This window comes from Streptomyces sp. NPDC046805, from assembly GCF_040645355.1.
Taxonomy (GTDB): domain Bacteria; phylum Actinomycetota; class Actinomycetes; order Streptomycetales; family Streptomycetaceae; genus Streptomyces.
The window spans coordinates 337,434-395,104 of the sequence record NZ_JBEYYC010000001.1 but is presented as its reverse complement, the minus strand read 5'-3'; the positions used below and the strand labels follow the sequence as shown (position 1 = coordinate 395,104).

Below are 57,671 nucleotides of genomic sequence, written 5' to 3'. Positions count from 1 at the left end.
GTTCCGCGGCGAGCCGCCCCGGACACAGGCGGTCGTCAGCAATAACCCCTCCGTGCCGGCCTCCTACCGGGCCAGGGACGCGATCGACTTCTACCAACAGCCGACGCCCCCCGGAGCCTGGGAGAACCAGGTGACCGTGCGCTCCACACGCGCCGCTCGCATGTACGAGCCCGGCGCCTGGATCAGCCGGGTCTCGCCCACCCCGCTGCTGCTCGTGGTGGCCGACCACGACACCGTCACCGTGACCGACCTGGCCCTGGCCGCCTATGAGCGCGCCCTGGAGCCGAAGAAGCTGGTGCTGCTGCCGGGCGGCCACTTCGACCCCTACCTCTCCGGGTTCAAGGAATCCAGCGGGGCGGCAGTCGCCTGGTTCCGCCACCAGCTCTCACCGAACTCATAGCGGAGGGCCACCGAACCGGCGAAACGTACCTGATGTGGTGACGCTTCTGTTCACCGCACCAACCTGCGATGCGCAGGTCACGGGAGCAGGCTGTGACACATGCCTGGTGGTCCGGGTGCGATGACACGAATCGCTTGGCTCAAAATGCAATAAGTGAAATAGTTATGGTGATGTTGCCATAACTGTCAGATCGTGAAGAGGGAATCAAGGATGTCCTGGACTGCGACGGTCCGATACGGCCTGGAGCCCGCCCCGGGCGGGCTCGCCCTCGTACAGGACCTGCTCAACACACTGTCCGCCGGGCGACCACGCCGGCCCGACCTGCTGGAGTCCGTCGAGGAAGCCGGCGCGTGGCTCGACCAGGCGCTGGAGAGCTGGAGCGGCGCGACCCACCTTCCCGCACCCGGCATCGACCTGACAGCCGAGGACGTACAGGGGCTGCGGGACTTCCGCCATGACCTGAACCGGCTCGTGCAGGCACCGACCAGTGACTCGTCACCGCAGACCGGTCCGGTGGCTTCACTCATGACGTTGCCCACCGCCCTACGGCTCGACGAGCACGGCCGTATCCAAGCCGAACCGCGCGGCACAGGGTGGCGCCAGGTCGCGTCACTCACCCTCATCGAGGCCTACCAGGCCCAGTGCACCGACACCCTGCGCCGTCTGAAGACTTGCCGGAACCCGCGCTGCGCGACGTCCTTCTACGACCGCTCCCGCAACAACAGCGGCGCCTGGCACGACGTCCGCGTCTGCGGCAACGCGGCCAACCTGCGCAACTACCGCGCCCGCAAGCGCGCCGGTGCCGAGCGGGCCTGACGAGCGACTGGTCACGTCGCGGAACAAACAACAGACCCTGGACATCGTCACGTTCCTGGGCGGTATCCATGGCGAGGCGGGACAGGCAGGCCGGACGCGTGCCACCGAATGGGCACTTATCTCTCAACAGGTGCCCGTGGATGTCATGGCAGATGCCGGCGTGGTGATGCGCGTCGTCGCCGACGACGCGCTACAGACCGAGGCAACGGCCTTCGCCCGCAAGGCCGCCAAAGGTTCGGCCTTGCACCTACGCCGCTCCCAAGTCCCTGCTGCGCGCCTGGGTGGTCGGCTCCATCCGCCTCGCCGGGATCACCGAGGTCCGCGCCGGCCGCAGCAGGCCGGTCGTCGGCGACCACGTCTCGCGGCTTCACCCCGCTACCGATCAGCACGACATCGGCTTCCGTCACGAACGCCATCGGGTGCTGCCCTGATACCTCGACGCCGTTCAGTACATCGTGCGGGCGATCGAGGGTTCGCTGGGGCGGCTCGGAATGGAGCGGATCGACCTGGTGTACCTGCACCGGATCGACCCGCCGGTGCCGATCGAGGAGACCGTCTCGGCGATGGTCGGCCTGGTGAAGGCCGGAAAGGTCGACCACCTCGGCCTCTCCGAGGCATCGGCGACCACGATCCGGCGCGCCCACGCGGTCCATCCAATCACCACGGTACAGACCGAACACTCCCTGTTCGAGCGTGGCGTCGAGGCCAATGGTGTCCTGGCCACAGTGCGCGAACTCGGTATCGGGTTCGTGCCGTACTCCCCCCTGGGCCGTGGATTCCTGACCGGCCGGCTCAGGCTGGATCGGCTGGATGCGAGCGACTTCCGCAACAGCGATCCGCGCTTTCAGAGCGGGAACCTGGCCACGAACAAGCGGATCGTCGACGCGATCGGGCGGATCGCCGCGCACAAGGACGTCTTCCCTCCCAGCTGGCCATCGCCTGGACGATTGCCCAGGGTGGGGTGCCGATCCTGGGCACCCGCCGGGTGCCGTATCTCGAGGAGAACGTCGCAGCCGCAGACATCACGCTGACCACCGACGAACTGGCGGCGCTCGATGCGGCAGCCCCGATCGGAGCCGCCTCGGGCAACCGCTACGGGGCAGGGAACTTCGAACTCCTCACGCAGTGGGGGGAGCAGTGGTTCCAGGATTCTGGCTTCGCGAAGGTGAGAACGCCGCTGTGTTTGCAGGGCTGCCCGCCGCGCGGGGTGGAGCGGCGCGGGCCAGCTTCCCGGAGCATGACCCGGGGTCCGAGCGTAGTCGGCGGACCAGCTCGACGGGCGAGTCAGCTAGGACGTAGACGAGGCGGGTAACGTCGTAGCCGGTGTCCATGCCGATGAGACTGTCCGCATGACCCGGGCGGCACTGCCCCGCTCTCACGAGCCGGGTGACGATCTCGCGGAGTTGGCCTGCGGTCACCGCGGTAGCGTCGTCGGACGGCCCGATCCGGATCGCGTCCAGCACGGCCGCGTGCACACCGTCGACGCCGAGGAGAAGGGCCCGCTCTACGAGGCGTTCGGAATCACGAACAGCTACAAACATGCAAATAGGGCCGCGACCGTCAGGTCGAGGCCCTCATCCGCGTATCGCTATAACGAGTCGAGTCGAGTCGAGTGTCCGAGGGGGGACTTAACCACTGACGATACGGTTGTGGTGGCACAAGGGAAGCTGTCGCCCTGAGATCCCTGTCAGTACGCCTGTCCGTGCAGAAGTAAGTTGGGTGCGGCTCCTCTGAAGTGAAGGTCGTGGATCAGGCGGTCAGTCTGAATGTGGCCTGGTCAGGGTTGGATAGAGGCGTTCGTGTTCGCGGGCGGTGTCATAGGTGAAGTAGGCGTCGACAGACGGCCGCGGAGTTTGAGGACGGCTTCAGCGTCGCCGACGGGACGACATCGACTACGCCGACGTGAAAGCCCTCATAACCGGCTGCCTGGTCCGGACGGAGGGCCGCACGGACGCGGACCTGGCGGCGCTGGAGCGGGTCACCGAGATCGTGTGCGAGGGACTGCGCGCGAGGTGAGCCCCCGGCACGCCGTGTACCGGCACGGGGCCGAGGACCGGCGCACGGCGCTCCGAATGGCAGCTTCTTGTCTTCCATGGAGGCATCCGGAGGTGCTTAATGGTGCACCCGGTACGCACAGTGAGCTGCCAAGGACACGGGGGGCGCATGAACGACACAGGGAACCTCGGCGTATCGCCGCCCGACCCTCCGAGAACGCCCGCACCGCCGCGACCGCAGGAACCGCCGGAACTACTCACGACACCCGCACGCTCCGAGGACAAGCGAACCCTGGTTCTCAAGGTCAGCCGCCGCATGCTGTGGGTGGGGACAGCGGCACTCCCGCTGCACAACATCACCAGTGTCGACGCCTTCAAGGCGAGGACTGACTGGGGCAAAGCGTGCATGCGTTTCCTCACGGGGTTGTTCGGTGCTCTTCTGCTCTTCGCATGGCTGAACCGCGCGGGGGACGGCGGGGATCACCTCGGGGACCTGCTCATCGTCGTCGTGATCGCCGCAGCCGGGTTCGCCTTCAAGGACGTGTTCAGGCCGAGGCCGGTGCTGACCGTCGAGACGGCCAGTGGTTCCAGGGTGACCCTGACCCTGCCGAGCATGGACGAGTTGCAACAGATCGCCGAACGGATAGCACAGGCCATCGACAACCCGGAAGCCGAGTTCAAGACGCTCGTGCAGCAGCTCAACAGCAACAACACGAACAACTACGGCCCCGTCGTCCATATGAACGGCGGCCGCGGAAACACGGGGTTCAGAGTATGAGCGATGCGTCGAACTACTACGGGCCGGTGGTCAACATGAACGGCGGCCGCGAGAACGTCGGCATCAACTACGGCACCGTCGGCGGTGCCCAGGACGTCGAGGTCCGTGCCGTTGTAAACGAACTCAGGTGCCTCCTGGGCGAGTTGCGTCCACACCTCACCCGGGAACAGGACCGCACCGTCGAGGAGGCCCTGCCCGAACTCACCCCAGACCGCGAAGCGTTGCGCAGTCGGGGTCTCGTCCTGGCCTCCGTCGCTCAGATCGCGTCGGCCGTCGGCGCGGTGGGCCAGCCCGTCGCTGAGGCCGTGGGACGGCTGCTCGCTCTGCTGGGCTGAGCAGCCGGACACGGCGAGGACCACCGGAGGCGACGAAGCGCTGACGAGTATCCGTGCGGGAAGCGCTGGAGCGGCCTCCGGCCGTGGACCAGGCGCTGCGCATTCCGTGCTCGTGGAGGGGTGGGCGCCCTCCCGGTGGCTGGGCCCCGCGCCGTCACCAGCAACGGCGACCTCGACGCCTTCTTCGGCTATCACACAGCCCGCGAACACGAACGGCTCTACCCCAACCTTGACCAGGCCACATTCAGACTGACCGCCTGATCCACGATCTTCACTTCAGAAGAGCCGCACCCAAGTAAGTTTGCCTCTCCTGGCAATGTAGGCAGTACGGTACAGCGGGGTTCATCTGACGCATATCGCATGCATGCACGCCACTGTGCGCCCTTGCATGCGCCCTCCAGGCACCCTGCCCTCCCCTCCTACTGTCGTGGAACAGCGAGGGCCGGAAAGACGGCCGGCCCCGACGGGCGCAAGGTGCGGCAGGTAACCGCACTGACCTGACGTCGGCCGGATCTGCCCGCCTTGGGGATGGGGGGCGGTATGAGTGCCCGACGCAGAATCCATGACAGCTTCGAACAGGCTGTCCAAGCCGCTGTGTCCGTATTTGGAGCGGAGGTCACGCCGAAACTGAGAGGCAAGGGGTGGCAGGAGGACCAGCTTCGGGGGCCGCTGGAGAACATGGTCCGGTCCGTGTGCCGTGGCCTCGGTCTGGACGTCACCCTCATCGGCGAGGTTCCGCTCGTCGACATGGGAGCCCGCCCTGACTACGCGGTTGAGGTCAGCGGCACTCTCGTCGGTTACATCGAGCTCAAGAAGCCAGGAACCCAGGCCGACCCATCCGTCTACACAGGCCGCAACGCCGAACAGTGGGCGAAACTGCGGCTGCTCAACAACGTACTGCTCTGTGACGGGAACGAGTTCTCTGTCCACCAGCAGGGCCAGCAGGTAGGCGAAGTGGCCTACCTGCGCGGCTCGGTCCTCACCTCCGGTGCCCGACTTGCTCCCGCAGATGGGGCGCTTGCACGGGTGCTGTACGACTTCCTGACCTGGAAGCCACAGACACCCCGCACCACGAGCCAGCTCATCCGAGCAGTCGCCGGTCTCTGCCAGCTCCTGTCGGAAGAGGTTGGAGAGGCGATCGCGCAGGAAAGGAGCCGACGCCGTCCGCCGGCCTTTACAAAACTGGCCAAGGACTGGCGGCACTTGCTGTTCCCGGAGGCGACCGACGCCGAGTTCGTCGAACAGTACGGTCAAGCCGTCGTGTTCGCCCTTCTGCTCGCTCGGGTGGAGGAGATCACCTTCGAGGGCGAGACCATGCACAGTATCGCTACGAAGTTGGGCAAGAAGCACTCGCTGATGGGTCAGGCACTGGACGCCCTCGCCGGAGACTCAGTCGCTGGACTGTCCACCACGCTCAACACCCTGCTCCGAGTCATCGGCGCGGTCAGATGGGACGTGCTAGACGACGGTACGGGCGATGCCTATTTCCTGCTCTACGAGCACTTCCTTCACATCTACGACCCTGAGCTGCGAATACGCACCGGCTCGTACTACACACCGCGTGGTGTCGTCTCGGCCATGGCCAGGCTGGTCGAGGACGTACTGAGACGGGAGGGATTCCGTATTCCGTCGGGCTTCGCTTCTCCCGATGTGGTCGTTGTCGATCCGGCCATGGGCACCGGCACTTTCCTGTTGTCGGCACTCGAGCTCGCTGCCGAAACCATTGCCGAAGAAGAGGGCCCAGGCGCGGTGGGCCCGCGCCTGCGAGAGATGGTGGGGCGTCGGCTGGTCGGCTTCGAGATGCAGGTCGGTCCGTTCGCAGTCGCAGAACTACGCATGCACGCCATGCTCAAGCAGTACGGGTCCGCGGCCCCCTCCCAGGGACTCAGGCTGCTGGTGGCTGATGCCCTGGACAGCCCGACAGCCGAGTTCAACTGGATTCCTCATACCTACCGAGCGCTCGCCGAATCCCGCCGCCAGGCCAACCAGGTCAAGCGGGACGAGCGTGTCATGGTCGTCATGGGCAACCCGCCTCACGACGCCGTAAAACGGGGCGCCGGCAAGTGGGTGGAACGAGGGGAGCCCGAGGCGGACATCCCCGCCCCGCTGGGGGCCTTCCGGCAACCCGGTAACGGCAGATACGAATCGAAGATCGCCAACCTCTACGTCTACTTCTGGCGCTGGGCCACCTGGAAGGTCTTCGACGCACACGACGACGCGCCATTCGGTGTGGTCGCACTGATCACGCCCAAGGCATGGCTCAAGGGGCGAGCGTTCGCCGGAATGCGGCGCTACCTGCGCGAAACCGCCGACGAGGGATGGATCATCGACCTGTCCCCGGAGGGCCACCGCGCGGATGTCGCGACCCGCATCTTCCCCGAGGTCGCCCAGGAGTTATGCATCGCGATCTTTGTGCGATGGCGGGACAGTCCCAGGCCACGGACAGACCCGCAGACGGCAAAGGTAAGGCACCTCAAGGTCGGTGGACGTCGCGACGAGAAGATCGAACGCCTGACGACCCTCAGGCTCGATGCCCCCGAATGGCGCGAGTGCGCCACGGGCAAGACGGATGCCTTCCTGCCACCGGGCAGCGACCTGTGGGAGTCCTGCCCGCAGCTGAGAGACCTGATGCCGTGGTCGTCGCGTGGCGTCACGCCCGGGCGCATGTGGGTCTATGCACCGGATGAGGAAACGCTTCAAGGGCGGTGGCAGCGTTTACTCGCCGCAGACACCGAGCGACGCGCCGAGATGCTCGGACGCTCTGGCGAGCGAACGCCTGCAGACAATGTCCCGCCCTTGCCGGGGGTTGAATCTCATGAGCGGATACCACTTGCGGCCGAACAGAGGACAAACCCTCAAACGGTGCGTATCGGATTCCGGTCATTCGACCGGCAATATGTACTGCCGGACAGCCGATTGATGGAGCGAGGCAGGGCGGACCTTTGGCGAGTCCGCAGCGATCGCCAGATCTACACCGTTGAGCAGAACGCCCACCCGGTGGTCAACGGGCCGACACTGGTCTTCAGCGCACTCATTCCCGACATGGACTATTTCAACAACCGGAGCGGTTGCGCCCGTCCTCTCTACCGCAACGCCGCCGGTACGCTACCCAACGTCACGCCCGGTCTGCTGCCCCTGCTCGCCGGGCGGCTGGGCGTACCGGTCGTCGCCGAAGACCTGCTGGCCTACATCGCCGCGATCGCGTCCCATCCGGAGTACACAGCCCGATTCAGGGAAGACCTCGAAGTCCCAGGGGCCCGGATACCCCTCACCGCTGACCGTTACCTGTGGGGGCGGGCAGTTACCCTCGGCCAGCGAGTCCTGTGGCTGCACACCTACGGCGAGCGGTACGCCGACGAGACGGCCGGGAGGCCGTACGGCAGGGTGTTGCTGCCACACGACCGCCCCCGATGCGTCACGGAGATCCCAGACGATGCGGAAGCCATGCCGGACAAGTTGGCGTACGACCCCGTGACACAGGACCTGTGGGTCGGCAGTGGACGGATTAGTCCCGTCCCTAGCGCGGTCCGGGAGTACGAAGTGTCCGGGATGAACGTTCTCGACAAGTGGTTTGGCTACCGCCGACGGAATCCCGCCGGCAAGCGGCGCCTCGAACTGGACCATGAGTTCGCGCGGCGCTGGCTTCCCTCATGGACCACGGAACTGCTGGAGCTGCTGAACGTCCTCGGCCTGCTCGTGCGGGAGGAGCCAGTACAGGCAGACCTCTTCAATGAGGTATGCGCGGGCCCACTGATCACGGTGACGAACCTGACCACAGCGGGCATCCTGCCCGTGCCCACAGAGGCAACCAAGGCGCTCAAAGCGACATCAGACGCGGGCGACGCATTATTCGACCTGTGAGCGAAGCAGCAACTCGTTTCGATTGTCATACCGGCGACTTCGTTGGAGCCGGGCTGAGTGAGGGACCTCAGGTAGTCGGGCCCCACGTCGAACGCGATGAGCCATGCCTTGAGGCCTTTCCAACCTGGTTGCGTGGCAAGCCGGTTGACCAAGCTCGGTGTTGAGGAAAGACGAAGCTTCTGGTAGATGGGTTGTGCACGTCGAATCGCGGCAGCCCGAACCGGCAAACCCCTCGCCGACATGCTGGGGCACGCAGATCCACAAGCATCCGCATGACCTGATCGAGGGTGCAGGCGACACATGATCTGCCAACTCGTCCCACATGATCTTTCACGCAACTGCGGTCAGAGCCGATTACGCGACCGTCGATATTCGTCAGCGATCCGCCGCTGACGAGGACTCCGTGCTCGCGGAACCACTCACCAGCTAGGACTCACCGAGCAGTTGGCCCTCTCGATGAGCCGCCGCCGTCGCTGTCGGGCAGGCACGCGGTCCAGACGGTGTACCGTGCACCGCGTGAGTCACCAGCAGCAAGGCGACTTGGGGGCTTCGCGGTGATCGGACTGAAGATCCCGGCTATTTATCGGGACGACGAGAAGGCAGTGCACCTGCTGGTCGAGTACTTCACTCGCCGACGCTCGAGCGGCGACTTCTTTTACTCTGGCGCGCACTTCGAGCGCCTGGGCGGTGGTGGTGACGCCGAGCACGCTGCGAACCGCTTCGACAGCAACGACTTGATCGCCATCACCATGCTCGGAGTCTCGCTCAAGCCTCATGGGGCGATCAACTTGCTGAGTGACCCCGACGGGCAGTGGGCGCGCCTGCTGTCACTGATCCCTCACGTCGCCCGCCTGGAAGATCCTGCAAGCGATTCGCTCATGGCAAAGGACGGCCCTGCGTGGGAGTTGTGGGAACGGCTGGCCGACAGAACAACGAAATACCAGAGGAAGCCCGACGGCAGCGGCCCAGTGATCGCGGGCAAACTCCTGGCCCGCAAGCGGCCCCACCTGATCCCCGTCTACGACACTCGCGTCAAGCAACTCTTCCAGCGCCCGAAGACGGATCACTCCTTCTGGGCGGCGCTGACAGCAGCACTCCGAAGCGACAACGGCGCCCTTCGCGATCAGTTGGTCCGTCTCCGCCACAAGGCCGGCATCGGGGAAGACATCAGCATCCTGCGCGTATTCGACGTCATCGCCTGGATGCACCAAGGACCACGGGGTCAGGAACCGACGAGCTGAGCCGTCAGGCCGTCCGGTCCAGTCGCACAGCGGATCCGTGAGACCGGTGATCCACGTCCCTCTCAGAACCTCGGGCGCGCACCGCGGCACACACTGATCTTCACTCGTTCGGGTCAACATGCTGCACCTGGGCGCGGCCGGTCCCCCGGTACGGGCATGTCCACGGTATGGCCGGGCACGACGGCTGTACGGAGGCGCCGATGATGACAGCGTTGCACCAGCCGATCGGGCATACCCGTGATTCCGCTGCGGCCTAGGCTCTTGTAGCGGACTGGGCCAGCAGTTGGACTCCCTGTCCCTCCCCCGCCAGCATGCCACCCGCCAGTGGCCAGCGATTCGCGTTCTACGGCCGAGTATCGACCGAGGACCACCAGGACCCCAACACGTCGCAAGCCTGGCAACTGCTCGGCGCTCTGGCCTTCGTGTCCGGACACGGACGGATCGTCGCCGACCGCCTGCTTGGGACAGCGGCGCCATCGGCTAGCAAGGCCCGCGAACGCGCCAACTACCTGCGCTACCTCGCCGAACGCCGCCGTCGCCGTCCCCTCGCACCGCGTCCGGTCCTCGTCCCCGAGGGCGTCGTCGACCCGGTCACGGGCGAACTCGATGAGTGATGGCGCGGCTGGGATCTCATCGCCCCCACCGTCCCGCCTTCCTGGAACCCGGATCAGCACCCGCGCCAATGCCCCACCAGCCAGCCCCGCCAGTCGAAGCCGCATGCGCCTAACCTCCTACGCAGCATACCGGCGGCGATCGGTCAAACCCGCCCCATGCCGTGCAGACCGCCTGCGAAGCTGTCCCGTCAGTTCAGCCACACAGCAGAGCAGGAAGCGCACCATGCCCGCCAATCCCCCGGTCACCTCCGCCGCACACCGCCGCGTGGAATGGAAGGCACTCGACCGCGCCCTGGCCCCGTACTCCACCGAATCCCTGATCGTGCTGCTCCAGGCCGCACTCACCTCGCCCGACTGCCAGCGCCTACACGACCACCTGCTGCTGGTGCTCACCCGCGTCCTGCGCACCACACGCCGGTTCGGCACGCCCGCTGGCGCCGAAGACCTGCCCTGTCTGGTGAAGGCCGTCACGGACGCCGCCCCGGGACGCGGCATCCTCACCGGCCGCCACCCCAGCAACCTGCGCGCCGGCGTAAGCCATCAACTCGCGGACGAGGGGCTGCTTGTCCATCCTGGACAGCTCGCCCACCCCCTGCTCGTCCTGCGCACCCTGCAGCTCACGGCCCTCGCCACCGACGAAACCCTCTGCGCGGCCGCCGGATTCGGGATCGGCGATGTCCTCGAGCTAGCCCTGCGCATCACCGACCGGGCCCTGACCGCGCTCACCCCCGCATGGCCCGACCCCCTCACCGAAGACACCGACGAGCAGGTCACCTGCCACCTCACCCCGGCCGAAGTCGACGCCGCCACTGTGATCGCGACCGCCGACCCCGCCGGCCTCCTCCCCGCCTGTCGGCATCCGGAGCGCGCCGGACGTGCCCTCGCCTGGCTGACCCACCCGGTCAAAGCCCTGCCGCTGCGCTACCACCCCAACACCCCACTGCTCGGACCCGCCCTGGCCATCACCGCGCACGGCCGGCGCCTGCCCGTCCCCGCTGGCGCGGCAACCGACGCCATCGCCCCTGCCGCCGCCCGCCTCCTCGACACACTGCCCCCCAACGAACTGCCCGCCGCGGAGGCACGGTTGCAGGAGGCGACCGTCACCCGGCTCGCCCAGCTCCTCGGCCTAAGCCACATCCCCGCCCACCCCGAACCGGTGTGCCGCCTGTCGTCCCCCACCCACCGCTACGACATCGCCGTCGTCAGCTCAATCGCCGAAGGCACCCTCGGCACACGCGTGGAAGAAGGCCGCGCCGCCCTCTCCGAGACACCACCGGGCCGCGGCCGCCTAGTCGTCTACGGCGGACCCCGCTTCCTGGGACCCGAACTGATCCGCGACACGGCCTTCCTCCACGTCGAGGAGCTCGCCGAGATCCTTCACCTCTGCGCCGGCGACGCGACGCTGCTGGCACTGTTCGTCCTCGAACTCACCGAACACCCCAGTGCCCGCGGAGTGGCCTACGAAGACGCGCTCGACGCGTGGTCGCAATGGCACCGCAACGCCACCCTGCTACTCCCCGGCCCCGACCGCCAGGGCATCGTAATCGTCTCCGCCGCCGACCACGACGAGGTCTGGGAACGCGCCGCCGCGCACGCCGAGACCGACCACCTCCTGAGCGCCGCCGGCCTGCCCAGCGTGCGGGACTTCGCGCGCGCCCGACACACTCCGCCGGACCCCGGCAGCGCCGGCGACTACACCGACCTCGAGCACCACACCGTCGACGGATCCCTCCTGATCCGCACGGCCACCGTCCCCCGGCTGGTCATCGTCGCCGTCCCCTCCCAGCGCCCCGGCGCCCCACTCGACGCGAGCGGCATGGCCAGCCTCGCCGACTCCCTGCGCACCACCCTGACCACCCTCGGACCGGTCACCGCGCACGCGACGCTCCCCGACAGTGCGCCCCTCATCGTGGAAGTGACCGTCTCCGAGGAGCCCTACCAACTTCCCCCTGGAGCACCGGACGGCGTGAACGACGCCGCCGTAGGGGAGCGGCTTCTCCTGCGCGCCGGCGCTGACCCCGCCGCAGCGCGCATCGGCATCGTCGTCGACCCGCTGCTGCTGGCTGCCTTCGCCGGAGACGGCCAGAAGGGACACCGCATACTTGGCCGACTCGTCCACGAGCTCATCACCCAAGTCCGCGCCAGCCGCGCCGCCGGGCCCGGCACAGACGCCGACACCTTCACCACCGCCTGGAGCACCGCCCATCCCCTCCTGCGCCTGACCGGCATCACCCACTTCTGGCCCCCCACCGCCCCCGCCTACACGGTGCCGCGCACCCCGCACCTGCACGCCCGCGCTCTGCGCACCGCGGCCGCGGCCCTCCGCCGCGCCCGCGTGCCGGCCGGCAGCTGGCGCGGAGGCGATGCCTGCTGCCCCGGCGGGCCCGCCGAGCAGCTCCTGCATGCTCTGGAGAACGCCCTCGCCGACCAGATCAGCGGTCACCAGCCGGCGCTGCTCGGCGAACTTGCCCGGCATCTCAACGCCGCGTGGTCCCACCGCACCCGGGCGCTCACCGAGACCGCGGTCAACCTCGCGGCACCGTGGGCACAGAACTGGACCGCAGAAGCCGGGCGCCGGTACAGGGACGTCGCGATGGCCACGTCCGCGCTGCAGTTGCTGTTGCAGCAAGCCCTCGTCACGGCGCCCATCGGCGATCAGCCCGTTGACGCGCTGGCCGTTGCCGAGCTGGTCGCGCTCGCCGAACTTGTCCTCGACAGCGGTATCACCGCGGTCGCCGCGTCTCGCCGCCTGCACGACGTGGCCCTGACCATCGACTCCAGCGGCCTGTTCACCCTCACCACCGGCCCTGACACCACCACCGAACCAGCCCAGGACACCAGCGGGGAGTATCTCGGCTTCGACGCCGACGCCTACCACCACGCCCGCCAGCAACGGATGATCGCCGCCGCCATCGACGCCGAGCCCGAACCCCTCGACGCGGCCGCCGTCCTGGCCAGCGGGGCCGCCCGTACCCCCACCGACTTCACCACAGCGGCTCTCCCCGCGGGAAGCCAGCTCGCCGAGGCGGACCGACTTCTGATCGAGCACTGGGGATGCGGTCTGGACGCGATCGGTGCCGTCCTCGCCACCGCCGCGGACTGGCCCACCGGCGACAGCGGCATCGCCGCGGTGACCACTGAAAGCCTGATCGCCGAGAGCGCCGCATGGTCCCGCCTTCCCACCGTCCACCTTCATGCCGCCGTCGACCGCCTGCGCCTGCATCCCGGCAACGCCGCTAGCACCGTCGAGCACTCCTACACCGAAGTCGAGCGCCGCACCCCGCCCCTGACTCACCCCCTCATTACCGACGGCGAGCAGCTGCTCGTCCTGCCCTGGCTCGCCCACGCCTCCCGCGAGGCCTACGCCGCCTACCTCGACGAGGGCCGCCTGCCCCACCCTGACCTGCCCGCCCCCGTCCGGCAGGCCCTTTCCCGCCACCGCCAACAACTCGACCAGCGCCTGGAACAGGACGTCCGTGACGCCGCCCATAGGGCACAACTGCCGCACCGCTTCCGCCTTCTGGAGAAGGCCGCCGCCAACCTCGGTGTCCCCGGCCTGGCAGGCGAGATCGACCTGCTGGTCGCCGACTCGGACCGAGGCCGCCTGTGGGTGATCGAGGCGAAAAACCCCATCGGGGCCGTCGCCTCGCACGCCCTGCAGCAACACATAAAGAAGTTCACCGCCCGCTACCGAGACAAACTGCTCGCCAAGGCCGCCACCGTTGCCGCCCACGCCGCCCACGCGGCAGCGGCCTGCGGCGTCGACGGCGAGCAGCCCTGGCGTGTCCTGCCATTGATGGTCACCCGCACCATCGAGCCTGCAGCCTTCCTCGCCGACCCCCGCGTCCCCTACACCACCGTCGACCACCTCACCGAGGTCCTCACCCGCGCAGACGACCCCGAGCCCGGCTGGGTGCAGGCCAGGTCCGCACGGCCGACCGGGCCAGAGAGGCGGAAGCTTTAGCGGCCGGGCACGTTGAGGTTGGCGTGGCGGAGCGGGGGAGCCGAGAACGACCTGTAAGTCCTGCTGTTCGTCGTTATTGCGCACTGATCGCGATAGACCTGCGATAGAGGAGCGTCGCTACTTCGCCCCATTACATCTCGCCCGCTGACACCTCGCAGAATCCAGGTTTCACCTGGCACGCACCTCCCCGATCAGGTAGAAAATAGGGCGACGCAACGTGACGGGGAGGTCGCGCGGCGTCGCACACAGGGAGGGGTGTAGCAATGCCACTTGACTGGAGCCTGGTTGGCACCGGTGACTCAGATGCGCTCATTCGACCGCGTGACATCTACGCGGCGCTACCCAATCGACCTTGGCCTTACCTGCGGTTTGAGCAAGGCGAGGTGCTCGACAAGTGGTTCGATGGCCGTAGAGACGACCGCGATGTTGTAATCAAGCAGAACACGGGGGGCGGCAAGACCGTCGTAGGGCTCCTGATCGCGCAGAGCACGCTCAACGAGGGCATCGGGAAGGCCGCATACTTGGCCCCCGACAACTATCTGGTCAAGCGCGTACGAGAGGAAGCCGACAGACTTGGTCTCGCGACCGTCGACGATCCATTCGACGCGGCCTTCCGCGCACAAGAAGCCATCCTGGTCACCAACTTCCACAAACTGATCAATGGCAAATCGGTCTTCGGCGTAGTTGGCGATGATCGCGAAGTCATCGATCTAGGCGCTGTAGTAGTCGACGATGCGCACGCGGCCCTTTCAACGACGGAGGATCAGTTTCGACTCCGAGTACCGTCCAATCACGATGCGTACGAGAAGCTACTGACGATCTTCGCAACTGACCTGCAAGATCAATCGGCGAACGCGTGGGCAGAAATCCAAGCGAAGGATCCAACAGCCCTCGTCCGTATCCCATTCTGGAGTTGGGCAGATCAGCATGCACGGGTTCTCGAGGCGCTGTTGCCTCACCGATACGACGAAGGCTTCAAGTTCGTATGGCCGCTGATCGCTGACGTCCTACACCTGTGCACGGCCACCGTCACCAGCCGTGCTCTCGAGATACGACCGCCATGCCCACCCATCAGCAAGATCCCCGCATTCAACCGTGCGAAGCGCCGCGTCTACCTGACCGCGACCCTGGCCGATGACAGCACACTCGTGACTGACTTGGACGCTGACCCCACCCTCGTTTCACGGCCTATCACACCGGGAAGCGCAGCAGACCTCGGTGACCGCATGATCCTGGCGCCCGTCGCGCTCAACCCTGAACTGGACGACACGGCTGTGCGCATGATGGCGCGTCAGTTCGCAGACGGCGACCGGGATGGCGACGGAATCCCTGACGCAAAGCCGATCAACGTCATCGTTCTCGTCCCAAGCGACAAGGCGGCCGAAGCTTGGAAGGACTACGCCGACAAAACGCATTGGGTCAGTCAGCTCGATGAGGGCGTGAAGGAACTCAAAGCCAAACACGTAGGTCTCGTCGTGCTCGTGAATAAGTATGACGGCGTCGACCTGCCTCATGACGCTTGCCGACTGCTAATCCTGGACGGGGTCCCTCGCCCAATGGATGCTGTAGAGCGCCGCGAGGCTATAGCCCTGGCCGACAGTCCAAGCCGCGTCGCCCGCGAGGTTCAACGCATCGAGCAGGGCATGGGTCGAGGGGTACGAGACAGCGAAGACTACTGCGCCGTGTTGCTGCTGGGCACGCGGCTCGGCGTTGCAACTCACGATCCCCGTCACCTGAGCCTGTTTTCACCAGCCACACAGGCACAACTTAGGCTCAGCCGCGATATTGCCAAGCAGATCAAGGGTGAGGGCCTTGCCGCGGTCCGGCAAGCGTTGCGAGCGTGTCTAGGCCCAATGCCCCAGTGGATGGAACGCAGCCGTCGAGCGCTCGCGGAAGTGCGGTACGCCGAGACGGGGATCGTCCGACCTGAGGCGGTCGCTCTGCGTCAAGCCTTCGACCTCGCCGCGACGGGGCGGAGCTCAGCCGCAGCAGACCGCATCCAGTTGGCAATCAACGACGTGGATGACGACGCCCTCCGAGGCTGGCTCCGCGAGCAGAAGGCGGCCTATCTGCATCTAACCGACGCCTCGACAGCGCAGCGGGTCCTCAACGACGCCATTGCCCAGAACCCATTCGTTCTTCGCCCCGTGGCCGGCGTCTCTCCTACCCAGATCAAGGCCGCAGCAGTGCAGTCGCGAGCAGCAGCAGAGTTCCTGGCCTCTCAGTACAGCGACGGAATCTCACTCGTACTGGGCGTAAGGGCGTTGCTCGAAGAGATCATCTGGGGAGACGAGGACCGCACAGACGATGCCGAGCGGGCGTGGGAACAACTCGGTCGTCATCTCGGCTTCGTCAGTACCCGTCCAGAAAAGCTATATGGCACGGGCCCGGACAATCTGTGGGCACTGTCCAGTGCCCGCTACGCCGTGACCGAGCTCAAGACCGGGTGCACCACGGACACGATCGCAAAAAAGGATCTGGATCAACTTGGCGGCAGCGTCCGCTGGCAGAACAAGCAAGACGCCGCAGTGCAGGCGTTGCCCGTGATGGTACACCCGAGCCGAATCTGCAGCGCAAAGGGAACGCCCGTCCCTGGCATGCGCGTGGTGACCCCGGAGAAGTTTAGCCTCCTCAAGCAGGCGGCCATTCAGTATGCTGTCGCGCTCGCTGACGGGGCCGGCCGCTGGATGGACGAACAAGCTGTTGCTATACAACTCGCGCAAGGAAAGCTGACGGCAGGCCAATTGTTCGAGACCTACTCGGATACTGCACAGGCATCAACGAGTAAGTAGGCGAAGCAATACCAAGGTGCGAAAAACCTGGCGGGTGAGGCACCACTACTCACCCGCCAGGCGCCGGTGGAGCTTCAGCTTGAACCGCTCCGGGTTCCGTAGGGACTCGATCATTTGAGAGGATCGAGTCATGGCACGTCCTTCCCAGTACCCGCTTGAGCTGCACCGTCGTGCGGTGCGGATGGGCGCCGAGGTGCGGCCGGAGTACGACACCCAGTGGTCCGCGATGAAAGCGGTGGCCCAGAAACTGGGCATCGGTACGACCGAGACGCTGCGCAAGTGGGTGCGGCAGGACCAGGTCGACGCCGGCGTGCGGCCCGGCGTGACCACTGAGGAGTCGGCCGAGCTGAAGCGGGCCAACGAGATCCTCAAAGCTGCGGCGTCTTTCTTCGCGTCAATGTCAGGCTGTTGGCGATCGGCGGGTGGACGTGGGCCAAAGTCGTCTTTGGTGGCTTACCCTTGATGTGCCGTCTTCCGGTGGCAGGATCCTGTCGATCGGTGGGTTGGCTCGTTTCTTCGCTGCCCCGCGAGGCGGTGACTTGTCGGCGATCTGCCGCCCGCCGGTTGCAGGCCGTCCGGTGCGGTGTGGCTTGATAGGAGCATCGCCGAGCTCGACCGGCCACAGGCACGCTCGTAGCTATCGTCGACGAGCACCGGGACCGCTTCGGCGGTGTCGAGCCGATCTGCCGCGTGCTGACGATGCACGACTGCAAGATCGCCCCTTCCACCTACTACGCCCACCACAAACGCCGGACCACGCCGTCCGCCAGGACCGTGCGGGACTCCGGGCTGAAGGAGCGGATCAGCGAGGTCTTCGAGGCCAACTACCGTGTCTACGGGGCGAGGAAGATCTGGCGCGAGCTGAACCGGCAGGGCCACGACGTGGCCCGTTGCACTATCGAACGCCTGATGCGCGAGCTCGGTATCGCCGGAGCGGTCCGCGGTAAACGCGTGATCACCACGCTTCCCGGCGGGCAGGTCGAGCGAGCCCCGGACCTGGTGGACCGCGACTTCGTCGCCGGCGCCCCGAACCGCTGCTGGGTCGCGGACTTCACCTACGTGAAGACCTGGTCCGGCGTGGTCTACGTCGCGTTCGTCGTGGACACCTTCTCTCGCCGGATCGTCGGCTGGTCCGCGGCTACCGTCAAGGAAACGGTCTTCGTGCTGGACGCCCTGGAGATGGCGATCTGGCAACGCGACCGTGACCAACACCCTGTCCAGCCGGGTGAGTTGATCCATCACTCGGATGCCGGGTCGCAGGGCGGATTCAACCGGTCGTCGCAACACCTCGTGACCAGCGAGGTGTTGGATGGTTCGTCGTCAGCAGGCAGCCGATCGCGCGGTGCGGCCAAAGTTGAGGTCCCCGGGGCATCCGAAGTACCAGCGTCACGTGGAAGCGGCGTTCTGGGACGAGATCGCCAAGGGTCTTCTCGCCGAGGAAGCGGCCGGGGTTATCGGCGTGGCGCCGGCGGTGGCCACGCGTTGGTATCGACAGTGTGGCGGCATGCGACCGTTCGATCCGAAGCCCCATTCGGGCAGGTACCTGTCGTTTCGTGAGCGGGAGGAGATCGCGCTCCTGAAAGCCCAGGGCAAGGGCGTACGCGAAATCGCTCGGGAAGTCGGCCGTGATCCGGGGACGATTTCCCGTGAGCTGCGGCGCAACGCGGCCACCAGGGGCGGGAAGCTCGACTACCGGGCATCGGTTGCACAGTGGAAATCGGATATGGCCGCGCGCCGTCCGAAAACGGCAAAGCTGGTCGCCAATCCTCGGTTGCACGCGTACGTCCAGGAGCGACTGTCCGGACAGATCAGCACGCCCGGTGGCAAGGCGATCGCAGGGCCGGCGACGGGTGAGTGGACGGGACGGAACAAGCCGCACCGCAAGGACCGCGCGTGGGTTCAGGCATGGAGTCCGGAGCAGATCGCGAACCGGATCAAGCTTGATTTCCCGGATGATGAGTCCATGCGCATCAGCCACGAGGCGATCTACCAGGCGCTCTACATCCAGGGCCGCGGGGCGCTCAAGCGTGAGCTGATCTTGTGCCTTCGCACGGGCCGCGCGCTGCGCGCCCCGCGTGCTCGTTCGCGTCGCAAGACCTGGGCACACGTGACACCCGAAGCGTTGATCAGCGAACGGCCTGCCGAGGCCGAGGACCGTGCCGTTCCCGGCCACTGGGAAGGGGACCTGATCATCGGGCTGGAGCGTTCCGCGATCGGCACGGTCGTCGAGCGGTCAACTCGATTCACGATGTTGATTCACCTGCCGCGCGAGGAAGGCTACCGGCACAAACACACGGTCAAGAATGGTCCTGCGCTGGCCGGTTACGGGGCGACCACGATGAAGAACGCACTCGCCAATACGATGTCGACACTGCCCGGTCAGCTGGCAAGGTTGCTGACATGGGATCGAGGAAAGGAGATGTCGGCGCACGCGCAATTCAAAGTCGAGACCGGCATTCCCGTGTTCTTCGCCGATCCTCACAGCCCATGGCAGCGCGGCACGAACGAGAACACCAACGGACTCCTGCGACAGTACTTCCCAAAGGGCACCGATCTCTCGAGGTGGTCCGCCAAGGAGATCGAGGCCGTCGCTCATGCCCTCAACTCCCGTCCCCGCAAGACGCTCGGCTGGAGGACGCCGGCCGAGGTGTTCAACGAGCAGCTACTGTTGCTCCAACAGGCCGGTGTTGCAACGACCGGTTGAATCTGGGCAGTACACGAGTTTTCCGGCTCGCCGAGCACCTGGACGCGGCCGGCATCGCCGCCTCGATCGGCTCGGTCGGCGACGCCTACGACAATGCCCTGATGGAGAGCACGATCGGCCTCTTCAAGACCGAGCTGATCAAGCCCCGACGGCCATGGAAGACGCTGTCCGACGTAGAGCTCGCCACCGCCGACACGTCGACTGGTACAACCATCGACGCCTCCACGGTGAGATAGGCCACGTCCCGCCCGTCGAATACGAGAACAACCACTACCTCACAACCACGAAACCCCAGGTCACAACGAACATCTGAGATCTCTACCGAACCCGGAGCGGTTCAGCTACCCCGTTGGCGTTCCACGTTCCAGCGCTTGGGTAGGCGCAGCACGCACCCCTTATCTTGAGGGCACGTTGGACGATTTCCATGTCAATGCCGAGACGGGCGCCGTGCTCGACAAGGCGCTGGTGGCAGCCGCCCTCCTAGACCTTGCGGATCGAGGAGTGCACGGCGGTCACCTGGTTGATCAGGTGCCGGCGACGGAATCCTGCATGCTGGCCGCGGCGACCAGCATCACCCAACTGGATGAACAGGCTCCAGTACCAGGCAGGCGAGCAGCGCTGGCGGTACGGCTTCGCGCATGGAACGCATGACGGCCTCTCTTGAACAAGTGGCAACCGCGCACATGCCCCCCAACTGGAGATCCGCCTCGATCGGTCCGCCATCATCAAGCACAATCTCGGTCTCCAGGAGGCCGCGGGCATCGGAGCGACGTATCGGTCGGCTCGGCAGCGGGGTTTACAGATGCTTCTCTATCCAGTAGCTGAGCAGACTGGTGGCGGCCAGCCCGGTGCCGTAGGCGAGGCCGCGGACGAAGTGCCCGGCGGCTGCGCGGCGCTGCGTACGGGTCCGTAGAGCGCGCCGAGGACGGGGTGGTCGGCCGGTGGATGGTGTGGGGGTGGTCACAGGGTGAGTCCCTTCTGCGGACACAGCGAAGGGAGCCTTCCCGGGCAAGGACGGCGCCCTGGGCGGGCTCCCTTCAGCGGCGGTTTGCGGTCAGTGGCTGGTGAGTTCACGCAGACGGTCTGCCAGACGACGGTCGGGCCGGCACAACAGACCGTCGTCGTGCAGGTCGTCGGCCAGACGGTCGACCTCCGCCTTCAGCCCACCGATGGGAACGGCCCGGTGGGCACCGATGCGCGCGCTGTAGCCAACGAAGTTCCCCAGCACTTCGATCAGCTTTGCCAGTTCATCGGCGTTCAGATCCATGCGGTCCCTGTCGGCCAGGATGTCCCCGACCTGCTCCCACCAGAGCTCCGCTTCCCTCAGCTCCCCACTGATGAGGTGCTGAAGGTGCAAGCAATAGGCCGCCACGCCGTGGCCGGCGCCTGCGGCGAACTGCCACCAGAACCGGGCGCTTTCGGGATGGCCGGCCAGGCGGAGGGAACAGGCGAAGACGTGGATCCCGTCGATGTCGAGATCGGTCCATCCCACGAAGGAGAGGTTGGGGGCGTCGATGATGTCCGTGAGGTCCTTCATGTGCGCAGCCGCACCGGCTTGGGTGACGCCCCAGGCGGTGACGGCCTCTAGGCGGCGTCGGGCCCCAGCGTCCTCCGGCCGTGTCGCGGCCGGAGGCGAGAGGTACCCAGCGTCCCGGGCCAGGCGGCGCAGGCCGGTGGCCACATCGAAGGGGCGGCGTGGCTCGCACGTCGAGGCGCCGGCCAGACGTTCTTCCCATGTGTTCACGCGTTGTCCTCCCGATGGGCCTTCAGCATCCTGTGGTAAATCGGGGAGAGCCGCTCCCTGGCCTTGCGGCAGTGGTAGTCGACGGTGCTGGGCGTCAGGCCCATGTACCAGCTGATGTGCTTGGTATCGTGTCGGCCGATGTATCGCAGGACCATGACGTCGAACTGACGCGGCGGGAGAGCGCCGAGCGCCGCGTACAAGCCGGAGCCACTGTCCAGGGCCGTCATCTGCGCGCGCAGGGACAGCAGTTCTTCGGATATGACGGTGCGCCGCACGATCGCCCAGACCTCCTGGTCCAGGTCCTCGCTCTCCTCCTTCAGCTTGTCCCAGTGACGCAGGATCTCCAGGAAGGCCCGGTGGACTGCGCGTTCGGCCGCGTCGTTCGTTCCCAGAACAGCCAGGGCGAGGTCGTGGAACGCTTCCTGGTGCAGGATGTAGTGCGCCTCGAACTCCAGGGGCAGCGGGAGAGGGGCTTCGGCCACAGGGATACGGCCTTCGTCCTCGCCGACTTCTTCGGTCATCAGTCCTCTTCGATGAGGGGCAGTTCGCCCGGCGCGGAGGTGCGCCGGGCGTGAACTACTCAACCGGCCAAAAGCCCCGAACACGCATGCGCCGTCCGGCGATTTTTACATTGAGGCATCAACTAGGTGCCCAGAGTGACGACTTCCGCCAGAAGGAAGCGGACTGACCAGGGGTGATTAGTGGCCCACTATGGCATGGCACCGACAATTCATTGCCTCCTCGTGACGAAGGCCACACTGGCCTGTTGTTTAGCCGCAGGCAGGGCCGCAACTCGAAGGGGTGAAGCATGTCAAATCGCCTGCGATTCAGGGGCGCTTGACGGTAAGGAGGCTCGGCTGCACGGACCAGCCCGGCGATCGCCGACCCGAGGTCCTGCGGCTCACGCCCACCTCGGCGTGCCACCGTGGTCGCGCGGGGCTTCGCCCTCGCCGACGCTCATGTCGACCTGCTACATGGTGAGCCGGCCGACCGCGTCACGCGATATGACTGCGCCAGCGATCTGATTTTCCGTTCTATGGTCCCATTTTGCGAACGGGCACCAGCTCGTCGACCAAGAAGTCCGGCCTGATCACCCGCAGGGCCAGTTCTTCGCGGCGTCGGCTGTAGCGGACCTCCAGCCCAAAGGCGCTATAGAGGCGCCGCTGGAGTTCCTCCGGGACCAGCGCAAGGTCCACGTCGCCACGCGAGAACGCGTTCAGCAGGGCTGCGCTGTCGGCGTGACGTGCTGCCTGTTTCGGGGCTTGCAGGTGAGCTAGTTGCTCGGCGAGTTGCTCGCGCTGTGCGTCCAGCGTGGCGTGCTCCCGGCGGATAGCGTCACGGAACCGCTTCTCCTGATCCGGGGCGGGATCGTCTGCCTCGTCGTCACCGCCGAAGCCGTCGGCGAGGGCGCGGATAAGGCGGGCTTGGCGCTGGCCTACGGCGCTGATCGTGCGCTCAACTGTGGCTCGTTCCTTGGTGATGCGGTCGTCGATGTCGTTCGCGAAGCGAGCTGCTTCGAGTGCGGCTGTGAGGTGGTTGCGTCGATCGGGTCCGAAGATTGTGGTAGCGAAGAAGCGGGAGATGGAGGTGATCAGGATCTCTTCGCGGATCCAAAGGCTCTTGGGGTGGTCCGGAAACCACGGAAGGTCACGATGTTCGTTGGGGTCGGGCTGGCAGGCGTAGTACGCGATCTGGTGGCGGGTCTTGCCGAACATGCGGCGGTCACAGATGTCGCAGGTGACGTACGACCGCAGGACGTATGAGCGTTGGGTGGCTGGATGGGCGTTCGCTCCGTGCGTGCTGCGGGATCCCTGGCGCTTGCGGCCGACGGTGGAGACGGTGCCGAACAGTTCCTTGGTGACAAGGGGCTCATGGGTGGGCCGCGGGGACCACACCCAGTCCTTCGGATCGTTGTTGCGGCCGCCTTTCTTCGTCGCTCGGCGGTTCCAGACTTGGTAGCCCGTGTACTTGGGGTTGCGCAGAATCTCTCGCACGGCGGATCCGCTCCAGCGGCCCAGGGCCGCGTCGGGGCGGGTCGGCTCCGGAGGCGGGTAGGCAACGAGGTCCAGGTTCAGGCGGTCAGCGATAGCGTCGTAGCCCAGCTTGTCCAGCCCGCGAAGCTGGAAAATGTAGGTGACCGCTGAGGCCCGCGGCGGGTCGGGCATGAGCCGGTGCTTGGTACGGCCTTCGGCCCGGCGAGCCGGGACGGGGTGGGGTACCTTCTCCGCCAGGTATCCGTACGGAGGCTTGCCCACGTTCCAGCCCTGTGCGACGTGTTCGATGAAGCCGTCCCAGGACAATTCCAGCATCTGCAGCACGTACCACTCGGAGACTGCCTGCTTCACGCGACGGGTGAGCGTGGGCGTGGCCCGCTTTGCCCGCGGGCCGCTGACGATCGGTTCGTCGGCGGCGCACAGCGCGACTCCAGCCTGCTCCAGCTCGTATTCGATCTTCGTACCGAAATAGGTGCGGCGGGCGACGCGTTCAATCGATTCGCAGATGACGGCAGCGAAACGACGGTCGGGGCGCTGGGCTTCTTCCAGGAGATCGGCCAGGCCCCCGTCGCGCGAGATGGGGATCTTGAATTGCTGGTGCGCCAGGGAACCGCCTCGCTCATGCAGCCCCTTGCGGCCGGACTCAACATCGTAGAAGTGAGCAACGATGACCCAGCCGGGCGGCAGCGCGGTTCTGGCGTTGCGCAGTTGCCGGGGCAGCGACAGTGTGGGGTCCTGAACGTCCTCCGTGGAGGTCCGGCCTAGCCAAGCTACTGGGACGGTCACGGGAGCCGCTGAGGCGTCTGGGATGCCGTCGGCCCCGGGGCGACTGGATGCAGGTGACGCCCAGGACAACCAGGGCGGGCTCGGGGTGTCGGGCATGTAATGTCACTCTCCCACCGTGGCATGGAGGCTTAGGGCCGTTCACCTTCCGGCGGAGCACTGTGGCGGCAGTACAGCCACTCCAACACCTCGCGAGTCGCCTCTTGCTGACGGCATATCAGTGCTTCAGCGTCCTTGCCGGCGACAGCGACATACTCAACGACCACCTGCAGGCCGCCGATTGAGCAGAGCTTTTCCACGGGCACGCTGTCTGGTGCCCCCCATGGAGGCTCCAACTCGGCCGTGTCGTCCAGGCTGCCGTCCGGCGTGCCGATTCGAGGGGGCGAGTGGTTGTTCACGGCCGCTCCGGTGACTACGGGGCCCAGTCCATTCCTGATGGGGACCAGGTAGTAGAAATTCCATGCGGCACGCCCATCTCAACGGTCCGCAAGAACTCCCCTGAAAACAATTCCGCGCTCCAGCCAGAGGTAATCCCGCAATCTCCAATCTCTGGATCGTATTGACGTGTTGTGCGGTCTGGTGTTCGTGCATCGATAATATGGCCGCCATCGGTGCGACGGACAGTGCCGTAAGTGAGGCTACCGGGAGATCAACTCGACGTGGAAAGTTGACATTGCCATCACTCGGAAGTCTGGGGTCACCTTTTATATACGGGCATCGGCGTCCTCCGATGCGGTCGTCGTGGATGTGTCCGGCGGCGGCGAGCTAGTCGGGGGCGGTGAGTTGGTCAGTCCGTGGACCTCGGTGTCCACGCAGTCGGCGCTGTCCATGCCGACGACCAGTGATCATCTGGTCCTCCAGGGCTACGTGGGTGACGAGGTGGCGGACCAGGCCGTGCTCGTACAGCTGGGCGGCGGGTTCGACGCGCAGGTGTTTGCCGAGCTTGCGTTGACTTCGAGGACGCGGGGCATGAGTTGGCCGTTGGCGGAGCCCTCACGGCGCAGCTGCTTCGATGCCGGGGAGAGGACCTGCTGGGCCATGTGGGGCGACACCGATCGGTTCACCGGCGCTTGACTTGATACCCGGATCCGAGCGTCCATGGTCGAGGCCGACCACCGAGCCGGATCACGGACCACCGCGATCCTCACGTCGTCGGCCCCGTTCGCCCGGAATACCGTGATGCGCACGCGCCGGGCGGCACCAGCGGCCCTCACGGGACCGCACCCCGGCCGGGGGCCTCACTCCTCACTCCCTTCACGAAGCGAGGTCCCGCCTTGTCCGACACCACGATCGCCGACCGGCTGACAGGTCTGTCCCCCGCCGTCATCAGCATCTACACCCAACTGGTCGCCTTCACTGAACCAGTCACCGTCGACGACATCGCCCAAGCCGCCGCAACTGCCCGCTCCAGCACCTTCAAGGCCCTCGTCGCCCTCGAGAAGCAAGGACTCGCCCACCGCGACCGAGGGATCCAGAACGGCCCCAACCGCCGCCCCGACCTCTGGCGCGCCACCGACACCGACACCAATCTCACGCCCGACGGCGCACCCACCGGCGAGGAGCTGGCCAAGCCCATCTCCGGCACTACACCCACCAGCGAGCCGGGCGGGGGCACCACCTCCCCGATGATGGAGCCGGGCGAGCCCACAGCACACGATCCCGAGGAGAACTCCGACGCCTCGGAGTCGGAACCGGCTGGCTCTACCGCGCCCCTGCCCGCCCAACACACCGGAACCGCCGAGCAGCCCAGCCCCACCTCCCCGACCGCCGTGTCCCGCGTAAACAAACGCCTTGCCCCCGGAGGCCTCCGCCAGCTAGTCATCGACCACCTCAACGCCCACCCCAGGGAAGCCTTTACCGCCACCAGGATCAGTCGCATGATCGACCGCTCGTCCGGTGCCATCGCCAACGCCCTCGCCACCCTCGCCAAGCAGGGCCTCGCCGAACAGGTCAACGACCGCCCGCGCGCCTACCGCGCGGCAGCCCCGGAATCGGCTGCATAGTCATCCATCAGTGAGGCGAGCCGTGCCGGTTCCGGCCAGGCCAACGAATCGGCACGGCGGCTCACTTCGTCAGTGTTCGCGCACTGCGCGCAGGGGCTGCTGCAAGCCTGAAACGAAGCCTCTGACAGCAACGAGGTGCGGCCGCCTCAAGCCGGAGGACGAGGCCGTATCAGAACGTCAAAAGTCAGCCACGGACACGGCGTCGGTAACGGCCTGCCCGTCAGAAGAGTCCGTGGCCGCCACGACCGTCTTCCCTCCTGCTGGTACGAGAACGGCAAACGCCTGCGGTGGCGTGAGTCCGGGTCGCTCGGTGTCCGCACCGTGGCCTGCTCAACGCCTGTGCACCGTCACAGGAACTGATCGGGGTGACGGGTCTGGTGAAGATGAGCACGTCTTCGTGCTGGACCACCGACAGAGGAATGCCCTGGCGTCGAGCGTCGCGGACGTTCTTCATCTGGAAGAACGAGGGGCGAGCGATGAGTTGGCTGTCGCGGATGCCGGCGAGGAGGGCCACGCAGCGTTCAGTGGGGATCAGGCCGGCGGCCTTGCCAGCAGCCAGTACGGCGGAGGGCAGATCGATGAGTTCGCCGCGTTCGCGCCACGGGCGGGTGGTGACAACGGCGGTGCCTCCAGGCCTCAGCATCAACCGACACTGCGCGAGGATCTGAGTGAAGGCATCCAGGAGCCGGTCGGTGGAGACGTGGGCGAGGTTGGAGGGGTCATGGCTGTAGCGGTAGTCCTTCTTGACGACGCCACGCTCGCCGGTCTCCCGGGTGGAGCGGACCTGTCCGTGCACGGAGTTCCCGTACGGCGGTGAGGTGACCACAAGATCCACCTCGCCGTGGAGCTCGGCGGGGATGAGCTGCGTGAGGCGCCGGGCGTCGCCGCAGTGCACGGTACCGGTGCCGGTGCCGCCCTCGTGTGTGGCGGAGGCGCCGTTGAGGCGGGCGAGGTTGGCCCACTTCGGTTCGTACTCGACTCCGAGGGCGCTGCGACCGAGGTGGATGGCCTCGACGAGCGTGGTGCCGATGCCGCACATCGGGTCGAGGACCAGGTCGCCGGGGCTGGTGTAGGTGAAGATGGCGTGGGCGGCGATCCGCGGGAGCATCTTGGCGGGGTGGGCGGCCGATCCGGGCGCGTAGCGTCCCCTGCGCTGGGCCGGGGCGGAGGTAGGTGCGGTGTTCCACACCGAGAGGGGGACGAGCATGGCGATGTCTTCTCCTGCCTGGGTCTATGCGTGGCGGATCGCGGACAGAGCGATCAGGTCGCAGTGCGCGACGCCGCGGGAGGCGTCTGCGGGAGGGGCGGGTACCAGGCGGTCGCCGGCCGGGTGGCCGTAGGCGACCACGATGTGCTGGAGGTAGCGGAAGCCGGCGGTGCGGGCGGAAGCGATCAGCATGCCGAGCGGGTCGGTGAGGCGTCCGTTGTCCCGGCGCTGACGGGTGGCCAGCAGCAGAAGACCGCCTGCGGGGAGGAGCCGGTGGGCGCGGTGGAAGAAGCCGGGCCAGCCGTCCTCGAGTGCCCCGGGCATCCCGCTTCCATCAGACGGCAGGTCGTCGCTGGGAGTGGGGAGGGTGTCGGGGTGGAGTTCGGCCAGGAGCATGGAGGGCTTTGTCGCGCCGTCCTCGTCATTGGCCGGATCGGTGAAGGGGGTGGTCGGGATGCGGGCGTCCATGCCCGGTGCGGTGTCCCGGATCGCGATCTTGAGTAGCGGGGCGGGCCGGTGGTAGGGGCTTCCGACGAAGTCGGTGCGGATCCTGTCGAGGGCCCAGGCGGGCAGTACCGCGCCTGGGATGGGAGCGGCGTTGGGCTCGTCCGGGCAAGGGAGCCAGATGGTCGTCGGCAGCGGGTGGGACGTACGAGGGCGGGGAGCGGTGGAGTTCGACATGGGCTGAGCGGCGCCCGGGAGCTAGGGTCCGGCCGTACTCGTGCTGACGTGAGTAATAGGGAACTCGCTGGCTGATCTTTGCCATCGCCTTGTGCGTGTTCGAGCTCCCAGACAGTGGCTCCGCCCGCCTGGTGGCCCCCTGCTCTTCCTCACGGTGCATCACGTGTGTGCAGGTCATCTTGTATGGGAGCCGGTCGCGAGCCACCTGCGAGCCACCACCGAACCATCGAGACCAGCCGCACGACGGGGGCTCAGATCGAGGTCGAGAAATTCTGTGTTCGATTCGCTTTGCTCCGCCCGAGACGTCACTTGAGTCCATCCAGGGCGGACCAGAGCCGGTCCATCGCACATGCCGAACCATTCGACCGGCGGTGACGCGGCACCGGCATGCAGGTGGGCCGACGGTGACACGGACCCCTGGGAGGGGTGGCGGCAGAAGTTGTCCACGCCGTCACGGGAGATGCGCCATGCACCACCGTCACCAAGCCCACCGCCCCGGCACCCATCCGCAGAGCACCGTTCGTTCTCCGCTAGGGGAGCTGGAGCAGGCGTTCCTCGCCCTCGCCCACCGCGCGGAGCCGCTCACCTTCCCCGCGCACCTGGTGTGCGACGAACCCGACCGCGCGGCCTGGCCGATCGACCGGATTCGCACCCACCTCGCCCACCCCTCCACCCGTGCCGAACTGCGCGAGCAGACCTGGCGTGAGGTGGTCCGACGCGCCCGCGAGCTGGGCGAACCGTGGGACGTGGTCGCCGTGGCCATGACCGTTCCGGTCCTGCGCCGGATGCTCGCGCGGCTGGCCCGCCCCGCCCACCTGGAGCGTGCCGAGGTCGAGCAGGAGGCCTTGGCCGCCGTCGCCACGGCACTGCGCACGGTGGACCCGGGCGCGGGGCGGCTGGACAGGGATCTGTTCAGTGCGGCCGACCGGGCCGTGCACCGGCTGGTGTACGCCGCACGCCGCCGCGCCACCCGGGAAACCGGCCAGGTGGCAGCGCACCTCGACCGCCTGTGCTCCACGCAGGCGCCCCATGGTGAGCCGGTGGACGAGCTGACGGTGCTGGCCCGCGCCGTGCAGGCCGGTGTGGTCGACGTGGCCGAGGCACGGCTGATCGCCCGTACCCGCCTCGACGGCGAACGCATGAGTCGCCTGGCGGTCGAGCACGGGGTGAGTTTGCGTCAGCTCTACCGGCACCGCAGCGCCGCTGAACAGCACCTGGCCGCACATCTGCGACGTCAACTCCAGGTGCTGTAGGGCACCGACCGGGGGATCTTCGGTGGCGGGATGTCAATTCCCGCCACCGGACTCTCTATTCACGTACGACGACGGCTTCGCCCAGCTTCGAACCGGGCCGTCCGTTCTGGTCCGGGGCCGCAGCCGATGCCCCGAGCCGGGTCGCCACACGGTGCGGGGTGAGCACGACCGTCTCGTGCTGACACCCGAGAAACCCCTCCCGCCGCAACCCCCGCAAGGAGGTCGGCCCCGGGTCCAGGGTTCTGCTCACCCCGCGCCTGCTTCTCGTACACACCCTGGGGCGACCCCGTCTCCTGCCCCTCTTTCTGTTCTGCCGTTCGTATGTCTGATGGAGGTGTGCTGCCATGCTCGCGAAGCCACATCGGCCGTACCGGGCGGAGGTCCGGCCGCTCGGCCGCTGGTTCTTCCGGCTGGGGCTCATCGCGGGCTTTGCCGCATTGGTCGTGCTGACGGACGCGCCTTACGTATGGGCGGTCGCGGACATCCCAACGGTCATTACGAACCTGCGGAATTGGATCGTCGGACTCCTCGCCGGGCTCGCCACCCTCTTCCTTACCTTCGGCGGGCTGCGCTACCTGATGGCCGGCGGAGATCCCGGTGAAGTAGAGGCCGCCAAGCGGGCGTTGAAGGCTGCGGCCATCGGCTACGGGTTGGCGATCCTGGCCCCGGTGATCGTGACGGTGCTGCAGGGCATCGTCGGGGCGGGCAACGGCGGGGGCGGGCGGTGACGCGCGCCCGGCGTCTGAGCTGCGCCCTGCCGCTGCTCTTCCTGGCTGCCGTCGTGCTGGTTCTGCTCACCCAGCCGGACGCCGCGCACGCCGTGGGCAGGACTGTCTTCGCTCCGGCGGCCCCTGATCCGCCTCAGCTCGAGCCGCGGCTCGAGCCCGGCCCGGCAGTTCCCTCCCCGGAGCCAGAGCCCGGACCGAGGCCGGATCCCACGCCAGGGCCGACACCCACTCCGGGCCGCCCCGCACCCGAACCGGAACGGCCGTCCTCCCCCGATCCGACGCCGGGGGTCAGCCCGTCGGCGTGCGAGGCCACAGGTGTCGGATGCGACAAAGGCACCGGCTGGGGCTTCCTCGACATCCCCGGCCTGATCGTGAACGCGATCACCTCGTTTCTCGGCACGCTGATCGAGCAGGTCATGAAGCCGGTTCGCGAGTTCCTCGCCGACACCCTGCTGGCCACGCCCGACGTCACCAAGCACGCGGACATCAAGCGGTTGTGGACCTGGATGCTGAGCATCACGGCCGGGATCTATGTGCTGTTCGTGACCGCAGGCGGCATCACGGTGATGGGCCACGAGACCGTCCAGACCCGCTATGCCTTGCAACAGATCGCCCCGCGCCTGCTGCTGGGGATGGCCGCGGCTACCGCGTCGCTGACCGTGATGGGCAAGGCGATCAGGCTGTCCAACGCCCTCGCCCACGCGATCATGGCCACCGACATGGCAGACGCCGGGCAGGGCATGGTCGAACGCGTCCTGCCCTTCGCCCTGTTCGGCGCCCCTGGCCTGAAGCTGTACCTGCTCATCCTGGCGATCGTGACGACGGCGCTGGTGCTCGCGGTGCTGATCGGCTTCCTGGTGCGCGTCGCGGTGATGGCGCTGCTGGCCGCGTGCGCGCCCCTGATGCTGGCGTGTCACGCCCATCCGCTGACCGATCCGGTCGCCCGCCTGTGGTGGCGCGGTCTGGCCGGATGCCTGGCCATCCAGATCGCCCAGTCGATGACGTTCATCCTCGCTTTGAAGCTGTTCTTCGCCCCCGGCGCCACCACCTTGGGCATCCCCCACTCCGACCAGCTGGGCACGATGCTCGCCGGACTAGCCCTGTTCTGGGTGCTGTTCAAGATTCCCGGCTGGACCCTGCAAGTCGTCCTTCGCGGCACCCCCGTGCACAATCCGCACGCGCCCACCGGGGTGCGAATGCTCAAGCACTTGGCGATGTACCGGCTCATGGACCACTACCTGCCGGGCATGAGCCTGCTGCGTCGCCGCCCCGGCGGTGGAGGGGGTGCCGGATCGGGCCTGGGCCGCGGCGGCCCCGGCGGTGGCGGTGGAGGCCGGCCGGGGCGCGGCGGGGGCGGGTCCGGTGGGGGGCGAGCGCCCGCTGCCGGGCCAGGGCGTGGAGGCCTGCGAGGCCGGGGCCGGACCCTGCTCACCCGCGGCCGAGCAGCCCTGGGCCGTCCCGGTGACCGCCCGGGAACAGCAGGTCATCCCGCCCCCGGTGCACCTGCCGGGCCAGGCAGGGGCCACACCGGCGGTGCCCGCGCGCATCCGGTCCTCGCCGCAGCCGGTGCCGCTGGGGCCGCTGGGGCCGCTGGGGCCGCTGCCCGACCGGGCCAGGCTCCCCAGCGCCGCGGGCCCAGGGCGGCTCCTGCCGTCCGTACGCCGAGAGGCCCCCGCGCTGTGGTCCATCCCGCCCAGGCCCACCGGATCCGGCAACTGGCCCTGCCCGTCACCGCCCCGCGCACCCCCACCCGGCCCGGAAGGCCCACCCAGATGTGGCTGCCGATCCACGCCAAGCGCACACCCTCCCAGCCCGCGGCAGCTCGCGCCGTGCCTACTGCGCCACCGCCGGCGGCCCGGCCGGCGCCTGCAGCCCGAACGCGCCAACTGGCCTTGCCCGTTCCGGCCCGCCGCGTCCGCGTTCGGCCGCCGCGCCCCATGCAGCTGCGCCTGCCCCTCGAACCGCCCCGGAGGCGACCCGTATGAATCAATCCGATGAGGCAGCAGACGCCCCGTACTCCACGCGCATTCCGGCCGACATCTCCCGCCCCGACCGGCTCTTGGGGCCTTTCACGGCCCGGCAGACGGCCATCCTCGCTGTCGCGGCGCTCGTGCTGTACGGCGGTTGGTGGGCCACGCGCCCCTTCATGGCACCGCTTGCGTACGTGGTCCTCGTCATCCCGATCGTCGGGGCGGTGGCGGCCCTCGCGCTCGGCCGCCGCGAGGGCATCGGCCTGGACCGCTTCCTGCTCTCCGCGCTCGCCCATGCCCGTACGCCGAAACGTCGGGTGCACGCCCCCGAAGGAGTGCCGCCGCTGCCGGCCGTCACCCCCGGCCGCTGGGCCAGGGCCACGGGTCCGCCTCCGGCCGCGATGCGCATGCCGTACGACGGCATCACCGGTGAGGGGGTGCTCGACCTTGGCCGCGAGGGAAAAGCCGCCCTGGCGACGTGCTCCACCGTCAACTTCGAGCTCCGCTCGACGGCCGAGCAACAGGGCCTGACCGCGGCTTTCGCCCGCTGGCTCAACTCCCTGACCGGACCTACTCAGTTGCTGGTGCGCTGCCACCGCATCGACCTCGCCCCGCTCGCCGACACCCTGCAGCAGGAGGCCGCCGCGCTGCCGCACCCCGCGTTGGAGCAGGCCGCCCGCGCGCACGCCGACTTCCTTGCCGACCTCGCCACGGGCGGCAACCTCCTCGGCCGACAGATCGTGCTGGTCGCCCGTGAAGAAGCCGCGGCACCCGGCATGCGGCGCCACGCAGGCGAAGGGCGGGTACGTCAGCGCCTGGCCGAGGCCGCCCGCGCGCTCACCGGCGCCGAGATCACCGTCACCCCGCTGGACGCCGAGCAGAGCGCCGAGTTGGTCAGCGCGGCCTGCAACCCCGACACCCAACTCCCGCCCGAGGAAGAACCGAAAGGCGGTCTCGCATGACCCGGCTCCGCTTCAGCCCCCGTCACACCGCAGGCGACCCACTGGTCATCGACGGCACCCACCTGCTGGACGTGGCCGGCCCCGAGGCCATCGAGGTGCATGCCCGCGCCCTGGCCATCGGCGCGCACCTGGCCACCACGCTGGTGGTCACCGGTTATCCGGCCGAGGTCACCCCGGGCTGGCTCGCACCGCTGCTGAATTTCCCCGGCCACCTCGACATCGCCCTGCATATCGAGCCCGTGCCCAACCCCGTCGCGGCTGCCGGGCTGAAGAAGCAGCGCGCCCGGCTGGAGTCCGGCCGCCGCACCGGCTTCGACAAGGGGCACCTGGACGACCCGGAGGTGGAGGCCGCCGCCGCGGACGCGGCCGACCTCGCCTATCGCATCGCCCGCGGCGAGGGAAAGCTCTTCCACGTCGCCCTCTACCTGACCGTGCACGCCCCGGACGAGGACACCCTGGGCGAGCAGGCCGCCGCCGTCCGGGCGGTCGCCGAGTCGCTGCTCATGACCGTCGCCCCCACCACGTACCGGGCCTTCCCGGGCTGGCTGGCCACCCTCCCCCTGGGCATCGACACTCTCAAGATCCGTCGTACCTTCGACACCGCCGCGCTCGCCGCCTGTTTTCCCTTCACCAGCCCCGACCTGCCGGTCACCACCGACGAGGACGGGACCGCGTCCGGGGTCCTGTACGGGCTGAACGCGGTCTCCGGCGCCCCGGTGGTGTGGGACCGCTTCGCGCAGGACAACTACAACTCCATCGCCCTGGCCCGTTCCGGCGCCGGGAAGTCGTATCTGACCAAACTGGAGCTGCTCCGGCTGCTGTTCACCGGGGTGACGGCCTCGGTGATCGACCCGGAGGACGAGTACGTCCGTCTCGCCGAAACCGTCGGCGGGCACGTCATCGCGCTCGGCGCCGACGGCGTACGCCTCAACCCCTTCGATCTCCCGGCAGCGACGGACGGCGGTGAGGACGTCCTGACGCGGCGTGTGCTGTTCCTGCACACCTTCCTCGCCGTCCTGCTGAGCAGCGACCTGACCGCGGCCGAGAAAGCAGCACTGGACCGGGCCATCCTCGCCACATACACACACGCCGGGATCACCACAGACCCCCGCACCTGGCAACGCACCCCGCCCACCCTCGCCGACCTCTCCACCGCCCTGGCCGAGGACCAGAACGAGGCGGCAGCCGAACTCCCCAGTCGGCTCGCCCCCTTCACCACCGGCTCGCACTCGAGGCTGTTTAACGGTCACAGCACCGCCTCCACCACCGGGCATCTCGTCGTGTTCGCCCTGCGTCAGCTCCCCGAAGAGGTCAAGGCGCCGGCCATGCTGCTCGCGCTGGACGCGATCTGGCGCCAGGTCACCCACCGCACGCAGCCCGGCCGACACCTGGTCGTGGTGGACGAGGCGTGGCTGCTGATGCGCGACGGCGCCGGTGCCGGCTTCCTCTTCCGCATGGCCAAGGCCGCCCGCAAGCACTGGACCGGCCTGGCCGTGGTCACCCAGGACGCCGATGACGTCCTCGCCTCCCCACTCGGGCGGGCCATCGTCTCCAACGCAGCCACCCAGATCCTCCTCCGTCAGGCCCCGCAGGCCATCGACACCATCAGCGAGAACTTCCACCTCTGCCACGGCGAACGGGAGTTCCTGCTCTCCGCGACCCGCGGCGAGGCCCTGCTGCTGACCGGCGACCGCCGCCACAAAGTCGCCCTCATCAGCGTCGCCGCGCCCGCCGAGCACGAAGTGATCACCACCGACCCCGGCGAACTCGCCGCTCAGTACGTAGCAGACGAGGATCCCGACACCGATGGCCTCTACGCCGGTGATTCCTTCGGTCACGACGCGGGATGGGAGTCATGACGGCGCACATCCCGTACGCCGCATCGCGGCCGAGCGGACCGCTGGTGGACTTCCTCACCGACCCAGCCGGCTTCTGGAGCACGGTCAGTGGCCATGGCGTCGGCTGGCTGGGGTCCCATGTCCTCGTCCTCACCGCGTGCGCCGCCGTTGCCGTACCCGGCGGCTACGCGCTCAGATACCGCCTGCGCCTGTGGCACGAGCAACGCCTCGCCCGTGGCGCACGCTGCGTGGAGATCCTCGCGCCGCCCGCAGTCGCGCCCCGGGGCGGTGAAGTCCTGTGGGCCCAGCTCGCCGGTCTCCTGCGTCCCTGGTGGCGCCGGGTCACGACCGGCCAACCGCACCTCGCCTTCGAATACACCTGGTCCCACACCGGCCTGGGCATCCGCCTATGGCTGCCCGGCACCGTCCCACTTGGCCTCGTACGCCGCGCCGTAGAAGCCGCCTGGCCCGGTGCCCACACCCGCGTCACCGAGCCCGCCGCCCTCCTCCCGCCCGGCCACACCGTGACCGCCGGACGACTCCGCTCCGCTCGCCCCGACGTCCTCCCACTGCGCACCGACCACACCACCGACCCGCTCCGGGCGCTGCTCCAAGCCGCCACCGGCATGGGCGAAGACGAGTCCGCCTGCGTACAGATCCTGGCCCGCCCCGCCACCGGCACCGCACTGCGCCGGGCCCGCCGCCAGGCCCGCAGACTGAAAGCCGGCCTCTCCCCCGCCCGGCCGGTCGCCCTGGCCGCCCTCCTCCTTCACCGCTCCCAGCCCGCCGCCACCGGCAAGCAGGATCCCGAACACGGCGCCGCCGTACGGCAGTCGGCCGCCAAGCTCTCCGGCCCGCAGTGGCAGTGCGTGCTCACCTACGCCGCCACCTGCTCGGCCAAAGCGGAGCGTGCCGAGGACGTGGCGCGCGGCCGGGCCCACGCCCTCGCGTCCGCCTTCGGCCTGTACGCCGACCGCAACTACCTCGCCCGCACCCGCCTGCGCCACCCCGAACCCCACCTGAGCGCCCGGCACTTTCCACTCTCCCGCCCGGCGCTGCTCTCGGTCCCCGAACTCGCCGCCCTCGCCCACCTGCCCCTCGACCCGGACGCACCCGGCGTCCAGCGAGCAGGAGCCCGCTCCGTCCTACCGCCCCCGTCCGTCCCCGAACCGGCACCCGGCAACGGCGTCAAAGCACTGGGCCGCTCCGACACCGGCGCCCGCCGCAGCGTCGGCCTCGCGGTCCCCGACGCCCGCCACCACCTCCATGTCATGGGCGCGACCGGCTCCGGCAAGTCCACCCTCATCGCCAACCTCGCCCTGGACGACGTACGCCACCACCGCGGCGTCATCGTCATCGACCCCAAAGGCGACCTCGTCACCGACCTCCTGGACCGCCTCCCCGACACCTGCGCCGACCGACTGGTGCGCATCGACCCCGACGACCCGCACACACCGCCCTGCCTGAACGTGCTCGACGGCACCGACATCGACGTCGTCGTCGACAACATCACCGGCATCTTCCGCCGCATCTTCACCGCCTTCTGGGGCCCGCGCACCGACGACGTCATGCGCGCCGCCTGCCTCACCCTCCTCAAACACCGCGAGCGCACCCGCCAACTGGTCACCCTCGCCGACGTCCCCCGCCTCCTCGGCGAGTCCGCCTACCGGCTGCGGATCATCCCCGCCCTCAACGACCCGGTACTACGCGGCTTCTGGGCCTGGTACGAGTCCATGTCCGAGCCCTCCCGAGCGGCCGTCGTCGGCCCGGTGATGAACAAGCTGCGAGCCTTCCTGCTGCGCGACTTCGCCCGCCGCACCATCGCCGCCGGCCCCTCCACCTTCGACCTCACCAGCGTGCTCGACGGCGGCATCCTGCTCGCCCGCCTCCCCAAAGGAGCGCTCGGCGAGGAGACCGCCCGACTCCTCGGCTCGTTCATCGTCGCCGGAACCTGGCAAGCCGCCGCAGCCCGCGCCCGTACGCCCGAGCCCGCCCGGATCGACGCCACGCTGAGCATCGACGAGGCGCACAACTTCCTGACCCTGCCGTACCCGTTGGAGGACATGCTCGCCGAGGCGCGCGGCTACCGCCTGTCGATGCTGCTGGCCCACCAGCACCTGGCCCAGCTCCCCCGCGACCTGCGCGAAGGCATCTCCGCCAACGCCCGCAACAAGGTCTTCTTCAACGCCTCCCCCGAGGACGCGCACGCGCTGGAACGGCACACCCTCCCCACCCTGGCCGCCCACGACCTCACCCACCTCGGCCCGTATCAGGCCGCCGCCCACCTGCTGACCGGCGGCGCGGAATCCGCCGCCTTCACCCTCACGACTCGCCCCCTGCCGCCCCCGGTGCCCGGCCGGGCCAAGGACCTGCGTGCGGCAGCCGGCGGCCGCACCGGCCCGCGCCCGGCCACCCGCCCCTGAAACACACCCTCCCCTGTTCCCCTCGCACTCCTGGTGGTGAACCGTCATGCCCGCACTCCCCCGCCCCGCCGTCGGCCCCGGCTCCCGTTACACCGCCCGCGCCGCCACCACCCGCCCACGCCCCACCCGGCACACCGACGTCGCCGCGCTCTCCCGCATCCTCACCGCCCGGGACCTGTGGCTGGCGCGGATGCTCCACGAACACCGCGTCCTGACCACCCACCAGATCGCCGGCCTCGCCTACACCTCCCTCCGCTCCGCCCAGCGCCGCCTGCGCACCCTGCACCAGCACGCCGTCATCGACTCCTTCCGGCCCCTGACCCAGACCGGATCCGCCCCCGAGCACTACACCCTCGGTCCCGCCGGCGCCGCCGTCCTCGCCGCCCACGCCGGATGCGACCTCGCCACCCTCGGCTGGCGCCCCAGCCACACCGGCCGCATCGCCTACTCCCCCTCCCTGGGCCACGACCTCGGCGTCAACGAACTCCTCACCCACCTCGCCGCCCACGGCCGCACCACCCCGGAAACCGGCCTGCCGCTATGGCTGTCCGAGCGTTCCTGCGCCCGCCGCTGGGGCGACATCGTCCGCCCCGACGCCTACGCCCACTACCGCGACGGCGACCAACTCCTGCCGTTCTTCCTCGAATACGACACCGGCAGCCAACCCCTCGCACGCGTCGAGGCGAAACTCACCGGCTACGCCGCCTTCGCCACCGCCGCGAGCGCCCGGCCGGCCCTGCTCATCCACACCCGCACCGCCTCCCGCGACCAGGCCATCCGCCGCCGCCTCGCCGCTCCCGCACGCGAGCTGGGCCTCAACATCGCAACCTCGTCCGTGGACTTCACCACCTCCAGCCCATGGGGTCCCTGGTGGAGTCCCCTGGGCCCCGGGGACACCCGTCGCGCCACCCTCACCGGCCTCGCCGCCCGGTGGTCCCGACTCGGCCCGGCGTCCGAACTTGAACCCACCGACGCCGACACCGCCCTCACCCTCCCCGTACCCCCACTCCCACCCGCGCCACAGGCGGGGTGGTGAGCTCCCTGTTCGCCAAGGCCGTCGGAGGCATCGGCTGCGCGGTCATCGCCCTGCCGATGCTGGCCGCCGCGACCATCGCCGCGCTGCTGAGCGGGCTGTCCTCCGGCGGCATCGTGGCCGCCGCGCCCAGCAAGCACGCGCTGGCGGACATCCCCGCCTACATGCTCGCCCTCTACCAGCGCGCCGCCCCTGAATGCCCGGGCCTGTCCTGGACGGTCCTCGCCGCGATCGGCAAGGTCGAGACCGACCACGCACGCCACCCCACCATGATCTCCTCAGCGGGCGCGGTGGGTCCGATGCAGTTCCTGCCGTCCACCTTCAAGTCGTACGACCATCCCGTACCGCCCGGAGGGAAGCAGCCGCCCACACCGTGGGACCCGGTCGACGCCGTCTACGCCGCGACCCGGCTGCTGTGCGCCAACGGCGCCCGCAACGGCCGCGACCTCCGCCGCGCCATCTGGCACTACAACCATTCCGACGCCTACGTGGACCAGGTCCTCAAGATCGCCGACGAATACGCAGCCGCAGCCCCTGCCCCAACCGGAGCTGCGTCCAAGGCCGTTGCCTTCGCCCGGGCCCAGCTCGGCACCCCGTACGTATGGGGCGGCGACGGCCCGGCCGACGGCGGCTTCGACTGCTCCGGCCTCACTCAAGCCGCCTACCACTCCGCCGGCATCAACATCCCCCGCATCGCCCAAGCCCAGTACGACGCCAACCCCCGCCTCCCCAAGGGGACACCCCTGGCACCGGGCGACCTACTGTTCTTCGGCACCAGCCCCCGCAACATCACCCACGTCGTCCTCTACACCGGCAACGGCCAGGCCATCGACGCCCCGCACCCCGGCGCCGTCGTACGCCAAGGCCCCGCCCGCACCAACTCCCCCTCCTTCCAAGGCGCGACACGCCCCTCGGTAGGGGAAGGCGGCACCCGGTGAAGCAGATCCCGGCCCGTGAGGCCATCGGCCTGCTGCGGACCATGACCTGGGTACTGTGCGCGGTCGGACTCCTCGCCTTGGTCTTCACCACGGTCAACGTCACCCGCTTCGCCACCAGCCGCAACGTCCCTTCGCCGATCGCGGTCCTCCTCGACCCCATGATCGGCACCGCACTCGCCGGCGTCCTCTACACGGACGCCCACCTGGCCTCCTGGGGCATCAACCCGCCCGCCTGGTCCACCACGCTGCGTTGGAGCGCAGGCTGCACTGCCGCCCTCATGAACTCATGGGAGAGCCTGTGGCCCGACGGACAGATCGGCTGGCCCCACCAGGCCGATCCGGCAGCCGTCCTACTGCACCTGACCCCGGCCATGCTCCTGATCGCCCTCACGGAAACGATCGCCGCCTACCGACGAACCATCACCGAGCTGCTCGACCAGATCGGCGCCGCCGAACACCGGTCGGTCCAAGACCACATCGGCCCGGACACGCCCGATTCCGAATCTGCCTCAGCCCACGCCTCCGCCACGGCCCACGTCGGCCACGGCAGGCCCCACACGGGCGACCACACGCCCGACGACCAGCCCCTGGCCCCCAATCCCCGACCGATCGGCGGCGGGGCGACCGACGCCGACATATGGCCGCACGCCCTCGCGCTGGATGCCGCAGCCCGCGCTGCCACCGGGAAACCGGTGAGCATCTGGCGGCTGCGCACCGAGCTGCACATCGGCCCCGACCGCGCCCGCCGGATCCGTCAGCAGCTCTTGGCCCGCCGCCGCTCCGACCCGCCGCCCCCGGTCCGATGAACCGCGCCAGCCCGCTATCCGCCCCGTCGCCTTCAGGCCCACTCCCCGATCGACACAACGGCTCTCGTCCCGCACGCACCCGGCGACTGAGACCGCTTGTGAGCTGGTCCGATCCGTCAGCGACCGTCCCGCTTGACTTCTTTGCGGAGCGGAGCGTCCATGGTCGTGGCCGACGTACATCGGGCGGACAAACGGAGACCCGCGAACCCGCCCGCGCCACAGCCATGTTCGCCCGGGAAACACGCGATGCGCACGCGCCTGGCGGACACTGCGGGCAGCCCACACGCACCCGCGCCCCGGCCGGGGACCTCACCCACCCGAAAGCTGATGGAATTGAGGTTCCCTCATGTCCGACACCACGACCGACGGCCCGCGTACCCTGCACTCCGTCCCCGCCCCTGAACCCCTGGCCGAACTGACAGGCGCCCCTGCCGCCATCTACACGGAGCTGGTCAACCACACCGGCGACGAGGGAGCCACGGCCGCCGAACTCGCGCTCGCCGCCGGCCTGGGCCGCTCCACCACTGGCAAGGCCCTGGTCACCCTGGAGGAACACGGCATGGCCGTACGCACCCCCGGCGGCCACGACGGCCCCCGCCGCACCCCCGACCGCTGGCGCGCCGCGCCCACCTTCGAAACCAACAGTGACGACGGCCCCGGCGCGCCCGAGCCCACGCCCACCGAGCCGGAACCCTCCACCGCCGACACGCCGCAGCCGGACACCAGCCACACGGACAGCGGGAACATCCTGGTCGACGCAACCACACCCGACAACGAAGAGACGAGCAGCGGCGGCGGGGCCAGTGCCACCACCGCATCCACAGACGGCGCACCGCACAACACCCCGCACCAGGACGGCAAGCAGCCCGACGAAGACACCCGGAACGAAGCGGACGCACACCACGATGGCGGCAACGAGGGTCCGGACCCCGAGGACACCCCTGCCCCGCAGACAGACCCCGAGCAGCCGCCTACGGCATCGGCGGAGGCGGCCGTCCAGCCGGGTGAGAAGAGGCGGCTCGCGCCCGGAGCGCTCCGCCAGATGGTCATCAACCACCTGCAGGCGCATCCCGACGAGGCGTTCACCGCCACGAAGATCAGCCGTGTGATCGAGAAGTCCTCGGGCGCCATCGCCAACTCCCTGGACAAGCTGGTCAAGCAGGGAATCGCCCAGCAAGTGAGCGAACGGCCGCGCACCTACCGCATGGCAATGCCGGAAACCAACGGATAACCGGCTGGCACAGCGAACCGGGTTGGTTCCCACGGGGGTTGGGAGCCAGCCCGGCCGCTGCGCGAGTCTCCCACACCACACGAGCGGAACCAGGGAGGACAGGATTGATGGCGGACTGGCTGAGCACGGTCGTGGCTGCGGTTTCGGCCGCGGTCGCTGTGTATGCGGCGTACTGGGCCAGGCGTTCCGCGCACGGCACCTTCGCGCACACGGCCTGCGAGTTGGCACGCACCCTGCAAACGGACCTCACCAGCGGGGACACCGCCCGGGCTCGGGATGTGCTGGAGCACTTCCGCAGGGGCACGCGCTACCACGAGCCCGCTCCAGACGGGACCCCGTCCTCGACACTTCTCCGGGGCGCCGCAAGCGTGCGGTTCAAGTTCACGCAGCTCAGAAGCAGTCAGGGTGACCATAGCGAGTGCAGCACATGTGGTGCACGGAACCTGGCGCAAGATTCACTCAGCTAGAGGCCATCCGCGAGCGTCTGTCACCCTTCATAGGCCACCTCACAGCCCACGGCCACGGGGATCTACCGCTTCACCCGCCCACGTATTGCGAGCGCAGCCAGCCCGAGCAGGATTGGTTCCGTGAACCGGGAGGCCATCTCCAGGTATCCGCCAGCGGTGGTGAGATCTTGGCCAGAGGAACGGAAGACCACCGAGTTGATCGTGACGTTGAGGGCTTTATTGAACCGTTCGCCGGTGAATCTGTCGCCGTGTGGGTCGACTGGTCCAAGGGTGTCAATCACCGTCACGGTCCGGCCGTGAACACGCTCCTGTCTCAACTCTTGGTGCGCGCCAACCTGAGGGATACCCCAAACCATCAATAGCAAGACGGTCACAGTCATCGCCGCCAGTAGCCAGCCAAGTGCCCGCGCTGCGCGCAGACCGTAGCCGGACAGGAGCCAGTACATGGCCAGCAACCATTGTTCCGAATGGGGCGTGCTGGAGTCGTGGCGGCGCATCTCCATCTCGCCGTAGTAGAAGTCCGCTGCACCAGGTTCGTCCTTGCCGTCTTCCAGCGCCTTGCGTAGTTCGCGATACAGCGCAGTAAGCGCTGCCGGTGCTTGCACCGGCTGGCCGTCTGGTGCATCTGTCCAGGCTAGAGTGCCGCGGTGATGACGCCAGTGGTGTTCCTCGATCAGCGTTCGTCGCCGAGCCCATCGCCAGCCGCTCGGGGAGTCGGCAAGGTTGCAATAGCCCTTGATGCGCAGTTGGTCGAGGTGCACGGTGCCGACGAACCGGCACTGGCTCAGGTCGATGTCCGTCAGCGACAGATAGGCGGCATCCACTCCGTCGGTGGCTAGCAGCCGCGCCCGCGGAGAGAGATCTGTGAAGGGCGTCTCCTGCAACGGACCGGAGATGGTCGAGAAGGCATCGGTGGCTGTCTAGAGCGTCAGCGGGGATTCCACCACTGCGCCGCTCAGATCAACGTCCGCGTAACGCAGCCGCATGGTGGATGTCGACATCCACCGCGTGTCTGCACATACCACCTTACGAGCAGTGGCTTCCACCCTTACCGGGGCAGAGAACACCGCCCGAGAGAGATCCATATTTCGGCAGCGCAGCGGACCCAAGTTCACTGCCCCATTGAACTTCGCCCCTCTAAAGGGGGCATCTTCGACGAACGTCGCTCCACGGAAATCGGTCTCACCACCGAACGTCACCGCAGCGAAACTCGTGGCGACACCGCCGAACACCGTCCCGATGAATCCAGCGTTTCCGTCGAATCTCGCCATGTGGAACTCGGCAGTGTGGCCGAACGTGGCGCCAGAGAACCAGGCACCTTCGCCGAACACCACCTCGCTGAACACGGCAATGCGGCCGAACTTCGCCCCCTGAAATAAGATGTCGTCACCAAACGCTGCCTCGTTGAACCAAACGTGCTCGCCGAAGGTCACGGCTTGGAACGATGTCCAGTTGCCGAATCTGACCCCACGGAAGTCAGCGCGATTCCCGAACGTTGCTCCGGAGAATTCAGTGACGTCTCCGAATCGGACCCCACGGAAATCTGCTCCCTCTCCGAATTGCGTCTGCCACAATCGAGCCCCGTCCCCGAAAGCAACGCCATTGGGCCCGCGCAGGGCCTCGCACAGCTCAGCGAACAGGTCGGCCGTGAAGCTGGTGCCGCGGTGATCGACGGTAGCTCCAGGCTGCAGGCTAGCCAGGTAGGCGTGGCGGTCGTCGTCGTCAAGGTGCGCCAGGCATTGCGCGTACGGCTCTACCGTCCGGCCCGGGCAGCCCATCGGACTGTCAGCGTCGGTACCGACCCCGCAATGCGGCCACTCCTCGGAGAGTTGAGCTGTGTCAGCCATGCCTGAGGGGACGTGCGCCGGGGAGCTGAAGTTCCCTGGCTTCCGGTCTCACCTGATGCGGTTCGTCCGATCCGGTCCAGGGCTATCACTGCGCATCGAATCCCCGGTTGAGCTGGGCGTTGGCGGCAGGGGCAGCGGCGAGGTCGTCTTCGCGGCCCTGGAGGTGAGCTCCAGGACAACGACCTACTGTTCAAGGGTGGTGATCCGGACCTGGAGTTGTTCGGTGTCGTCGGGCCCGCCGATGCCGGATACGGCCAGACCTGCTCGCCTAGGACGTCGCGGAGGCGCTGCTCGAGGCGGCGGCTGCGAGGTTGGCTTGAAGCGACGCCCGGCTGACGGCCGGGCCTCGGCCGCCGGGGATGATGGGCGGCTCGGCGGCCTGGGCGTGGATCTGGCCGAGCAGGTCGCGGGCGGTCGAGGAAGGTGCGGTAGACGACGCCTGCGCGGCCCGGTCCCGGCGCTTGCGCGGCACCTGCACCCGGTGGCGGGCCTTGAGCCGGTAGCTCATCCCCCTCGCCGCGGGCTTCCTCGGGCAGATCCCAGTCGTCGGCCACGTCGTAGAGCTGGACCAGCACCTCTGACGGGACACAAGTATCTGAGCGGCACACTTCCTGCGCTATTTTGATGGGGCAATTTTTCGACTACTTTTCACGAGCATTTGCGACTCGCTCATTAATTAACCGTCGAGATTTCTTAGATTTTTAGCACGACGGGACGGCAGTCAACAATTTTAGGGCGGAGAGTTGTCCACAAATCAGGCAGGCAAAAAATATCGCACCCACCCCTGGGCACCTTCACGCCCAGTCTGACCTGCCGCTATAGAGGCGATCGAGTGTTCGGTCAGGGCGATCAACAAGGCGGATGGCGACTTCGACTGTCGAATTCCTCGAATCGGCTTGACCGTCCTGACTAGGGGATGGAAGATTTCCGTATGCCCACAGCCGAGAGGCGGGCATCTTGATTACGAGATTCCACCATCTATCGATCTTGGGTGAAGTATGTCTAATTACAGTGACGACCCCGTTCGCGCCATCGCAGGGCGACTTGTCAAGGGCATGAGGGCGTTCCAGACGGTCAGCATGACGGACTTCGTCAGGATCTGGCGGGCCCATCCGGCCACAACAGGTGGGCCTTCTGAAGCGGACTGCGACGCCATAGAGGAGTGCCTCAAGAGCTTCGACGGCGGAAGGAACGGCGGCGGCTATGCCGTCTTCCCCTCCCTCGCAGAGTGCCCCGCCGACGAGAGCTTCCGGATCTACCGCGAGAACACCGCCTACGACAACGTGCGCCGTATGTTCACGCACCCGAACCGGCTTGACGACGTCCACATCGTCGAGATCGTTGAACGATGGAAGGGAAAGTGGGAGTGGCGCCCGGCCTCCGAGCCGGGGCAGGTTATGTGAGCCTGTCCGACTGAGCAGCCCTCGGTCCATCGCCCCACCACTGTGGACGGGCCACCATGAGACCACCAGGATGAGCGACAGCAGCGACGCCAACTCACCGTCACGGACATGTGATCTATGAATCGCCGCAGGTCAGAGCCAGATTGCGAGCTCCTGCAGTTCGCGGCCGCCCGTACCTGGTGTCCAGTTCGATGGAGGTCTGGCACAAGGGGCGAACGAGGCGGTGAAGGCGGTCGCCGGGCGGGTACCGGGCAGCAAGGGTGGTCAGCGGGTCGCCGAGGCCGAGCCGCTCGACCAGCAGGCGGGTGCCGGTCGCGGCGGGTTCGGCGCGGCAGTCATGGCGGTGAGATCTCCCGGAGCGTGCCCGGCGCGCGGGCCAGGCTGCGGCCCTTGTCGGGGCCGTCGGCGAAACCTCGGCAGATTGCCGGTGTCGCGGTTCTCAGGGTCGCGTGGCACACGACGTGTCCCTCGGCACGACGCGCCCGGGTGACCATGTCCGCGACGCGGCCGGGCTGCAGGTCCATGAGGTTACCCGGGCGGAAGATGCATGCGGCTCAGGGGCGGGCGCACAGCCGGACGGTGCCGGTGAGCGGGTCGGCGACCTCGTCGTACGGCTCACTGCCCTCGGGCTCGACGCCCTCGACGTCGTGGGGACGTCACATCGACACTTCGTGGTCGCCTCCGGCGGCGTGCCGGTTCATCGCTGTCCTCCGCAGCCCGCGTGCCCGCAACCGCCGCAGAAGCCACCGCTGTTGCACAGACACGGGCACCGCCCCGTAGGACGGCCGTGGGCGGCCAGTTGCTTGCCTGGCGCAAGGACCTGTGCGACGGGCGGCTCGGCGAAGTGGGCATCGGGCGCTGTGTCCCGGATGGCTACAGTGAGTAGGCCGATGCGGGCCGTACGGGGAAGCCGGTCGAGCGCCTACAGGCAGGGCCTCACATTCGAGTCAGCCGGCCCAATGAAAATCTTGCAACGTGCGAGCAGCTGGATGGCCGCTTCCGCTGCGGCCCAGGCGAGTGCGGTCGGGTCCGTGTGGTCATGGTTCTCGTTGCGCACGCAGTCTTCCGCACGGGCCAACAGCTCGGCGAGCGGCAGAGCTTCCTCGGCCTCGCAGGCTACGAGGAGGGCGTGCGTGTGCTGGAGGATCCGATGCGCCAGCGTGGGGTGTTGCGTCATTTCGGTGCTAGGCATGAAGGCACTCCTTTTCGAGGAGCCGGGCCGATGTCATCCCTGGCCCGGGGTACAGGTTTCGCGTGGCTGGAGTGGGGCCCGTGGTGCGAGCCCCACATGGTCAACGGCTCCCGGTCACGCCCCCGGGTGCCTGCCGTACAGCGGCCTGGTAGCTCTCCAGGACCAGGGCCAGCTGGTTCATTTGCTGGGCGAAGCGTGCGGCGTGCACGTCTGAGGCGTGTCCCGTGTTCTGCAGGAAGCCGATGACCGGCACGGAGGTGTCATCCATACGGGGTTAAGGAGGACGTCGAGGATTTCGCGCACGTGGACGGCGTGGAGGCGCAGCTTGTCGTGGGGCCGGTCGGCTTCGGCGGTGTGTCGAGGACCAGGTCGGCCAGTTCACCCAGTGCAGTGCCGCACTGGTGCCGCTCGCGGACGAGGCGCCGGTGACCGTCCTCGCCCAGGGCCGCACGCAGGGCTTCGTCTCCGGGCGCGCGCGGGGGGCGTGGGGCCTAAACCGGGTGGGGAGGAGGGGGTATTGGCCCGGGCAACCGTTCCACGGTTGCGGTTGACCCGTTCGGTCATGGCGTGGGTGTCCTTCCCTTTGATGCGGGTGCGGCGGGTCAGAGGGGCTCGCCGTAGCAGCAGGTGCTGGCGTGGCCTGCGTCGCCAGTGAAGGTGTCGGGCAGCGCGTTCGTGTGCGGAATGTCTTCCGGGGTGAGCGGCGGGCGGGCCAGGTGGGTGCCGAGGTCGGCGAGGTGGCGGACCTCGGTGAGCGGGACCTGTCCGGAGCATTCGGGGCACGGGCCGAGGAGTTCGAAGGCTTCGTCGTCGTAGATCGGAAATCGGGCGAGGAAGACGTACTTCTCGCCGCTGTCCGGGCATGTGGCGGTGGCCAGGACGGGCTCGCTCGGGGAGGTACGGCGCCGATGCCAGTCGGGGGCGGTGGTGATCTGGTCCAGGCCGAGTCCGAGGGCTGCGGCCAGGCGTACGGCGGTGCGGGCGTGCTCCTCGCCCCGGTAGGGGCCGTGCGGGCTGACGGTGGTGTTGTGGCGGATGAACACGGCGGCGGCGTGGGCGCGTTCGACAAGCGATGTCATGAGGGTCGTCTCCTTCGCGATGGTGTGGGGTGGGGTGCCGACCCGGATCAAGTACCGGGAGGCACCGGGCGTCAGGGGTTGGTGGTGGCGAGGGCAGCGGCGGCTGCCCTGCCGATCGCGGCTGCGGCCTGCGCCGGATCGGCGAGTTCGAGGAGGGTGGTGCCGGGCAGCGGGCGGGGATCGGGGTCGAAGGCGAGCCAGAGCACCGCGCACCCCGCCTTCCGTAGGGCGGCGATGCGTCCGGCCGCGCGGTCGGCTTCCTCGGGGTGGTAGTAGCCGTCGGAGGCGATCACGAGGAGGCGGCCCGCCCCGGGCTGGGTAAGGTCGACTCCTGCCTCCAGGGCGTCGATGGCCTCGGCGAGGCTGTGGCCCATACCGCTGGCGTCGAACTCGGTGGCCCGGGCGGGGGCGCGGCCGGGTGCGGTGATCGCGGTGATCGACCGGTCGTAGGCGACGGTGGCGCTGCGCGAGTCGGGGTCGGTGAGTGCGGCGGCCTTGGCCACGATCCAGGCGGCGGAGGCGATCGGCCCTGCGGCGACGCTCATGGAGCCGGAGACGTCCACCGCGATGCCCACCCGCAGCGGCGGGGTCGGGCCCGCCTGGTGCACGGTGCGGGTCCAGGGGGTTGCGGTCGGGGTGGCGCCCGCAGCGCGTTGGGCGTCCCGGGCCAGAGCCTGGCGCATGTTCAGCCGTCCGGGCGGGGCCGCCGAGGAGGTGACGGTGGTGGTGCGTTCCCGGTAGGCGGCGGCCCGCAGTGCCCTGGCCAGCTGTCCGGCCGCCGCCTTCTCAGCACCGGAGGGAAGGCGGGTTCCCGTCACCGGGCTGCGCCCTCGGCCCTTGGTGGGCCTGCCCGGGGTATAGGGGCGCCCGCCAGGCGCGAAGACTTTCTCGGCCGTCTGTGCGGCCTGCCGCGCGTGGGCGGCCTGGGCTGTCTTCGCCTGCTTCCGGGCGGTGCGGGCTGCTTCGGCGCGCGCCTGGGCTTGGGCCCGTGCGGCCTCGTGCGCGGCCACCGCCGCCACGACCTTGCCGACCGCTTCGGCGAGTTCGCCCTTGCGGCCTCCGGGTTCGGGGGCCGGTTCGGGGCCCTGGGAGTCGGCGCCGAGCGCCTGGCACCAGGCCTCGGCGTACTCGAGCATTCCCTGCCCGTCCTCGTCGGCGGTGGCGTGCGCTGCCGTCCAGATCGCCGCAAGCGTGTCGAGCAGATCCTGGCCGAGGACACCGGTGACGGCCGACTCCAGGGGTTCGGTCTCGTCCGGGTCGAGGATTCCGGCGTCCCGGCGGGCGAGGATCAGGGCGGCGGCCAGCGCGGCCTGCCATGGGTCGGTGGGCGATTCGCTGCTGAAGTCCTCCATGACCAGGGTGCGTACGGCGGCCCGCAGGAAGATCCGGTCGGCGGGGCGGCGGGAGATGTGGGCGCGTTCGGCGCGGGATTCCTCCAGCATCTGGGCCGCCGCGTCCAGGGCGGTGCCGCGCAGCGGGGGCGGGGTGGTCCATCGGCTGTGGGCGGCGTGTGCGGCTTCGTGGGTGAACGCGCCCCAGGCGACCGGGTAGTTGGCCTCGTCGCCCACCCGGGCGGGGTCGATGCTGGTCGGGTGCAGTGGGGCGAAGAGCGCCCGGTCGATCTCCAGGGTGGCCTGGGTCGGGAAGAAGGCGGCCGGGGCGCCGGAGCGGGTCTGTGCCTCGCAGGTGACGAGGACGTCCTCGCGTCCGGCGAGTTCCGGGAGGCGCTCGGTCAGGGCGGCGGCGATCCGCAGCCACTGCCCGGCCTGCGGACCGGGCCGGGACTCATATGCGGGGCCGCCGTCGTCCTCCCAGCGGGCGGTGGCCAGTTCGGTCTCGGTCAGGGCGGGCGGTGCGGGCAGTACGTGAGAGTGCGCGGACACGGCAGGTCGGTTCCTTCCAGGCAGGCGGCGGTTGGGGGCTCGGGTGACGGCCGGAGGAGGGCGGGCGGCGCCCGCAGGGGGGGTCAGAGCTGGCGGCCCAGGGTCAGGGCGGTGACCGGGCGGCCGATGGCCTTGGTGACGATCTCGGCGACCGTGTCCCGGTCTTCCAAGGGGGCGACGCCGACCAGGTTGGCGAAGGCGGTCTCGGCGCCTAGGACATCGGCGATCTTCTGAAAGGCGATCAACTCCCGCAGTTGAGGAGCCCAGCCGACATCGCCCGCCTGCTGCAGGGTGGCGAGGTTCCTGGCGACCCGCACCGCCGCCCGGTTGATCTTCAAGGAGGCGGCGAGGTCGTAGTCGGAGCCGACCTGGATCTGCACGCTGAACCGGGAGGCGAGGGCCTCGGTGAGGACCGCCCCGTGGACGCCTGGGTTGTGTCCGGCGATCACGTAGAAGCCGTCGGCGGCCGTGATCGCCTCGCCCTTGTGCGCCTTGACCTGGATCTGCCTGCGCCCGTCCATGGCCGGATACAGGGCGGCCAGCACCTTCGGGGAGATCAGCGTGGCGTCGTCGAGGAGGAGGGCGCGGCCTTCCTGCATGGCCGTGACGAGGGGCCCGTAGACGAACTCGTAGCCCCGCTGGCGTTTTGGGTGTACTCGCCGATCAGGTCACCGACCGTGGTGTCGCCGTCCCCCGCCACCGTGACCAGATCCGGGAAGGCCGCCTCGATCAGCGACGTCTTCCCCGTGCCCGGCGGTCCGTACAACAGCACGGCCACCTGTGCCTCCCGCAGCCGCCGCAGCGCCTCCACATCCGGCAGCTGCGCCAGCGCCCGGGGGTGGTACTTCTGCCCGTTCGGGCGGGTGATCGGCAGCGGCCGCCCGCCCGGCGGTCCAGCCGCAGGCGCCTGCGGGGCTGCCGGTCGCGGCACCGGAGGCGAGGTGTTCGGTGCGGGCGAGGGCGGTACGGCGCGCTGCGCTGCAGCAGCGGTCGCCGAAGTCGCCCTGTACATCCGGGGTTTGGAGCCCGACCGCTGCGCCTCGCCCCGGCCCACCAGTGTCTCGCAGGCGTTGCCGACCGCCCCGCCCGAATGCCCCAGCATCCTCGCCAGCTCGGTCACGCTGAACTGCGTACCCGTGTTGGCCACGAGGACCTGGGCGATCCTCGTGCGCAGCTCCCCCGGGCGCGCCTTGCCTCCCGCACCGGGCGATGAACCCGCAGGCAGGACCGGGGAGTTCGGCGAGATGGGCCCGGACGGTGAGGGTGAGGGGGCGGAGCCGGGAGGCGGGGACGCGGGTGTGGCGGTGCCGGTCATCACTCAAACCCTTTCGCTAATTACCAACCGAAGCGGCCGTATTCGAATTCACGAGACCGCCTTCTTTTGGACACACTCCACCCGTCATCCGTTTTCGGGCGGACCCCATCGGAGTGATTTCCAATCCCGGCCTTTCCGGGAACAATTCAAATATAGCTCGACTCGCACCCGCCTTGAAGCCGCATTTCGGCTTGATAATGCTGGAATTCTCGTTAATTTACGACGGGAATTCAGGGGAATTCCCGGGGGTGCGACGCAAGACGTCGTGGACGGCAGCGCGCACGACCGATTCACAGGCGCCCGCACGCGCCGGCACCCTGGAAAATCGAGCGCACGCACGAATCGCGGCCCCCGGCACGGCGGCGCCTTCGGCGACGCCTGGGAGCCGCCGCGCCTCGGATGTGTAGCGGGCTGAGCCGTCCTGGGTCAGGGCTGTACAGGCCTGTGTGGAAGGTGGGTTGACGAAATGGAAGAGTCGAAGAACCAGAGAGCAGAGGTGAACTGTGGCCGGTTGCGGACATCCGTACGTCATGCGTGGGGCGGGGGCCGTTGGCTGTCAGTAGATCGGGATGCGTTGCTGCACCGATATACAGTCGCCCTCACCAGCCGGTGGCTCGCAGGGCCCCTGGCCTGCACCTCCGGCCGGGGCAGGGGCGTCGTATCCAAGCGCGCACGCAGAAGCGACGGCGGATGCGACACCGGATGCGACGGGGTGAACGCCATCGGGTCGCCGAGCCGAGCGGCGAGGCGCGCAGGCGCGGTGGACTGCGGCTTTAACGCGTCTGTGGCTGGCGGGAGTTGGTCCGTGGCGTGAGGGCCTGGGTGGCCGGCTCGGGTTCGAGGCCGAGATCGGTGAGGTGCCTTTTCAGGCGGGTGTAGGTGTGCCGGGCCGCGTCGTGGCGTCCGGCGGCTTGGTAGAGGCGGATGGTGTGCTGGGCGAGGCGTTCGTGGTCGGGGTGAATTGGGCCCAGGTGTTCCAGAAGCATCAGGACGGCGTCCCGCTCGTGTGGTGTGGCGTCGGCACGCTCGGCCCGGCGAGCCAGGCGGATGACAGCGTCAGTGGCCTTCATGGCGATGTGTTCGCGGATCGTGTCGGCCCAAAGGTAGTCGCCGCCCTGGGCGAAGGGGCCGCGGTAGTGGGCCAGGGCGGCGCTTACGGCGGACACGGCATCGTTCATGCCTTCTTCCCCATCGGAAGCGGGGAATGCCTCTTTCAGGGCCCGACTGAAATCCGCGAGGTCCGTTTCTACGAGTTCCGGGTGGAGTTTGTGGAGTTCTCCTTGAAGCAGGATGAATTCCTGCGCGGTGATTCCGGTCGCGGCGCGTAGTGTCCGTCTCACGGCGCGGCGGAGGTTTTTCAGTGCGTTCTGGTCGCTGCCGGGGGCGAGGTGGAGTTTGTCGGCGATGTCGGAGGCGAGGAGTCCGGTGGGGTGGGCGGCGAGGAGGGCGAGGAATTCATGGACTTCGCTGCGCAGGTTGGTGCCGATGGGGTCTTGGTGGCCGCGGGCGTAGAGGGTGACGGGGCCGAGGATGTGGAGGCGTACGGGCTTGGTCTGCGTCGGCCGCGATGTCTCGACCGCGTACGGGCGCACGGGCGCATCCTCCGGCAGTGACGCGGCCGGGATATCGGAATGCTCGCTGTCTGCTTGGGGGCGTGGCGTGGGGAGAATGCGCAGGCGAGGGCGCTGGCCGTGGGCGGTGAGGAGGACCTCGGTCACGTCGCGTCCGGCGTCGGGCGTGAGGTGGAACAGCCGGAGCGGCCCGGGGTGTTGACCGGGCATGCCGGCCGCTGTGGCGGCGCCGTCGGCGGCGATGTGCCACGAGGTGGCGCCGGGCAGCGCGGCGCCCAGGGTGAGGACGATCAGCGTTCCGGGTCTGCTGCGCGCGGCCAGGGCCTGCAGCTGTCCGGTATGGACAGCGTCCGGCACGCCGAGCAGGAGGAGGGTGCCCGGCTCGGTCTCTTGAGCTGAGTCGGCACTCGCCGGCCCGATTGCCGCGGGTGCGTGTCTTGTTCGTCGTGGGTACGGGCGTGGGCGATCAGGTGCTGTTCGGCTGCTCGGACAGCCTCCGCGAGGTCGGCGCTCTGGGTCAGGGCGGTGAACTGGTCGGGCAGACCCGGAAGCAGGCTCTCCGCCATGTCGTGGGGGACGACCGCCGTGACGCGCGAAGGCCCGGGGCGCTGGCGTTCGGCAGCGGTGAGGACGCCGACCAATAGGGCGCGGGCGGCGCCCTCGGCACCCGGGCCGGTCCAGGCGCAGCCTCCGCGCATGGCCAGTTCGTCGAGGAGGACCTCGGCGTCTTGCCGGACACCGATGGTGACCGTGCCAGTCGTGCGGGGCTGCTGAGGCGGAGTACGGCGGGGGGCCAGGAGGTGGGGATCCTCTGGCTGGTGGGGCCGGGTGGCCGCGTGGGCGGCCTGTGCGGCCTTGTCCACCAGCGGGCTCAGGGCGGGTACTTCCGTCTCCCGGCCGGGCTCACGTCGGCGGTTTTGGTGCCAGTACCAGTAGCGGCGTGCGGCCAGCAGGCCGGCCGCCGCGGTGATGCCGATCAGGCTCGCCTCCCCGAGGCTGATCGCGGCGGGGCCTGTCTGTGTGCCCGCCTTCTGGGTCGTGGCTTCGTCGTTCCGGCCAGCGCTCGAAGGAGCGTGTTCGCCGCGGTCCTGGTGGCCAACATTCTTGTACTGGCTGGGAGTTGTCTGTGCTGGCGCGCTCGCGGCGGGCTTCGTGCGTGTGGTCTCTGGTGCGGGATCCATCGAGGCGGGGGGTGGTGTCGGCGTTGGGGTTGCGGCCCGGCTGACGGGGATGGTCAGTTGCCATCCGGGCCGGATTAGGTCCGGGTCGGTGAGCCAGGCTCCGTCGTTTTGGACACGGTCCTTGTTCAGCGCATAGATGCGCGGCCATTTGAGCGCGTCGCCCAAGTGCGTGTGCGCGATGTCCCACAAGGTGTCGCCTTCGATGACCGTGTACTCGATGTGCCGGACCGTCGCAGTCTCCCCGGGCAGCCCGGAACGTGCCGGGGTGAGCCCGGCCGTCGTGGCATGTGCCGAGGTCCCCGCGGCTACGGACGAAGACGTGGACTGTCGGGCCGATACGGGGAAAAGAGGGGCTGTCGCGGCGATGCGCGGTCGCATCCCTCCTATGGAGACGGGCTCCTGGGCGCTGACCGTCTGGGGGCGCCACAGACCGATCAGGGCGACGACGAAGGTGCCAATGCACAGGGCAGCCAGCGAGCCCTTCACGGAGAGGGCGGCCACGTGCTCATGGTGCGCGTGACGGTCGCGCAGCAGCTGCGGGAGATGGGTGGCGTACCAGACGGTCTCGCGGGCCACGGTATAGGCGAAGGCGGCCCAGCACACCCAGCCCACCAGGGCCAGCAGGTCGATCATCAAGGGATCGCTGACCGGCTGCATGAGCCGCTGGCCGAACTCGCTGAGGGAGGAGACGTGTTCGGGCCAGGGCAGGCCAGCGGCTCGCCACAGAATGTAGGGCATCCCGGCCAGCAGGGCGAGCGTGACGGCCAAGGTACCGCCGGCCGTGGCGGCTGCGGTCAGGCGCTGGCGCAGCTGCGGAGGATGGTTCATCGCCGGTTCGCTCTCTTCGGCCGGAAGGGGTGAACAGTCCTTACGGGGTGGCGCGTTCGGCCTGCGCGGTGGCTGTCGCGTGCACGGTGAGGGTGCGCAGGCCGATCAACTGCAGGATCTGGGTGCGCTGGTGGTGGGTGACGTGGACGGTGACGGCTTCGCCCTTGACGGAGGCGGTGGCGCTGTCTCCGGTGGAGGCGACGTAGACGCGGGCCGCCGCCGCGGCCTTGTCGCGTACGAGCCGGACCTCGTCGCTGCGCCGCAGCCGACCGACGTCCAGTTGCTGCGCGCCGGTGCGGGCAGCTTCCTGCGCCGCATCCAGCGCTTGGGCCTTGCCGGCCAGGGCGAGCCCGCCGTCGACGACGATCCCGGCGAACAGCCACAGCGCGGCGAAGACGCCGACGACGAACGCCGTTGCCTGCCCCCGGTCGTCACCGGCCGCAAGCCGGATACGGACCCACGTCAGATGCGCTCGCGCTCGTCGCTTCACGGGGTGCTCCTGAAGGTGTCGACGACGGAGAAGGCGGTGTCGGCCAGCGGCACATGGCCGGGCAGCCCGCTGTGGCTGAGGGAGCCCAGGTCTGCCGTGCAGGAGACCCGTGCCGTCACGGTGGCGCCCGGCGCGAGACCGCCGGTGGCGAGCCGGACACTCGGGCGCGTGCAGGACGCTCCCGCCTCGCGCAGTGCCGCGCCGGCCGCCCGCTCGGCCTGGGCGCGGGCATCCTTCTCCGTGCGGGCGAGGGAGCCCGCGCGGGCGGCCTGATGGGCGGCGTCCGACACGACCAGGCGGGCATCGGCGAGCAGCCCGAAGGTCACGACGACCAGGAACACGAGGACGAGCAGCGGCGTGACGAGGACCAGCTCCACCGCTGCCGAACCCTGCTCTCCATCGCGAAGCTCACGGCGCACCTGCAGGATCATGGCTGGCCTCCGGTGGGGGTGGTGATCCTCTCTGTGAGGCCGGAGGCCGTGCCGGAGGCGTGCAGCATCAGCCCGGGAACGGGGAGCACGCGCATCACCGTCCCTTCAACGCGCACGGTGGTCTGGGCGGTGGTGCGCTCGGCGGTCACAGAAGGAGCGGCCAGGACCCGGCTGCCTAGCGCGGCGAGGCTGCGCCGCGCCTGGGTACGGCCGTCCGCCGCGGTGCCGTCCTGGGTGCGGGCGGTGGCCAAGGCGCGCTGGGCGGCGTACTGAGCGATGTGCCGTGCATGCCAGACCAGCGCGAACTGCACCGCCAGCAGCGCGATCAGCAGCAACGCCGGGAAGACGAGTACCAGTTGGGTGCTTGCCGCCCCGCGGTCGCGGTGCCCGCGGTCACGGCGCAGCCTGCGAAGGAACGTGTTCACGAACTAACCGCCCAGGTCGATGCCGTTTGCCTTGGCGGTGACCTTGGAGACGATGACGCCCACGACGGTCAGGGCCAGGATCGCCAGCAGGGCGGTGACCACGATGGTCTCGGTGGTGTAGCCCGCGTCCGAGCGGGCGTGCCGGCGGACTTCGGCCAGGTGCGCACGTACCAGGTGGGCCAGGGTGTCGAGTTGGAACATGACAGGTGCTCTTTCTACGGGTCTCGTACGGCTGGAAGCTCAGGTGATCGACATGACGTGGGCGAGGGCCGGGTAGCCGATCAGCAGCAGGAACGCGGCGAACAGCCCGACCACGGGCAGCGACATCCGCTCGGTGGCCGCGTGGGCGGCCCCGTCGGCCTCCGAGATCTTCCGCCGCCGTATGGCCCGCGCCTTCGCCGCGAGCGAGCCTCGGATCTTGGCGCCCTCGCTGCCCGCGAGGCTCAGCGTCGAGGCCAGCTCGGCCAGATCCGTCACGGCCAGGTGCCGTCCCAGGTCACCCAGGTGGGACCAGGGGCTGGTGCGGGTGAGCTGTGCGACGTGCAGGGCGTGCCGCAGTCTCGCCGCAGCCCACCCCTGGGGCGCGGCCACGGCCTGGGCGAGAGCCTGCTGGACTCCGGCGCCGCCGGCGAGCGCGATCACCGTCAGGTCCAGGACGAGGCTGAGGGTATGGCGCATCTCGCGGCGGCGGCGCGCGGCCTGCCCGTGTACCGACAGGTCGGGGGCGAAGAACAGCATGACGGCCAGGGCGAGTGAGCCGGCCGACGGCACCCACCAGCCCGCCTCGATTTCGGCCCCCAGGCGCAGCAAGAGCCCGGCGGCCCATGGGGCGACGAGTCCGGCCGTCGCGCAGACCGCCTTGCCGGCCAGATGTTGTTCCTCGTTCGTGCCGCACACGGCCAGGTCCGCGCGCAGCGAGGGGGTGGGGAAGCCGAGCACACGCACCAGGGGTACGGCGTGCTTGCCCAGCCGGGTGGCCCACTCCGCCTCGTCCGTGCCTGAATCGGTCGGCGGTACGGGCGTGTTGAGCGCGGTGAGGACGTCGGTTAGGGCGGGCCGGGGCGGACGCAGCCCGTAGACGAGAGCGGTCGCCCCGGCGCCGAACAGCGCCCCGAACAGCATGACGATCACCGCGTACCTCCCGATTCGGTGCCCACCGTGGCGCGGGGAGCGCTCGGGCCGATGAGACGGACCGGTTCCTCGATGCGACCGATCGCGGTCAGGTAGGTGAAGCTCCCGGCGAACAGGGCACCCACCACCGCGAGCACCACCTGCCCCCGCAGTGTGTCGAAGGGGTCCAGATAGGGCCGGTTGAAGACCACGAGCCCCACCACCATGCCCAGGGTGACGATCACTGTGACCCGCACTCCGGTGCGCACGCTCGCCCGTCCGGCATCGATGCGCTGCCGCATGGCCACCTGCTCGCGCACCGACTCCGCCAGCTCACCCAGGAGCGGCGCGAGTTGGCTGGCCTGCTGCTCGGCCGCCATCACCAGCGCGGCCACCACCACGTCGGCCAGCGGGTCATCGACGTCCTCAGCGAACGTCCGCAGTGCGGCCGGCAAAGGGTGCCCGGCGCGGACGGCCGCGGCCAGCTCCCGCAACTCAGACTCCAGCGCAGCCGGTGCGATGTCCGCAGTCGCCAGCACCGCCTGCTCCAGACCGGCCGCGGCGGAGAGAGTGTCACGCAGCATCTCCGTCCACGTGGCCAGCGCCTCCATCCGCTCCGTACGCCGTGCGGCATGCCGGTCCGGGCCCAGCAGTCCGGGGAGGGTGAGAACGCCGACCGTGGTCAGCACCGCCGCCACCGGCCACGTCGTCAAGGCCCCCGCGACCACGCCTGTCATCACCGCGATCACCACGCGCCGCGTCGTCCAGTCCCCCGGAAGCCGCGCCACCACAGCACGCCACAGGCTGGTCCGCTCCTCGCGCGCCGTACGCCGCACCACCCCGTAACCGATGGCCACCAGGCCGAGACCGCAGATCGCCCCGCACGCCACCGCAATCCCCGTCCAAACGCCGGGGCCGACCAGACTGCTCATCAGGCCGCCCCCCACCACTGGAAGGCCGCTTCCCGGGCGTCCAGCCCGGCCGCGACAAGGGTATGGAGGGTCTCCGTACGCAGGGGGGTGGCGGGAACGGCCCGCCCGTCGGGGCCCGGGCGGTAGACCTCGTTGGAGACGATCTGCGTCCCGTCCGCGTCGATGACCTCGCGCACCGAGTCGATGACCCGGCGGCCTGTGGCATCCCAGCCCAGGTGGACGACGAAGTGGACCGCGGAGGCCACCATCAGGTTCGTCGCCTCCAGCGTGAGCCGTTCCGGGGCCTGCGCGGCGTAGGAGGCAAGTTTGGTGAAGACCCCGCGCGAGGTGGAGGCGTGGATGGTGGACAGCGAACCGTCGTTGCCCTGGCTCATGGCGTTGCACATCGGGATGACCTCGGCCCCGCGGATCTCCCCGACGATGA

49 protein-coding genes and 6 pseudogenes (2 of these 55 cut by a window edge) are annotated in these 57,671 nt (G+C 68.7%); 29 read left to right on the top strand and 26 right to left on the bottom strand.

All coding sequences use genetic code 11. From position 1 onward, the window contains the following. Together ABZ910_RS01975 and ABZ910_RS01970 are read left to right on the top strand one after the other, a co-directional pair. Positions 1-400 carry the 3' portion of an alpha/beta hydrolase gene (locus ABZ910_RS01975; RefSeq protein ID WP_361357635.1) on the top strand. Its footprint begins 503 nt before the window's first position, so 400 of the gene's 903 nt are visible here — the last part of the coding sequence; the start codon falls outside the window, past its left edge; the stop codon is at positions 398-400. 210 nt (positions 401-610) lie between these two features. Beyond that, the gene (locus tag ABZ910_RS01970) at positions 611-1,216 is read left to right on the top strand and encodes a CGNR zinc finger domain-containing protein (protein ID WP_361357632.1); all 606 of its coding nucleotides are present in this window, start codon (positions 611-613) and stop codon (positions 1,214-1,216) included. A 338-nt stretch (positions 1,217-1,554) separates the two neighbouring features. Here ABZ910_RS01970 and ABZ910_RS01965 read toward each other — a convergent pair. Then, positions 1,555-1,665 (bottom strand): annotated as a pseudogene (locus ABZ910_RS01965) (AraC family transcriptional regulator); the annotation flags it as partial. 42 nt (positions 1,666-1,707) lie between these two features. Between ABZ910_RS01965 and ABZ910_RS01960 the strand changes: the two are divergent. Next, positions 1,708-2,219: pseudogene (locus tag ABZ910_RS01960) on the top strand (aldo/keto reductase); the annotation flags it as partial. A gap of 137 nt (positions 2,220-2,356) precedes the next feature. On the opposite strand, the pseudogene ABZ910_RS01955 reads toward ABZ910_RS01960, so the two are convergent. Next, positions 2,357-2,682 (bottom strand): annotated as a pseudogene (locus ABZ910_RS01955) (transposase); the annotation flags it as partial. A 649-nt stretch (positions 2,683-3,331) separates the two neighbouring features. Between ABZ910_RS01955 and ABZ910_RS01950 the strand changes: the two are divergent. From ABZ910_RS01950 to ABZ910_RS01890, 13 genes and pseudogenes are all read left to right on the top strand, one after another. Beyond that, positions 3,332-3,988, top strand: a complete 657-nt coding sequence (locus ABZ910_RS01950) for a DUF6232 family protein (protein ID WP_361357630.1) — start codon at positions 3,332-3,334, stop codon at positions 3,986-3,988. Beyond that, a complete protein-coding gene (locus ABZ910_RS01945; RefSeq protein WP_361357627.1) occupies positions 3,985-4,323 on the top strand; it encodes a hypothetical protein in 339 nt (112 codons plus the stop codon). Before ABZ910_RS01950 ends, ABZ910_RS01945 begins: the two co-directional genes overlap by 4 nt. A 135-nt stretch (positions 4,324-4,458) precedes the next feature. Further along, on the top strand, positions 4,459-4,584 hold the full coding sequence (locus ABZ910_RS01940) for a hypothetical protein (RefSeq protein ID WP_361357626.1): 126 nt from the start codon (positions 4,459-4,461) through the stop codon (positions 4,582-4,584). A 279-nt stretch (positions 4,585-4,863) separates the two neighbouring features. Continuing rightward, positions 4,864-8,184, top strand: coding sequence for a type ISP restriction/modification enzyme (locus tag ABZ910_RS01935; protein WP_361357623.1), 3,321 nt, complete (start codon positions 4,864-4,866; stop codon positions 8,182-8,184). A 554-nt stretch (positions 8,185-8,738) separates the two neighbouring features. Next, entirely contained in the window at positions 8,739-9,425 is a 687-nt protein-coding gene (locus tag ABZ910_RS01930) for a DUF6308 family protein (protein WP_361357620.1), read from the top strand. Between the two features lie 311 nt (positions 9,426-9,736). After that, positions 9,737-10,039: a hypothetical protein gene (locus ABZ910_RS01925; RefSeq protein ID WP_361357617.1), complete on the top strand. Its 303-nt coding sequence runs from the start codon at positions 9,737-9,739 to the stop codon at positions 10,037-10,039. A 223-nt stretch (positions 10,040-10,262) separates the two neighbouring features. Beyond that, a complete protein-coding gene (locus ABZ910_RS01920) occupies positions 10,263-14,003 on the top strand; it encodes a hypothetical protein (RefSeq protein ID WP_361357614.1) in 3,741 nt (1,246 codons plus the stop codon). A 263-nt stretch (positions 14,004-14,266) separates the two neighbouring features. Continuing rightward, positions 14,267-16,795 (top strand): helicase C-terminal domain-containing protein, encoded by a 2,529-nt coding sequence (locus ABZ910_RS01915; RefSeq protein ID WP_361357611.1) that lies wholly within the window; start codon positions 14,267-14,269, stop codon positions 16,793-16,795. Between the two features lie 130 nt (positions 16,796-16,925). Further along, positions 16,926-17,183 (top strand): annotated as a pseudogene (locus ABZ910_RS01910) (IS3 family transposase); the annotation flags it as partial. Between the two features lie 251 nt (positions 17,184-17,434). Next, positions 17,435-18,352, top strand: a complete 918-nt coding sequence (locus ABZ910_RS01905; RefSeq protein ID WP_361358110.1) for an IS3 family transposase — start codon at positions 17,435-17,437, stop codon at positions 18,350-18,352. After that, positions 18,300-19,499 (top strand): IS30 family transposase, encoded by a 1,200-nt coding sequence (locus ABZ910_RS01900; protein ID WP_361358107.1) that lies wholly within the window; start codon positions 18,300-18,302, stop codon positions 19,497-19,499. The genes ABZ910_RS01905 and ABZ910_RS01900 overlap by 53 nt, the downstream gene beginning before the upstream one ends. A 47-nt stretch (positions 19,500-19,546) precedes the next feature. After that, positions 19,547-19,812, top strand: a pseudogene (locus ABZ910_RS01895) (integrase core domain-containing protein); the annotation flags it as partial. A 98-nt stretch (positions 19,813-19,910) separates the two neighbouring features. Continuing rightward, positions 19,911-20,150 carry a hypothetical protein gene (locus tag ABZ910_RS01890; RefSeq protein ID WP_361357608.1) on the top strand — a complete coding sequence of 80 codons (240 nt, stop codon included), beginning with the start codon at positions 19,911-19,913 and terminating at the stop codon, positions 20,148-20,150. 145 nt (positions 20,151-20,295) lie between these two features. Here the strand turns inward: ABZ910_RS01890 and ABZ910_RS01885 are convergent, their stop codons facing one another. From ABZ910_RS01885 to ABZ910_RS01870, 4 genes are all read right to left on the bottom strand, one after another. Continuing rightward, positions 20,296-20,463, bottom strand: a complete 168-nt coding sequence (locus ABZ910_RS01885) for a hypothetical protein (protein WP_361357604.1) — start codon at positions 20,461-20,463, stop codon at positions 20,296-20,298. A gap of 90 nt (positions 20,464-20,553) precedes the next feature. Continuing rightward, a complete protein-coding gene (locus ABZ910_RS01880; RefSeq protein ID WP_361357601.1) occupies positions 20,554-21,036 on the bottom strand; it encodes a hypothetical protein in 483 nt (160 codons plus the stop codon). A 203-nt stretch (positions 21,037-21,239) separates the two neighbouring features. Then, positions 21,240-21,764 (bottom strand): sigma-70 family RNA polymerase sigma factor, encoded by a 525-nt coding sequence (locus tag ABZ910_RS01875; protein WP_361357598.1) that lies wholly within the window; start codon positions 21,762-21,764, stop codon positions 21,240-21,242. 513 nt (positions 21,765-22,277) lie between these two features. After that, positions 22,278-24,023 (bottom strand): recombinase family protein, encoded by a 1,746-nt coding sequence (locus ABZ910_RS01870; protein WP_361357596.1) that lies wholly within the window; start codon positions 24,021-24,023, stop codon positions 22,278-22,280. 801 nt (positions 24,024-24,824) lie between these two features. Between ABZ910_RS01870 and ABZ910_RS01865 the strand changes: the two genes are divergently transcribed. Both ABZ910_RS01865 and ABZ910_RS01860 read left to right on the top strand, forming a co-directional pair. Next, on the top strand, positions 24,825-25,094 hold the full coding sequence (locus ABZ910_RS01865; RefSeq protein WP_361357593.1) for a hypothetical protein: 270 nt from the start codon (positions 24,825-24,827) through the stop codon (positions 25,092-25,094). Between the two features lie 200 nt (positions 25,095-25,294). After that, complete coding sequence (locus tag ABZ910_RS01860; protein ID WP_361357590.1) at positions 25,295-26,023, top strand: hypothetical protein; 729 nt, start codon at positions 25,295-25,297, stop codon at positions 26,021-26,023. Between the two features lie 220 nt (positions 26,024-26,243). Here the strand turns inward: ABZ910_RS01860 and ABZ910_RS01855 are convergent, their stop codons facing one another. Continuing rightward, positions 26,244-27,230, bottom strand: a complete 987-nt coding sequence (locus ABZ910_RS01855; RefSeq protein ID WP_361357587.1) for a DNA methyltransferase — start codon at positions 27,228-27,230, stop codon at positions 26,244-26,246. Positions 27,231-27,254: 24 nt separating this feature from the next. Further along, positions 27,255-27,911, bottom strand: a complete 657-nt coding sequence (locus tag ABZ910_RS01850) for a hypothetical protein (RefSeq protein ID WP_361357584.1) — start codon at positions 27,909-27,911, stop codon at positions 27,255-27,257. Between the two features lie 467 nt (positions 27,912-28,378). Here ABZ910_RS01850 and ABZ910_RS01845 point away from each other — a divergent pair, with 467 nt between their 5' ends. From ABZ910_RS01845 to ABZ910_RS01800, 10 genes are all read left to right on the top strand, one after another. Next, a complete protein-coding gene (locus ABZ910_RS01845; protein ID WP_361357581.1) occupies positions 28,379-29,164 on the top strand; it encodes a hypothetical protein in 786 nt (261 codons plus the stop codon). A 344-nt stretch (positions 29,165-29,508) separates the two neighbouring features. Next, positions 29,509-29,892 carry a pilin gene (locus tag ABZ910_RS01840; protein ID WP_361357578.1) on the top strand — a complete coding sequence of 128 codons (384 nt, stop codon included), beginning with the start codon at positions 29,509-29,511 and terminating at the stop codon, positions 29,890-29,892. Then, entirely contained in the window at positions 29,889-31,877 is a 1,989-nt protein-coding gene (locus tag ABZ910_RS01835) for a hypothetical protein (protein ID WP_361357575.1), read from the top strand. Before ABZ910_RS01840 ends, ABZ910_RS01835 begins: the two co-directional genes overlap by 4 nt. Then, the gene (locus ABZ910_RS01830; protein WP_361357572.1) at positions 31,874-32,824 is read left to right on the top strand and encodes a PrgI family protein; all 951 of its coding nucleotides are present in this window, start codon (positions 31,874-31,876) and stop codon (positions 32,822-32,824) included. Before ABZ910_RS01835 ends, ABZ910_RS01830 begins: the two co-directional genes overlap by 4 nt. After that, on the top strand, positions 32,821-34,683 hold the full coding sequence (locus ABZ910_RS01825) for a conjugal transfer protein TraC (protein ID WP_361357570.1): 1,863 nt from the start codon (positions 32,821-32,823) through the stop codon (positions 34,681-34,683). Before ABZ910_RS01830 ends, ABZ910_RS01825 begins: the two co-directional genes overlap by 4 nt. Further along, entirely contained in the window at positions 34,680-37,085 is a 2,406-nt protein-coding gene (locus ABZ910_RS01820) for a DUF87 domain-containing protein (protein ID WP_361357567.1), read from the top strand. Before ABZ910_RS01825 ends, ABZ910_RS01820 begins: the two co-directional genes overlap by 4 nt. Before the next feature lie 46 nt (positions 37,086-37,131). Beyond that, on the top strand, positions 37,132-38,121 hold the full coding sequence (locus ABZ910_RS01815; RefSeq protein ID WP_361357564.1) for a replication-relaxation family protein: 990 nt from the start codon (positions 37,132-37,134) through the stop codon (positions 38,119-38,121). Further along, positions 38,118-39,056 carry a bifunctional lytic transglycosylase/C40 family peptidase gene (locus ABZ910_RS01810; protein ID WP_361357561.1) on the top strand — a complete coding sequence of 313 codons (939 nt, stop codon included), beginning with the start codon at positions 38,118-38,120 and terminating at the stop codon, positions 39,054-39,056. Before ABZ910_RS01815 ends, ABZ910_RS01810 begins: the two co-directional genes overlap by 4 nt. Then, entirely contained in the window at positions 39,053-39,862 is an 810-nt protein-coding gene (locus tag ABZ910_RS01805) for an extensin (RefSeq protein WP_361357558.1), read from the top strand. Before ABZ910_RS01810 ends, ABZ910_RS01805 begins: the two co-directional genes overlap by 4 nt. Before the next feature lie 346 nt (positions 39,863-40,208). Beyond that, the gene (locus ABZ910_RS01800) at positions 40,209-41,093 is read left to right on the top strand and encodes a helix-turn-helix domain-containing protein (protein ID WP_361357555.1); all 885 of its coding nucleotides are present in this window, start codon (positions 40,209-40,211) and stop codon (positions 41,091-41,093) included. Positions 41,094-41,622: 529 nt separating this feature from the next. Here ABZ910_RS01800 and ABZ910_RS01795 read toward each other — a convergent pair. The 3 genes from ABZ910_RS01795 to ABZ910_RS01785 form a co-directional block, all read right to left on the bottom strand. Then, positions 41,623-42,384, bottom strand: coding sequence for a hypothetical protein (locus tag ABZ910_RS01795; protein ID WP_361357553.1), 762 nt, complete (start codon positions 42,382-42,384; stop codon positions 41,623-41,625). Positions 42,385-42,480: 96 nt separating this feature from the next. Continuing rightward, positions 42,481-43,407, bottom strand: a complete 927-nt coding sequence (locus ABZ910_RS01790) for a pentapeptide repeat-containing protein (protein ID WP_361357551.1) — start codon at positions 43,405-43,407, stop codon at positions 42,481-42,483. Positions 43,408-43,675: 268 nt separating this feature from the next. After that, a complete protein-coding gene (locus ABZ910_RS01785; RefSeq protein ID WP_361357548.1) occupies positions 43,676-43,915 on the bottom strand; it encodes a hypothetical protein in 240 nt (79 codons plus the stop codon). A gap of 571 nt (positions 43,916-44,486) precedes the next feature. Here ABZ910_RS01785 and ABZ910_RS01780 point away from each other — a divergent pair. Continuing rightward, the gene (locus ABZ910_RS01780; RefSeq protein WP_361357545.1) at positions 44,487-44,810 is read left to right on the top strand and encodes a hypothetical protein; all 324 of its coding nucleotides are present in this window, start codon (positions 44,487-44,489) and stop codon (positions 44,808-44,810) included. A 335-nt stretch (positions 44,811-45,145) separates the two neighbouring features. Here the strand turns inward: ABZ910_RS01780 and ABZ910_RS01775 are convergent, their stop codons facing one another. The 15 genes and pseudogenes from ABZ910_RS01775 to ABZ910_RS01705 all read right to left on the bottom strand — a co-directional run. Continuing rightward, complete coding sequence (locus ABZ910_RS01775) at positions 45,146-45,334, bottom strand: hypothetical protein (protein WP_361357542.1); 189 nt, start codon at positions 45,332-45,334, stop codon at positions 45,146-45,148. A gap of 398 nt (positions 45,335-45,732) precedes the next feature. Continuing rightward, positions 45,733-46,002, bottom strand: a complete 270-nt coding sequence (locus ABZ910_RS01770) for a hypothetical protein (RefSeq protein WP_361357540.1) — start codon at positions 46,000-46,002, stop codon at positions 45,733-45,735. A 100-nt stretch (positions 46,003-46,102) separates the two neighbouring features. Beyond that, the gene (locus ABZ910_RS01765; protein WP_361357537.1) at positions 46,103-46,270 is read right to left on the bottom strand and encodes a hypothetical protein; all 168 of its coding nucleotides are present in this window, start codon (positions 46,268-46,270) and stop codon (positions 46,103-46,105) included. Between the two features lie 334 nt (positions 46,271-46,604). Beyond that, on the bottom strand, positions 46,605-47,081 hold the full coding sequence (locus ABZ910_RS01760; RefSeq protein WP_361357534.1) for a hypothetical protein: 477 nt from the start codon (positions 47,079-47,081) through the stop codon (positions 46,605-46,607). A gap of 71 nt (positions 47,082-47,152) precedes the next feature. Then, complete coding sequence (locus ABZ910_RS01755; protein ID WP_361358105.1) at positions 47,153-48,943, bottom strand: hypothetical protein; 1,791 nt, start codon at positions 48,941-48,943, stop codon at positions 47,153-47,155. A gap of 27 nt (positions 48,944-48,970) precedes the next feature. Continuing rightward, a pseudogene (locus ABZ910_RS01750) lies at positions 48,971-50,066 on the bottom strand (AAA family ATPase); the annotation flags it as partial. Between the two features lie 986 nt (positions 50,067-51,052). Then, a complete protein-coding gene (locus ABZ910_RS01745) occupies positions 51,053-52,207 on the bottom strand; it encodes a BTAD domain-containing putative transcriptional regulator (RefSeq protein WP_361357532.1) in 1,155 nt (384 codons plus the stop codon). Beyond that, positions 52,141-53,859, bottom strand: coding sequence for a LysM peptidoglycan-binding domain-containing protein (locus ABZ910_RS01740; RefSeq protein ID WP_361357529.1), 1,719 nt, complete (start codon positions 53,857-53,859; stop codon positions 52,141-52,143). The genes ABZ910_RS01745 and ABZ910_RS01740 overlap by 67 nt, the downstream gene beginning before the upstream one ends. A 40-nt stretch (positions 53,860-53,899) precedes the next feature. Next, positions 53,900-54,349 (bottom strand): pilus assembly protein TadG-related protein, encoded by a 450-nt coding sequence (locus tag ABZ910_RS01735; protein WP_361357526.1) that lies wholly within the window; start codon positions 54,347-54,349, stop codon positions 53,900-53,902. After that, positions 54,346-54,726, bottom strand: a complete 381-nt coding sequence (locus ABZ910_RS01730; protein WP_361358102.1) for a TadE/TadG family type IV pilus assembly protein — start codon at positions 54,724-54,726, stop codon at positions 54,346-54,348. Before ABZ910_RS01730 ends, ABZ910_RS01735 begins: the two co-directional genes overlap by 4 nt. Positions 54,727-54,776: 50 nt before the next feature. Then, positions 54,777-55,205 carry a TadE/TadG family type IV pilus assembly protein gene (locus ABZ910_RS01725; RefSeq protein WP_361357523.1) on the bottom strand — a complete coding sequence of 143 codons (429 nt, stop codon included), beginning with the start codon at positions 55,203-55,205 and terminating at the stop codon, positions 54,777-54,779. 3 nt (positions 55,206-55,208) lie between these two features. Further along, positions 55,209-55,406, bottom strand: a complete 198-nt coding sequence (locus ABZ910_RS01720) for a hypothetical protein (RefSeq protein ID WP_361357520.1) — start codon at positions 55,404-55,406, stop codon at positions 55,209-55,211. 39 nt (positions 55,407-55,445) lie between these two features. After that, positions 55,446-56,336: a type II secretion system F family protein gene (locus ABZ910_RS01715; RefSeq protein WP_361357517.1), complete on the bottom strand. Its 891-nt coding sequence runs from the start codon at positions 56,334-56,336 to the stop codon at positions 55,446-55,448. Then, positions 56,333-57,247 carry a type II secretion system F family protein gene (locus tag ABZ910_RS01710; RefSeq protein WP_361357514.1) on the bottom strand — a complete coding sequence of 305 codons (915 nt, stop codon included), beginning with the start codon at positions 57,245-57,247 and terminating at the stop codon, positions 56,333-56,335. The genes ABZ910_RS01715 and ABZ910_RS01710 overlap by 4 nt, the downstream gene beginning before the upstream one ends. After that, positions 57,247-57,671 carry the 3' end of an ATPase, T2SS/T4P/T4SS family gene (locus ABZ910_RS01705; RefSeq protein WP_361357512.1) on the bottom strand. The gene runs 925 nt beyond the window's last position, so 425 of the gene's 1,350 nt are visible here — the last part of the coding sequence; the start codon falls outside the window, past its right edge; its stop codon occupies positions 57,247-57,249. The genes ABZ910_RS01710 and ABZ910_RS01705 overlap by 1 nt, the downstream gene beginning before the upstream one ends.

Coding starts and splice junctions, on each gene's coding strand:
- ABZ910_RS01815 (WP_361357564.1), top strand. CDS start 37,132: ATGCCCGCACTCCCCCGCCCCGCCGTCGGCCCCGGCTCCCGTTACACC.
- ABZ910_RS01780 (WP_361357545.1), top strand. CDS start 44,487: ATGACGGACTTCGTCAGGATCTGGCGGGCCCATCCGGCCACAACAGGT.
- ABZ910_RS01945 (WP_361357627.1), top strand. CDS start 3,985: ATGAGCGATGCGTCGAACTACTACGGGCCGGTGGTCAACATGAACGGC.
- ABZ910_RS01970 (WP_361357632.1), top strand. CDS start 611: ATGTCCTGGACTGCGACGGTCCGATACGGCCTGGAGCCCGCCCCGGGC.
- ABZ910_RS01770 (WP_361357540.1), bottom strand. CDS start 46,002: ATGCCTAGCACCGAAATGACGCAACACCCCACGCTGGCGCATCGGATC.
- ABZ910_RS01740 (WP_361357529.1), bottom strand. CDS start 53,859: ATGAACCATCCTCCGCAGCTGCGCCAGCGCCTGACCGCAGCCGCCACG.
- ABZ910_RS01820 (WP_361357567.1), top strand. CDS start 34,680: ATGACGGCGCACATCCCGTACGCCGCATCGCGGCCGAGCGGACCGCTG.
- ABZ910_RS01845 (WP_361357581.1), top strand. CDS start 28,379: ATGCACCACCGTCACCAAGCCCACCGCCCCGGCACCCATCCGCAGAGC.
- ABZ910_RS01800 (WP_361357555.1), top strand. CDS start 40,209: ATGTCCGACACCACGACCGACGGCCCGCGTACCCTGCACTCCGTCCCC.
- ABZ910_RS01790 (WP_361357551.1), bottom strand. CDS start 43,407: ATGGCTGACACAGCTCAACTCTCCGAGGAGTGGCCGCATTGCGGGGTC.
- ABZ910_RS01825 (WP_361357570.1), top strand. CDS start 32,821: ATGACCCGGCTCCGCTTCAGCCCCCGTCACACCGCAGGCGACCCACTG.
- ABZ910_RS01785 (WP_361357548.1), bottom strand. CDS start 43,915: ATGAGCTACCGGCTCAAGGCCCGCCACCGGGTGCAGGTGCCGCGCAAG.
- ABZ910_RS01855 (WP_361357587.1), bottom strand. CDS start 27,230: ATGCTCGTCCCCCTCTCGGTGTGGAACACCGCACCTACCTCCGCCCCG.
- ABZ910_RS01900 (WP_361358107.1), top strand. CDS start 18,300: ATGCGACCGTTCGATCCGAAGCCCCATTCGGGCAGGTACCTGTCGTTT.
- ABZ910_RS01915 (WP_361357611.1), top strand. CDS start 14,267: ATGCCACTTGACTGGAGCCTGGTTGGCACCGGTGACTCAGATGCGCTC.
- ABZ910_RS01720 (WP_361357520.1), bottom strand. CDS start 55,406: ATGTTCCAACTCGACACCCTGGCCCACCTGGTACGTGCGCACCTGGCC.
- ABZ910_RS01710 (WP_361357514.1), bottom strand. CDS start 57,247: ATGAGCAGTCTGGTCGGCCCCGGCGTTTGGACGGGGATTGCGGTGGCG.
- ABZ910_RS01765 (WP_361357537.1), bottom strand. CDS start 46,270: ATGGATGACACCTCCGTGCCGGTCATCGGCTTCCTGCAGAACACGGGA.
- ABZ910_RS01775 (WP_361357542.1), bottom strand. CDS start 45,334: ATGGACCTGCAGCCCGGCCGCGTCGCGGACATGGTCACCCGGGCGCGT.
- ABZ910_RS01880 (WP_361357601.1), bottom strand. CDS start 21,036: ATGAAGGACCTCACGGACATCATCGACGCCCCCAACCTCTCCTTCGTG.
- ABZ910_RS01925 (WP_361357617.1), top strand. CDS start 9,737: ATGCCACCCGCCAGTGGCCAGCGATTCGCGTTCTACGGCCGAGTATCG.
- ABZ910_RS01875 (WP_361357598.1), bottom strand. CDS start 21,764: ATGACCGAAGAAGTCGGCGAGGACGAAGGCCGTATCCCTGTGGCCGAA.
- ABZ910_RS01840 (WP_361357578.1), top strand. CDS start 29,509: ATGCTCGCGAAGCCACATCGGCCGTACCGGGCGGAGGTCCGGCCGCTC.
- ABZ910_RS01830 (WP_361357572.1), top strand. CDS start 31,874: ATGAATCAATCCGATGAGGCAGCAGACGCCCCGTACTCCACGCGCATT.
- ABZ910_RS01950 (WP_361357630.1), top strand. CDS start 3,332: ATGGTGCACCCGGTACGCACAGTGAGCTGCCAAGGACACGGGGGGCGC.
- ABZ910_RS01760 (WP_361357534.1), bottom strand. CDS start 47,081: ATGACATCGCTTGTCGAACGCGCCCACGCCGCCGCCGTGTTCATCCGC.
- ABZ910_RS01935 (WP_361357623.1), top strand. CDS start 4,864: ATGAGTGCCCGACGCAGAATCCATGACAGCTTCGAACAGGCTGTCCAA.
- ABZ910_RS01850 (WP_361357584.1), bottom strand. CDS start 27,911: ATGTCGAACTCCACCGCTCCCCGCCCTCGTACGTCCCACCCGCTGCCG.
- ABZ910_RS01920 (WP_361357614.1), top strand. CDS start 10,263: ATGCCCGCCAATCCCCCGGTCACCTCCGCCGCACACCGCCGCGTGGAA.